Below are 55,937 nucleotides of genomic sequence, written 5' to 3'. Positions count from 1 at the left end.
GCGGAGGGCAGGGCATATGAGTGAAAGAGTGCTGATCGCCGGCGTGGGTATGGCGCCATTCCTGCCGCTGGGTGGCTGTGACAGTCACGCGGCGTTGGCGGGCCAGGCCATTCGTTCGACGCTGGAGGATGCTCGAATCGACTATGACCTGGTCGATCAGGTTTTCACCTCATGCGTCCAAGGCGATGCCTCTACCGGAGAGCAGATGCTGTGCGGGATCGGATATTCGGGCATCCCGATTTTCAGCCTCAGCGATGGATGTGCGTCGGCCAGCAGTGCTTTTCAGCTGGCCCGGCACAGCATTCTTTGCGGCGAAGCGGAGTGTGCATTGGTTATAGGTGTCGAGTGCATGCCCGCACAGATTTCCAATCATGAGTTTTTTGGACTGAAGGACCCCGCTGGCGAACTGTTCGGGCACGACGGGCAAGTTCGGGACTCCATCGTACTGGAGCGTCGACAGCATCCGGCCGTACTTTTTGCGGCTCAAACCAGGTGGCTGTTGACCCGTATGGGTATCACCGAGCGGCGCTTCGATGACGTGCTCGGTCGGGCGCGAGCGCAGGCCGCGATCAATCCCAACGCGCTACTGAGCCGCAGTCCGGATCGTGATGGTTGGCTCCCGCCTTACCTTAGCCCGCCAGCTTGTGGTGCGGCGGCGGTCTTGATCTGCTCCCCGGCCTTCGCCCTGCGCTATGGCGTTCGGGCTGACGTGAGCATTCTGGCGAGTGCCCGAGGCAGCGACTGCGCGTCGGAGCAGGAATTCGGTTGTGTGCTTGATGTGCTGGGGCGGGCAACCACTCGGCGCGTGGCGCAAGAGGCCTATCAGCAGGCTGGCCTGGGGCCCGAAGACATCGATGTGGTTGAGCTACACGATCAAAGCGTTGGTGACTTCATGGTCAACAGTGCGGCACTGGGCTTTTGCCGAGAGGAAGAAATCGACCGTTTTGTGCAACTCGGTAATCGCCTGAAAGGACAGATGAATGCGGTGTGTCCATCGGGCGGACTACTGGGACGAGGGCACGCGCCAGGTGCGACCGGGTTGGCGCAACTGGTGGAGCTGGTCTGGCAACTGCGCGGTACGGCCGGGGGCAGGCAGATTGCGGGCGCCCGAACGGCACTCCAGCACAGCACCGCACTGGGTCGCTCGGTGTCGATCACTCTTTTGCAACGCACTTGATCGCAGGCTTCGCGAGCTGTGAATTCAACCCAAGTTTTTCGTAAACCAAAGAGCAGGTGGCAAGTTAGATGAACAAAAATAATAAGATCTGCCATGCAAACCTCCGCAAGGGGTTGCTGACTTCAGCCATCCTGGCGGGTCTGGGCATAACGCCAGCACACGCACTGGAAATTGATACCGGCAATGAGGACTTGGCGGTTCGCTTCGACAATACAGTGAAGCTCAACTATGCCCAGCGGGTGGAGGCAGCCAACAGCAAGTTGGCCAATTCATGGAACAACAATGACGGGGATCGTAACTTCTCCTCCGGCAGTCCCGTTTCTCAGCGGGTGGATGTGCTGTCCGAACTGGACGTTGTCTACAAGCAGAAGCTTGGCTTTCGCGTCAGTGCGAATACCTGGTATGACCATGCCTACGACGATGTCGGCAGTGATAACGCATCGACCAACCAGCTCAATAGTGGTGTGCCAGACTCCCGGCACCAGAGTGGTTACGCTGATCGTTATTACAATGGACCTTCTTCCGAAATCCTCGATGCCTTCGTCTTTGGCAGCACGGAAGTGGGCGATGAGTCGCTGCTCAGCGGCAAGGCAGGCAAGCACACCCTCTACTGGGGCGAGAGCCTCCTGGCTTTTGCCCATGGCAACAGTTACGGGCAATCCGGGCTTGATCTTTCCAAGGCGCTGGCGGTGCCCGGAACGGAAGCCAAAGAACTGTTCATCCCGCGCAACCAGTTGTCCGCCAGCTTCACGTTCAACCCGGAACTGACCGTCGCGGCGCAATACTTTCTGGATTGGGACGCCGCGCGCCTGCCGGAGTCTGGCACCTACCTCGGGTTTAACGACGGTATTCAAAGTGGCGGGCACAACCTGTCGCTGATTGGCGCACAGAATCCGCGTTTTGGAACGCCTGGGCCGCTCGGTGCCAACCAGTTCCTGCGCCTGAGCAATGGCCATACCTTCACTCCTGACAAGCGCGGCGACTTCGGTTTGATGGCCAAGTGGAGCCCGGACTGGCTGCAAGGCACCTTGGGCGTCTACTACCGCAAAACCTCCGATATCCTGCCGAACCTGGCCTTGCAGCCAACCGCTGTAGGCGCTGCGCAACTGATCTCCGGCAACATCGGCAGCTACAACCAGTTTTACGTCGATGACATCGATATCTATGGCATCAGCCTGTCGAAAAGCCTCGGTGGAGTCAGCGTCGGTTTCGATCTCAACTACCGCGAGAACATGCCCCTTGCGAGCGTGGCAGGCTCCGTCAGCCCGGCTGCGGCAGCCGCCGGTTTGCCAGGTTTCATTGGCAGCTTTAACGGTGAAAACGGCGTGGCGCGCGGCAACACCGTGCACGCGGTGCTCAACGGCCTGACCACCTTTGGCGACACGCCCGTCTGGGACAGTTCTTCGCTGCTGGTCGAGCTTGCTTACAGCCGCTGGCTGGATGTGACCGAGAACAAACAACTGTTCAAGGGCGAGGACTGGTACCACGGCACTGACAAGGTCACCAAGGACAACTACATCATCGGCGTCAACTTCAACCCGACCTGGTACCAGGTGTTCCCCGGTATCGATATGTTCATGCCGATGACCTACAACGTCGGCCTCAATGGCAACTCCGCCGTGCAACTGGGTGGCAACGAAGACTCTGGCAGTTATTCGGTGGGTGTTGGCATGGACGTGCACAACCAGTATCGGTTCGACCTGAAGTACGTGGACAACTTCGGTCCATTCGATACGTGCAGTTCGGCAGGTAGCGCTGGCAATCAGGGAGACGGCGCTACACCAGGTGCCAACGGGCAATACAACTGTGTACCGGGGCAGACCACTGCCTTTGGCGGTACTCAGCCTCAGCTCAAGGATCGGGGCATGGTCACTTTTACGTTCAAAACGACCATTTGATCGAAGTCTTTGCTAGATAGCAGGAGTCACTCCATGAAGTTCGTAAATACTCTATTGTTTACTGCCTTGACCGTCGCCGTCGCAGGCGTGGCACACGCAGCCGTCTCCCCGGACGAAGCGGCAAAACTCGGCACCAGTCTGACGGGGGTCGGCGCTGAAAAGGCCGGCAATGCTGATGGCACCATCCCGGCCTACACCGGCGGCCTTACCACGCTACCAGCCAGTTACCAGTCGGGCAGCTCCTTTCGCCCAGATCCTTTTGAGGCCGATAAGGCACGTGCCGTCATCGATGGAAAAAACGTTGCTCAATATGCGGACAAACTGACCGCCACCACTCAAGAGTTGCTCAAGCGTTACCCGACCTTCCGTGTCGATGTTTTCCCAACCCATCGCAGCGTTGCGCTGCCGCAGCGGTTGCTGGATAACACCGCGAAAAACGCTGTTGGCACCAAAACGCTTGAGAGCGGTGTCGCACTGGAAAACGCGCTGCCAGGCATTCCTTTCCCGATCCCGAAAGATGGCTATGAGGCCATGTGGAATCACCTGCTGCGCTATCAGGGTTACGCCACCAACTTCAAATACGATTCCTGGAACGTCGACGGTTCCGGCAAGGCAATTCTGGCCACCACCGGTAACGCCTATCTCGAATACCCGCTCTACGATCCGAAACGCACGGATCCGGCGAAAGAGAGCGATCTGTTCTTCAAGACCAAACTCTATTACCAGGCCCCGGCCCGTCGTGCGGGTGAAGCCATCCTGGTACAGGATGCGGTCAACCCTCTGAAGATGGAACGTCGTGGCTGGCAATACCTCCCGGGTCAACGCCGTATAAAACTTGCGCCGGACATCGCTTACGACACCCCTAACCCTGGCTCGGCCGGAGCCTCGACCTATGACGATGCCTGGGTGTTCAACGGCGCACTGGACCGCTACGACTTCAAACTCGTCGGCAAGAAGGAAATGATCATTCCTTACAACACTTACAAGCTGAACTACCACAAGGAAGCAGCGGATATCACCACCGCGCACCACGTCAATCCGGACCTGATGCGCTGGGAGCTGCATCGCGTGTGGGTTGTGGAAGCCACGCTGAAACCAGGCAAACGCCACATCTACAGCAAGCGCACCTTCTACCTCGACGAAGACAGCTGGATCGCCTTGGCGTCGGACGAATATGACGCCAGCGGCAAGCTGTACCGCGGCTCCTTTGCACACCTGGCTTACAGCTATGACGTGCAGGCACCGAACTCCGACAACCACATGATTTATGACTTTGTCTCCGGCAGCTACAACATCACCGGCATCTACGGCCCGTATGGCGGCATCAAATACATCGACCCGCTTTCGAAAGCGCAGTGGGCGCCTGAGTCATTGGCCGGCACGGGTATCCGTTAACCGAACTCCATGGCGTCACTTTCCATCGGGAAGCGGTAGAGCTTCCCGGTGGTTTTTTTATCCGGGAAACAGTTATGAAAAACTTCAAGTGGATGGCGTTGGCCGCACTGGCCGCGGCGCTGGCGCTGCCGTTCACCCGACCCGTGGTGGCGGCACCGTTCGGCGATACCCTGGACAGTCCGGCCATTCAGAGTGAAAAGGCGGTTTCAGGTGCGTTTACGGGACTGGCCAGTGCTGGAAAACGTCTGGTCGCGGTGGGCCAGCGAGGTCATATTTTTTATTCCGATGATGCCGGCGTGCGCTGGCATCAGGCACACGTACCGGTGAGTTCCGACCTGGTAGCCGTGCAGTTCCCCAGCCCGACACAGGGCTGGACAGTCGGCCACGATGGCGTGGTGTTGCACAGCGACAACAAAGGTGAAACCTGGAGCCGTCAGCTCGATGGCCGTCACATCGGGCAGATCATGCTCGAACACTATCAGCGCCAGTCGGCACCGAATGAAGTTTTGTTGGCCGAAGCCCAACGAATGATCGATGAAGGGGCGGATAAACCCCTTCTGGATGTGTGGTTCACCGACGAGAAAACCGGCTATGTGGTCGGCGCGTTCAACCTGATTTTGCGTACCGACGATGGTGGTCAGACCTGGGTTCCCTTGATGGATCGTACTGACAATCCCGGGGCGCTGAATTTCTATGGGATGCGCGCAATCGGCGACGACCTGTTCATCGTCGGTGAGCAAGGTCTGGTGCTGAAACTGGACCCGACAACGCAGCGCTTCGTCAACGTTCCTACGCCCTACAGCGGCAGCTATTTCGGCATCACCGGCACGCCGGGTGCCGTGCTGGTTTATGGCCTGCGGGGCAACGTCTATCGAAGCACCGATCACGGCGCGAACTGGGAAAAAGTCGAGTTGGGCGTGTCCTCCAGCATCACCACGAGCACGGTCACGACTGAAGGCCGAATCATCCTGGTCAGTCAGGCTGGCCATGTAATGGTCAGCGCTGACAACGGGGCAACGTTCACGCAACAGCCACAAGTACGTCTGGGGCCCACCGCTGCGGTACAAGCCATTGCGTCAGATGTCGTGGTTGTCGCGGGCACCCAGGGCTTGCGCCAGTTGCCCTTCGAATAAGCCCACTTCACACAATAAAAAGAGACGAGCCACGTCATGGGTAACTACAACCTCGATACGATGCCGGTGATCCGAGAGCTCAAGGGCTTCGATGCACGTTCCGGCAATGTCCTTGAACGCCTGATCTTCAACAACCGCCTGCTGGTGGTACTGACCTGCCTGATCGTGACGGTATTGCTGAGCTATTTTGCGGCCACTCGGCTGACGCTTAATGCCAGCTTCGAAAAGATGATTCCGCAGAGTCAGCCGTACATCAAAAACTACCTTGAGAATCGCCAGTTGCTACGCGGGCTGGGCAATACGGTTCGGGTGGTGGTGGAGAACACCGAAGGCGACATCTATGACCCGAAATACCTGGAGGTGCTCAAGCAGGTCAACGACACGTTGTTCCTGACGCCGGGTGTGGACCGGGCCTGGATGAAGTCTTTGTGGACGCCGGCTGTTCGCTGGACCGAAGTCACGGAGGAGGGCTTCCGTGGCGGCCCGGTCATGCCCGACTCCTACGACGGCACGGGCAGTGGCGTCGAGCAGCTGCGCTTGAACATTGCCCGCTCCGGCATCATTGGTAGTCTGGTCGGCAACAACTTCAAATCGACCATGATTGTGGTGCCGCTGCTGGAGAAGGATCCGGTCACGGGCGGCGCCATCGACTATCACCAGTTCTCGCGGATGCTCGAAGAACAACTGCGTGACAAGTTCGAGTTTGCCGGCAGCAGTGCGCTACACAAGGCGGGTGAAGAGGGCAAGGGCCCGATCAAAATCCGCGTGATCGGCTTCGCCAAACTGGTGGGCGACCTGATCGATGGTCTGCTGCTGATCATGATGTACTTTGGCGCGGCAGCGCTGATCGCCACCGCCATCATTTATGCGTTCACCCGGTGCGTGCGCAGCACCGCGCTGGTGATCTTGTGCTCAGTGATCGCGGTCGTCTGGCAACTGGGCTTGATCACTTTGTTCGGTTACGCGCTCGACCCGTTTTCGATTCTGGTGCCGTTCCTGGTGTTCGCCATTGGCGTGTCCCACGGTGCGCAAAAAATGAACGGGATCATGCAGGATGTCGGACGTGGCACCCACCAACTGGTCGCTGCGCGTTATACCTTCCGCCGGTTGTTCCTGGCCGGGCTTACAGCTTTGCTCGCAGATGCTGTGGGCTTTGCGGTGCTGATGCTGATCGACATTCCAGTCATCCAGGACCTGGCCGTCACCGCGAGTATTGGTGTGGCGGTATTGATCTTCACCAACCTTGTGCTGTTGCCGGTGTTGCTGTCCTATTGGGGTGTCAGCCCGAAAGCGGCGGCACGCAGCTTGCGTCAGGAAAACCAGGAGCTCAAAGGCAAGGGGCTCGGCAGTCTGTGGAACCTGCTCGACCGTTTTACCGAACGCCGCTGGGCGACGGTGGCAGTGGTGGTTGCGGGGATGATGGCGGTGGGAGGCTTCGTGGTCAGCACGCATTTGAAGATCGGCGATCTCGATCCGGGTGCACCTGAGCTGCGTGCCGATTCGCGCTATAACCGCGACAACGCCTACATCACGGCCAATTACTCGCTGTCGAGCGACCAATTCGCGGTGATGGTCAAAACCGCCAGCGAAGGCTGCCTGAAGTACGAAACCCTGGTGGAAGCCGATCGTCTCGGCTGGTTGCTGCAACAGCAGCCGGGCGTGCAGACCACCGTATCGCTGGTCAATGCGGTGCGGCAGATCACGGCGGGTTCCTACGAGGGCAACCCGAAAATGCTGACCATCGCGCGCAATCAGAACGTGCTCAACTACGGCGCGCAGCAGGCTTCGGTGAACAACCCGGAGTTGTTCGATAACGATTGCTCGATGATGCCGGTGATCGCTTATCTCTCGGATCACAAGGCTGAAACCCTCGATCATGTGGTGAAGGTCGCCGATCAGTTCGCCCGCGAACACAGCAATGGCGATCGCCAATTCATGCTCGCCGCAGGCAGCGCCGGGATTGAAGCCGCCACCAACATCGTCGTGCGTGATGCCAACCGCACCATGTTGTTTTACGTGTATGGGGCGGTGATCGTGCTGTGTTTCATCACCTTTCGCAGCTGGCGCGCCGTGGTAGTGGCGGTCGTACCCTTGATGCTGACGTCGATTCTCTGCGAAGCGTTGATGGTCTGGCTGGGGATGGGGGTGAAGGTCGCGACCTTGCCGGTGATCGCCCTGGGCGTCGGTATTGGTGTCGATTACGCGCTGTATCTGCTCAGCGTCCAACTGGCTCAACAACGTGCGGGACTGTCGTTGACCGAGGCGTACAAGAACTCGGTCGCGTTCACCGGCAAGGTCGTGGCGCTGGTGGGGATCACTCTGGCGGCAGGTGTCATTACCTGGGCCTGGTCACCGATCAAATTCCAGGCCGACATGGGCATCCTGCTGACCTTCATGTTCATCTGGAACATGATCGGGGCGTTGGTGTTAATACCTGCTCTGTCGCATTTCCTCCTCCGACGCGCACATTAAAAAGAAAACGACCTGTAGGGGCCTGCTTGCTGGCGATGGCGCAGTGTCAGTCGCCAGTGATGTTGGATGTACCGGCCTCATCGTGAGCAGGCTCGCTCCTGCAGGGGCCCACAGCTCCGGCGTCACGCTTGTGGGAATCCGGCAAAAAAAGAAGCCCGGCATGCGATACGCTGCCGGGCTTCTGGTTTGTGGTAGGTCTCGAGCTATTCACTCACTCAATGGCAAATCATCGGCATGCCTGAATAGACCCAATATGCCGAGGTTGTAATGCCGCAGACCCAGGCAATGGCCTGCCAACGTCCGTTTTGCCATGCCACTTGCGCAGATAATTGGTCATCACCGTTGCGCCGCCGCTTTGCGCACGCCAGAGACCGCATAACAAACACCGACAAAATAGACGAGGATGCTGATTCCCTGCGCAGCGAGCCATAGGTTCTTTCCGGCTTGCACCGGTTCGAAATAGAAATTCGGCCAGATCTTGTTGCCCACATAAAAGCCCACGCCGGCTGTCACGAGTTCGGCGATAAGACCGTATGCACAGAGCTTGGGCGCAATGCGCTCAAGTCCAGAAATATTTGGCGCCGTGCCCTGGCGGATCGTGGCCAGATTGCACAGTCCAATAGCAATCATGCCAAGGCTGCCGATTTTTAGTGTCATCTCGGCCAGCACCGCAGGGCAGCCCCACCACAGCGTGACGTTCTTCAGAAATACCGGTCCGACATCTCCCTGCTGGGCGCCGACCATGTAGTGCAGGATCGGGATAAAGCCCACTACGAAACCGGTAACGAACAAGCCAAGACCCCAGCGGATGAATGACCAGCCCAGTTCGGCGCGTGTGACGGTTGCTTCGTCACCGACGATGGCCATTGTTGCGTTGCTCATATGAATGTTTCCTGTTGTATGGAGGGACGCCACTAAGGGCGGGTGGCGAGTGACTGTGTCTCTGCCTGGCAGTCACGTGCCGGTTTCAGGCCTTTCGCACGTACCGCAGCGAGTTCCCGCTTGGCGATATCCAGATCGTCGAGGAATACAGGATCAGCGTGCAGACGGGCGACTGCGGCTGCACCGATGAGTCGCCCTGCGTCGACGTCGCTCTGCCAATGTACGTTGCAAATCACCCGGCTTTGGCCATAAGCAAAACCCCGTGCAAGAAGGGCATCGGTACGTTCCGACGCCATCTCGGACAGGATCAGTGCCCATGCCCAGCCGACGGCGCTGTGTCCGGACGGGTAGGATCCGTCTTTTTTCAAGGGGCTCGCGTCCGGGGCACAGATAGGTGCCTGATTCACCATCAAGGGGCGTGTGCGAACGTAAAAATTCTTGGCTGCATAGGTTGCCAGTCCGGCATCCGTCAGCGAGCGACGCAAGAGTTGATAGAGGTAGGGTGTGTCGTCGCTGCTAATCGGGGCATTCAACGCACAGCTGAATGTCTCGGTGGCCTGCGGAAATCGCAGATCGTTGTCGGCGGTTGCCAGTGCCCATCGCGGTGTATCCCGTAAAGCGAGGGCGGCGCGAGAAATCGCTTCGTCACGCGCCATGTCTGCGGAATTCTGCTCGGGAGGGGCAGGGAGCAATGCGCGGCTGTCGGGTAAGGATTCAGGCGATAGATAACCGGTCAACAGACCGGGGCGAAACTCAGGTACGGCCGTCGGTTGAGCAGGCGCATCGGCATACGCAGCAGCAACCCATAGAGCGAGACTGGTTCCCAGCCATAAGGGTCGGAGATTCACAGGCGTTCTCATTTGTGGTTATCAAAGTGATGAGTGAATCAACGCAACGAGGAAAAACTCACTTCTGGCCTGAAACAGGCGTAGTGATTCGACCGGCATTCATTTGCGGTCAGTTGCTGCGGCTTTATCTGAAAAGCGCTCAGAACGTCGACGAGGATGGGGGTGGCGGCCAACAACAGAATTGCAGAGAACATTATTATTGTTTTCATCTCATCTACCTGCTTGCGAGTAGTGTTGGAGATTCTCAGGAGCATCTAACTGTTCAGCACAAAAATGACCCGATCCAAATGTTCAGTCCCCCCCTTTGATGGGGGGGAGGGACGGGGTCATGTCAGAATGGCTGTCAACCGAAACTAGTTCTGTTCGGCGTAAAGCCACTTGCGATTGCGGTACAGGTAGGCAATCAGCCGGAAATAGCTTTCCGGCATCCAGCGCTTGAGGCGCCAGGCCCATTTGGCGTCAGGCTGGGTCATAACGTAGAGGCGGCCTTTTTCCAGTGCGCGAAACACGTCGGCGACAATGTGCTCGGAGGTGAATCGGGATTTTTTCAGTTGGGCCAACAGGCGCTTTTCCATAGCGCGCTCGCTTGTAAGTGAGTCGCCCAGCGATGTCGCGAACACGGTCGGGCACACCACGGTGACGCCGATATCAAATCCACTGAGCTCGGACTTGAGGGTCTCCGACAGGGACACCACGCCCGCCTTGGCCACGTTGTAGGGCGACATTTCTGGCCCGGACAAGGTGCCGGCGCTCGAAGCGGTATTAATAATGCAGCCGCCGCCCTGATTCTTCAGCAAAGGCACGAAGGCCCGGCAGCCATAGATAACGCTCCACAGATCGACGTTGATGACCTTTTCCCACTCTTCCAGGGGCAGGTCATCAATCATTCCCGCAGAGGCAATACCCGCGTTGTTGAACACCAGGTCGACGCCGCCCCACAGTTGTTTGACGGTGTTAGCGGCCTCCTGCAAAGCCTCCTGCCGAGTGACATCCAACACCATGCTGAAGGTCTCGGCGCCGTGTTTGCGCAGTTGCGCCTCAGCCTGGTCCAGTCTTATCACGTTGATGTCGGCGATCAGCAGTTTCCAGCCCCTGCTTGCCAGGTGCATGCAGATGGCTAGGCCAAAACCACTGGCGGCGCCTGTCACGAAGGCGCGCTTTGCCGGGTATTTCTGTTCGAGTTTCATGATTGCTCGCAATGCCGTTGTTGTTGCTGAAATAGGCGGTGGTAGGCGGGGGAGTACTCAGTGCACAGCCCTGGTCTTACCCTGCCAATACGCTTTACGCAGTTCGGTTTTCAGGACCTTGCCTGCCGGGCTGCGTGGCAACTGCTCGGTGAAATCGACGCTTTTTGGGGTCTTGACGCTCCCTAGTCGCTCCTTGACCAGCGCAATCAGGTCGTCTCCCGTACAGCTCTTGCCAGGCTTGAGCTGGACAATTGCTTTCACCGCTTCGCCCCATTTGTCGTCAGGAATACCGATGACGGAACAATCCTGAACGGCGTCATGGGTGGTCAGTACCTGTTCGATCTCGTTCGGATAGACGTTGAATCCACCGGTAATGATCATGTCCTTCTTGCGGTCGACAATGGTGATATAGCCGTCCTCAGCCATGACCCCGACGTCACCGGTGTGGTGCCAGCCTTGTTGGCGGACTTCGGCAGTCGCCTGGGGATTCTTGAAGTAACCCGGCGTCACCAGATCGCCGCGAATGCAGATTTCCCCCGCCTCGCCGCGCGCCACTTCTTCACCTTCGTCATTCAGGATGGCGACGGTGTTGAGTACACAGGGCCGGCCAATGGATTGCAGGCGCGCCTCGTTGATGGTGCCGTCCGCGCCGATGTAGTCCCAGGGCGCCTTGGCGGTAATCGCCGCAGGAGCTTCGGATTGACCAAACGCCTCGGACATCACCGGGCCGAATACCTGCACGGCTTCCTTGAGCTTCTCCAGTGACGTCGGTGCTGCGCCGACCAGGAAATGCTTCAGCGAGCTATAGTCGCGCTGGCGGATATCAGGCAATGCCAGCAGCATGTACAACACAGTCGGCGGCAGGAAAAGATGGGTGACCTTGTATTGTTCAATCGCGTCGGCCACCGCATCAGGGACGGCGCCGGCCATGATCGCGTTGGTCCCGCCGCGCGCGAAGTGCAGGCAACCGGTGAGCCCTGCGGTATGCGTCATCGGCGCCACCACCAGATGGCAGGTGGAGTCGTGATAATCGAAGTGCGCGTAGAAATTGCTGAAGAAAGTGTGGATGTTGCGATGGGTAATCATCACCCCCTTCGACTTTCCGGTCGTGCCACCGGTGGGGTACAAGGCAAAGGTATCGTCCAGGCTGCCGATTTCGACGGCGGGGGCGTAGCTCGCCGGGGCACCTTGTGACCACACCGCGAGAGATGTCCCCACGCCGCAATCACCATCGATGCAAACAAGCTCCCGAAGGCCGGGGCAACGCTCTTTCAGTTGCGCCGCCTCATTGGCGTAGGTGCTATGGAACAGCAGCAATTGACCTTCGAAGTCATTGAACAGATCCACATTGGCCGCCACCGTGTTGCGCGGATTGACCGGCAGCCAGACGCAATGTGCGCGGAACACGCCCAGCAGCGCCAGGAAGGCGACCGTGCTATTGGGCGCGAGAATGCCGACATGGCCGCCGCCACTGAATCCGTTGTGAGCGATCGCGCCGGCAATGGATTGCGTCACGGGCGCCGCCTGGGCATAGGTCACGGCGCTGGCATCGTTACCGACGTCGACGAAGGCCAGATTGTGCGGGTAAAAACGTACTGCGTTATCGAAGTGATCGATGATCCGCATGGCAAATGCACTCCATTAAACAGGTTTCCACAACGACTGGCTTTTTCGACACAGCGTTATTCTCGGGCTGCACAGATGGCAGCCCGCGAAAGTGGTTGATTGGGTCGTTGGGGGATCAGTGGGCGCGTTGGTAGGCGCGGCTCAGCCAGCGCATGCCCTTGAGCTTGAGCACGTTGGTTTCGCCATCCTCGATCATCGATGCCCGGGCGTCGCGCATCAGCTTCTCGATCGGGTATTCCCTGGTCAGGCCATTGCCACCGAACAGTTGCAGCGCTTCACTGGCCACCTGGAACGCAGTCTCGGTGACATAGGTCTTGCTGGTGATCGAGGCCAGCAGGTGAGGGCCTTTTTCGCTGTAGTTGTAGGCGAACACGCGATGGGCAATCGCGCGCGAGAGCTCGACCTTCTGCCACAAGTCGAAGGTGCGCAGCTGCACGCTCTGATGGTTGATGATCGGCGTGCCGCCTTGCTTGCGCTCGTGCACATACGCCAGCGCATGTTCGAAGGCCGCGCGGGCCACGCCGGTGAAGGTCGCCGCCATTTCCATGTTGCCGAACGTCAGGGCGCCAAAGAAGCTGGTGATGGCCGCTTCACCTTCGGCGAGGGCATATTTCCTCGGCACACGGACTTCATTGAAATAGATCTCACCTTGGGGCAGGGCACGCTGGCCGAGTTTTTCCAGCGGCTTGCCCTTCGAGACACCCGGCAGGTCGAGGGGGATGAGGATGGCGATGTGATTCAGCCCCGCGCCATTTTCATGTTCCAGGCCGTTGCCGTAGTCGCAAGGAATGTAGGCCAAGGCAGTTGCCGCCAGCGGCGCATACGACACCCATGCCGAGGACTGGCCTTGAATGATCACTTCATCGCCGTCGACCCGCGCGTACAGGTTGCCGCGCGATTGCTTGGTGCCACGCTGGACCAGATCCGCGTCGATGTCGACGATGTCGCTGCCACGATCGGGTTGGGTTGCGAGCCAGCAGCCGGGAAGTCCGCCAAATCGCTCGATGAGTTCCGGGTTCCCGGAATTGTGTGCCGCATACGCCGGGAAAGAGGACGCCAGCGTGGCGATGGCCAGCCCCGAATCGCCCCAGCCAAGCTCTTCAAAAATGATCGGCATGATGCGCGACTTTTGCTGGCTGTCCATGGCCGCCAGCGCGCCGAGATCGAGCAGCCCGGACTCGTGCACCTGACGCATGTAGTCGAACAGGGGAGAGCCGGGCGCAACCACTTCCTCGGCAGTCATTTTGTCCAGTTCAATGCCGATCGGGCGCATGACGTTCTTGGCGAAGCTGTGCGCCACTTCCTGAATGGCCCGTTCTTCTTCCGTCAAGTCACTTTCCAGACCGCAAAGGCCCAGGACAGGCTCGACAATTCTCTCCAAATCGAACATCGATGATTCCTCTTGTTATTGTTCCAACCGATTGACCGAGAGTAATCCCGTAATGAAAACGCCGACTTATCGAAACGGGCACAGCACTTGTCCCTGCGACCTTTATTTAAGGGGACTCGATAAGTCGGGAGAGGGATCTTCTAGATGCGGTTAGCCACAGCAAATCGGGTGTTGCTCAAGTAGCGCCAAAATAGCGCTGCGTAAAGAATGTCTCCCGATGCCAGGGCCGGTAATGGCCAGGGAATACTGCCCGCCAGCCAGTGGCCATAAATGACAATCACAAACACGGGTTTCAGGAGCGCCCCGAGCAGGATGTATGGGCGATAGCGCACTGGATCGACGCTGATCATCCAGTACACCCAGCCGAACATGACCACCAGGACCATGGTGATCTGGATGAACAGGGCAGACGTCGGGGTGATTTCCAGTCCCATCAGATCCGCAACCGGACCCATGGCCACCAGCAATGGAAGACCTGCGAGAACGTTGAAGCAAGCAGCGGATTTGAATAAACCATGGGTGTAATTGTTTGACTGGGTGCGTGCTGGAATCATGGCTTCACTTCCTCGATCTCGCTTGGCCGCCAGGTCTTGTTGAACCACGGCTCAAGCGGTCCGTAGAGGCGAAGCACGGTGTTCCAGCCTTTGCCCGGCATGGTTTGCACCCAGTTGCTTTCCTTGCCCGGCGGCGCCTTGGGGCCGAAGTACAGGTCCACCGAGGTATCGGGGTTGATCACGATGCCTTTGCGCTGGCTGCCGATACTCGGAAACTGCTGGTCGGTCTGCAGCATCGAGCGCGTTTGATTGTCATAAAGCACGATCGACCAGAAGTTCTTCGCCGGTATATTCGGTGGCAGGTGTAGGCGGTAGGTCTTGGCGCCATCGAGGGGCTGCTGGTTGGCGTCCACGAATGCAGTGGCGTACTGCGACCCGACGCCCACCATTTTGGTGATCATCGCCGGGGTGTTGCCGGTGGCGTAGAAGTAGAAGTACGTGCGCGGGTCGAGCAAGCGGATACCGTCACGCTCGTAGCGATGGCTGCCGCCGACGAAGGGCGTGCCCCAGGCGCTGTTCGGGTAGAAATACGATTCCTCGATGCGTGAGCGGAAGGTGAGCGTGCGCGCCGTGGCGCTGCCGACGGCTGCGGCCTCGGTGAGGATCTTCTTCATCCGCTCGTCAGGTGCGAAGGGTTTGCCTTTCTCGATGCCGATAGCAGCCAACAGACCGAGTGTTTCCGGGTCCATCGCCGCATTCGATTCCTCCTGCACCACTTCGTTGACCTCGTCGAAGAAGGTGATGTTCATGGCGTGGATGGTATTGAACGCCTTGCCGGAGACATTGACGAAGTTTGTCGTCGGTGGAGTGGCGGCCTGCGCCAGCGGATAGATACGCAGGTGCTGCTTGATGTTGTCGACGCCGGGTTTCGGGTCGCCATTGACCTGAAATGCCCGGGTGATGAACAGGTTGCCGAGCGTCGGTGACCTGAGTACGAAGTAGCCTTCGGGCACCGGGCCGTCGTATCCCGGCGGCAGCAGCAGGTACTTGCCGCCCTTGCCTTTGTCGGGTCCGGCGTTGCCGAGGTCGCCGACGTAACGGAACCAGAAGTCATCAACGATGCTGAGGGTATTGGGCGGGCTTTCGATGACGATCGGTCCGTCCTTGAGGTCGATCCAGGCCCAGCCGTAGATGCTTTCGCTGTTGCCCGTCAGGAACAGCGACTTGGCGTCCATCAGGTTCTCGAACAGCGCAACGGTCTGGTTGGCTGGTCCGAACCCAGTGATGCCCTTGCGTATCGCCGACAGCGAAGCCGCCGGCATGGCCGTGAGGAACGCCTGCACGCCGCGCTGGAAGTCAAGGTTGTCGTAGACCTTCTGAACGGTCGCCTCGTCCGGGAAACCGTCGGTAAACCTGAGGGTGCCGAGCCGCGTCTCGAGACTATTGGGTGTCACGATCGAAGGCGGGATGTCCGTTTTGTAGCTTTGTGCGAATGCCGACGAAACCGTGGAGGCCCCGAGCAGCATCAGCATCGCAAGTCTGATGTTCATCCATTGATTCCTTACATTGTCTGCGCCAAGGGGGTACTGATCTCTTCGATTTCACCCGGTTGCCAGGTCTTGTCGAACCAGGCATCGAGCGGACCATAGAGGCGAAGGAGGGTGTTCCAGCCTTTGCCGGGAAGGGTCTGCACCCAGTTGCTTTCCTTGCCGGGGGGTGGCTTGGGACCGAAGTACAGGTCCACCGAACTATCGGGGTTGATCACGAGGCCCTGCTTCTGGCTGCCGGTACTCGGGAACTGCTGATCGGTCTGCAGCATCGAGCGCGTCTGATTGTCATAGAGCACGACTGACCAGAAATTCTTCGCCGGGATGTTTGGCGGCAGGTGCAGCCGGTAGTTCTTGGCCCCATCGAGTGGCCGCCCTTGGGCATCGACGAAGGCCGACGCGTATTGCGAACCCACTCCCACCATTTTCCTGACCAGCGCGGGCGTATTGACCGTTGCATAGAAAAAGTAGAACAAGCGTGCGTCGAGCTGGCGGATGTTGTCTTGCATGAATCGATAGTCACCGCCGGCGAAAAGCTTGCGCCACGCACTGTTGGGGTAGTGATAGGCCTCCTGCGACCGGGGCTTGGTGGCAATCGCGCGCGCCGTGGCGCTACCGACAGACGCCGCTTCCGTGAGAATTTTTCTCATCCGGGCATCAGGCGTGAATGGCTTGCCTTTTTCGATGCCGATGGCAGCGAGCAGGCCGAGCGTCTCAGGATCAAGCGCCGCGTTCGGCTCCTCCTGCACCACCTCGTTGACCTCTTCGAAGAACCCGAAATCCATCGAATGGATGGTGTTGATCGTTTTGCCGGAGATGTTGACGAAGGTCGTCGCCGGTGGATTGGCGGCCTGCGCCAGCGGATAGATGCGCAACTGTTTCTTGAAGCTCTCGACCGCAGGTTTCGGGTCGCCGTTCACCACAAACCCTCGGCTGGCGAACCAGTTGTTGAAGGTGCGGGATTTGAAGACGTGGTAACCCTCAGGCACTTGCCCCTCATAGTCTGGAGGAAGCAACAGATACTTGCCGCCCTGGCCCTTGTCGGGCCCGGCGTTACCCAGGTCCGTGACGTAGCGGTACCAGAAGTCATCGACGAAGCCGAGTGTATTGGGTGGGCTTTCGATCACCACTGGCCCGTTCTTCAGATCGATCCATCCCGACACGTAGACGCTCTCACTGTTGCCCGTCAGGAACAACGATCGGGAGTCCATCAGCGTCTCGGTGATGAACAGCGTTCCGTTGTCAGGGCCGAGCGACCGGAGGGCCTTGCGCATCGCCACCTGTGAGGCGGCGGGAATCGTCGAGATGAACGCCTGCACGCCGCGTTGGAAGTCGAGGTTGTCGTAGACCTTCTGCACGGTCGCTTCGTCCGGGAACCCATCGGTGAAGCGCAAGGTGCCGAGGCGTGTCTCGAGGGTATTGGGTGTGACGATCGAAGGCGGGATGTCGGTTTTGTAGGTCTGGGCAACGGCCGTAGAAGCCACGAGTAAACCGAGCACGATGAAGAGAGACGATTCAAGTCTTCGTCCAGCTCTTCCTGCAAGGCTCGTTGGGGGCAATGTCATTCTTCTTGTTCTCCATTGATGCGGACGAAGTCATCCAGCCGTTTTTGGCTGGCTTATTCTGAGAACTGCACCGCATCAATGGTTTGTTAATGCACGACAAACATTTGTGATTGGATGTCACACAGCCTGAAGCGAGGTCGGTTGAACGCGGCGCCAGGCACTCGGCGACATTCCATACCAGCGCTTGAACGCGTGTGATAGCGAGCTTTGTTCGGCATAACCGAGCAACAACGCCACTTGTGAGATTCGCAATGTCGGATCACTGAGGTACAAGGCCGCACGTTCGCGGCGGATATCGTCCACCTGTTTCTCGAAGGCCAGCCCTTGATCATCCAGGCGACGCTGCAGGGTACGCACGCTGACGAAATAATGACTGGCGATGGTGTCGAGCGTGCAACGGCCAGTGGGCAGGAGTTTACGAATCAGTGCGTCCATCTGGTGTTCGAGATCAAGCCCGGACGCGTCTGCAATCCGCTCCAGATAGTCGGTGACGAGGGCTTTCATCTCCGGGTCGTTGCCGTCCATCGGGCGCGCCGTATCACTTGCAGAAAATTCGAGCCCGAAATTAGCTTGGGAGAACTTCGATGGACAACCAAAGGTACGGGAATAGAAATCCTTCGGTTGCAAGGGCGCATGGGTGAAGAAAATCGCTCGCGGCCGGGCATTGGCGCCGGCCAGTATTTGAAAAACATTGATACCCGCCATGAGGCACCATTGTTCGAACTGGCGCGCGATACCCACTCTGGGCACTTTGATCTGATAGCTCAGACGCAGCCCGCCGGCGATGCTCTGGCATTGAAGTTCCACTGCCGGGTTCAGCATGTTGATGAAACGTGCAGCTGCGCCGATGGCTTCGCCCACCGTCGCACACTGGGTCAATGCCAGCATGATCGGGCCGAGCGGCGCGCGGCCTTGCAAGGAAGCAAGACGAATGCCGAAATCCGGGTATTCCAGGTCATTGGCACAGGCTTCCATCAATCGGATCAGTGCTGAGCCAGGAATCGCCACTTCACTTTGATCAACCCCTCGCAACGACAACTGGAAGCGCTTCTCGTAACCCGTCACATCGCCGCCCAGTTCCTCTATCAGGTTCGCAAAGCCCTGCAGCACCCAGCCGCGCATGTACGGCGTCATACCACTTCTCCTTGATGCCGTGGCTGCCATAAACGGCATTCAATCACAAATGTTTGGCGCGCATTAACAAAATTACCGCAGGCGCCGGTGCCTAAAATAGTCTCCGTCAGTCCTGGCAAAAACGCTCGCTGCCGAGTTGGACAATCAGAGGGGTTTACCGTGACGAACAGCAATGAGTACAGCCTTGTCATTGAAGCGCACCGGACGCTGAAGGACGGCGTTGCGCCGATCACGCCAAGCCATGGTTCATCGATCATTGGTGCCTATGCCATTGCGATTGCTGAAGCGCTGGAAAACCAGGGTGCAAGCTCGGATCAGGTTTTTCGCTCCTGTGGAGTGATGTTGCCTGCAACCACTGATCCGATGTTGCGCATCGATAATCAAACGATCGCAAAGCTGTACACCGCGGCTGTACAGGCCACAAAAGATCCCTATTTCGGTCTGCGGGCAGGGGAGACCTTGCGCCCCGCCAATCTCCATGCGATGGGCTTTGCACTGCTGGCCAGCATTTCGATACGGGATTTCGCGCAACGGCTGAGTTCGCTCTACCGTGTCATTTCGCAGAATGCCAACATCCGGGTGGAGGAACGAAACAACAGGTTCCAGCTCATCACTTCAAGCGTAGCGGGGGCGCACGTGTGCCCTGAAACTCATGACGCCTACATCGCCATGATTTTTACGCTTCTGCGGACCATTTCCGGCAACCGCTTCCGTTTGCGCACACTCGAGTTGATCCGGCCTGTCTCTGAAGGTATGGCACAGATCTTTTCCGAGTACTTCCAGTGCGACGTCGAATTCGGTCGGCCCGAGATCGTGATGACAATGGATCTGGACCTGGTGGACAAGCGGCTCCCGGGGGCCAACGAAGAGCTAGCATTGAGCCATGACCGCACGGTGATGGAGTATCTTCAGCGAATCGAACGGGGCGATATCGTCAATCGCGTCCGGGCCATTGTCAGCAGTGAATTGTCCTCGCGTGTCCTGAACAAGGATCGTGTGGCTGAGCGGCTGCACATCAGTACTCGCGGCTTGCAACTGAAGCTCGCAGCCAGGGACACCAGTTTTCAGGAAATCCTCGACCATACACGGCGCACCAATGCGCTGGCCTTCATGTCGCGCAGCTCGGTGTCAGTGACCGAGGCTGCCTTTTCCCTGGGCTTTTCCGAAGTCAGCAACTTTACCCGTGCCTTCAAGCGCTGGACCGGTATGGCACCGAGCCAATATCGCCAGAGCCTTGGGTTGGAGCGCTGACAGGGCAGGGCAGAACGCAATCGGGATCAAGTGTCGAAGCCATTGAGCACCTGATACGGGTCGAATGGCACATACCGCGATTGCCGGTCACGCATGACGCTGATCATCGCGACCTCGGGGTCACGCGGCATGATCAACCGGCCACCGCTGGCCACCAGGTGGTCCAGTAAACTTTCTTTTTCGTCGATCAGGGATTCAGGGTTGCGGTCGTAGGCGCTGGTCACGCTCAGTTGCAGCCATCGCAGCCCTGGTACCAGGTCACCGGCAAATATCACTGGGCCGCCCGGCATGTCGATCTCCGGCAATAGTTGCCCAGGGGTGTAGCCATCGCTGACATGGAAACGCCAACGAGTGCCGAGCTCCTCGCAGTCGGGCCCTTCGATCAGCGCCAGCCGACCACTGCTTTCCAGTTGCCGCAGTATCTGCGGAACAAACAGCGCCCGGTCCCGCGGGTGGGGTTGGCTTGCCCGTGTCCAATGGCGCTTGCTGGTGAGATAGCGCGCCGCGGGAAACAGCAGGCGAGGTGTCTCGCCTTCCTTGATCAGCGCGCTGAGATCGGCTGGTAATCGAGCGTGCAGATGCGTCAGCAGCACCACATGGATGTCGTGCTCATTCAGGCCATACCGACCCAGGGAATCCAGCAGGCCGGGGCTTCCCGGCTGGCAACGACAGGTGCGTGGCGCAGGGGCGAGCAGAGCATCGGCGCCGGCCATGACGAGGATATTGCGCCCGTCCTGCTGCACCAATAACCCGCGAGAGGCCAGTTCGACCCGGTTGTCATGATCTGGCGTGACCCAGCTGGCCCAGGACTCACGTGGGGTACTGCCGAACATCACACCCCCGTCGAGCTTGCGGCGCTTGCCGTCCAGCGTGGAAATCGTGCAATTCACAATCTGTACCTCTTTAAGCTCATACCGATGGCATTGTCGCTGCGCAATCCCATCGGAAGATGGACACATCTGATGTTCAGGCGCGTTCTTTGGCTTGCATCAAGGGCTTCCAGTGCAGAAAGCCGAAGAGCAGCGTCAGGACCAGACTTGCTCCCAGCGAGCCCCGGTAACGCTTCACGTACTTGTACATGACGATGACCTCGAGCAGATGGACGGCCAGCAGCACCACGGCAATGGTTTTCCAGAATGACCACGCAGCAGGCAGCAAGCCTGCAGCACTTGCGAGGCCTAGAACATAGACGCCGATGCACAGGAGTTTCAGTAGTGCCATCAAAATGAGTTCCTCTTGGTATCTGCAATTCGACCGGGGTTTCAATACTTCTTGAGAATGTGCACGAATCCGGCACTGCCCAGGCCACCGTTGTGCTGCAACGCGACCCTTGCCCCCGGGACCTGTCGTGCACCTGCCTCGCCACGTAGCTGCCAGGTCAGTTCTGTCAGTTGGGCCAGCCCCGTCGCACCCAACGGGTGACCCTTTGCCAGCAGGCCGCCCGATGGGTTGATCACCCATTGGCCGCCATAGGTACCGCGTCTGGACGCAACAAAGTCATTCAACTCTTCCTGCTTGCACAAGCCCAGTGCGACGTAAGTAGCCAATTCATTGCTCGCAAAACAGTCGTGCAACTCGATGACGTCGACATCCGTCGGACCGATGCCGGCGTCTTCATAAGCCTTGTTGGCCGCAGTTCGGCTTAGTGCCTGAAACATGACATCCATGATGCTGCCTTCAAAGAAGCTGCGCTGGTCACTGCACCAGCCCTGACCGACCAGGCGCACGTCAGAGCGTATGCCATGAGCGCGGGCAAATTCCGGGGTGCAGACAATCACCGCAGCGGCGCCACAGCTCGGTGGGCAGGCGAAGTTTTTGCGCAACCCGCGAAAGATCGGCTTCGTCGCTAGGATCTCTTCGACCGTCAAGGGTGTGCGAAAAATGGCGTTGTCATTATGGGCAGCGTGCTCGCGGGATCTGACGCACACCTCGGCCAAGGTCTCTTCGGTCACGCCCATCTCCAGCATGGCATCGACCTGGGCACCGAACATGCAGACCGCCGGCGGTGTATCGCGCTCCTCGTCACTGAGGTTCATGAGGTTGGCGATGACATCCGAGTGCCGCGCCAGTGGGCTCACCTTTTCGGGAAAGACCATATCAATGGCGCCCGCGGGCATCTGTTCGAATCCAAGCGCCAGTGCGCATTCGACTTGTTGCCCACGAACGGCCTGGACCGCCAGGGCAAACGCCGAAGAGCCACTGGCGCAATTATTGTTGACGTTGAAAATCGGAATGCCGCTGATAGCCACCCGATAGAGCGCCGTCTGTCCCGCGCAGCTATCCCCGTAGACGTAGCCACAGAATGCTTGTTCGATCAGCGCATAGTCGATGCCGGCATCCTTGAGCGCCGCCCGCGTGGCATGTTCGCCCATGACATCGTAGTTTTGCGACTGACCCGGTTTGCGGAAGGGCACCATGCCTACTCCGGCGATAACAATATCGGTACTCATAGCGACTCCTCCATCTACGTGATGGCCAGTATCCACAATGCTCGACGTTTGTAATTGCACGGGGAGCGAGCTGATAACAAGTCGAGTGCGCCGGGACAAATCGACCTTGCGCGGCGCCGTCGTGCTTGGGACAAGACTTGTGCTTGCAAGGACAAGCCCAGAGGCAGGCGGAGGGATAGTTTGGCGGTGAACAATAAAAACCATCTGGCATGAGTGAGGAGATTGACCGTGGAATTTACCGGAAAGGTTGTCATCGTTACGGGCGCCGCCAACGGCATTGGTCGTGCTTCAGCCATTCAGTTTGCCCGCCTGGGTGCGCATCTGGTGCTGGCGGACGTCGATGAACAAGGGTTGCGCGAGACCCTTGAAGTGATTGGCGACAACGCGATCGCTGTTACCACCAACGTCGCCGATGAAGCGGCCTGCCAGGCCATGGTCGACAGAGCGGTCAGCAAATTCGGGCGTGTAGACGTACTGTTCAGCAACGCCGGTATCTGCGGGGTTCGCGGGCGGACAGCCGAAGTCTCCGTGGCCGACTGGCGTCGTGTCATCGATATCAATCTGAACGGCGTATTCTTCTGCGCCCGGGCGGCGATTCGGGCCATGCTGGCCAACGGCGGCGGGGTCATCATCAACACGGCGTCGGTGGATGGCCTGGTGGGCATGGCGACTCTGCCACACTACACGGCTGCCAAGCATGGCGTCGTCGGACTGACCAAGGCTTGCGCGCTGGAGCATGGACGGCAGAACATTCGCAGCGTCGCCATTGCCCCCGGTTACATCCGCACCGCCATGACCGAAGACAACCTCAGCAAGAACGAGCAGGCCATGTTAGAGGCTATGATTCCCCAAGGTGGCCGTGCAGGCACTCCGGAGGATGTCGCCAACCTGGTGACATGGCTAGCCTCGGACAAGGCCGCTTATATCAATGGGTCGTGCCACACCGTGGACGGCGGGCTGACCGCAGGCTTTGCGCTGCCGGATTGAGTTTGGGGTGTAATCGCGCTCAATAAAGGAAGCCGCGTAAGCCGTTCCGGGGCTATCGTCTATACGCAAGACCTACACCCTTGGAACAACTAGCTGAGTAGGGCATGGATGGCATCAACCATCGATGCCCGGTCTCTTTCACACCGTGCACGGATTGTAGAGAGGCATCGCCAACGTGGATCGCATAGAGCCTGAACTGGTGCTCAAGACAACCCCTCCGCGCAGCCAGAGGGGCGCGCAGTTGCGCGATCGACTGAGCATTGATGCCCCCGAACTGGCGGACAAGATGGCGATCAGCGTGCAGGGGCCGGCCGGCTTCGGCAAGACGATGCTGTTGGCGCAGTGGCGACGGGAGTTTTTGTCGCGCGGGGCCGTGGTTGCCTGGCTGACCCTGGATGCGCGTGACGATGGCAGCCGTCTCGCCCTTGGGCTATCGGCGGCCATGGCGTTGGGCAGCGGCCGGCAGTCCTTTACAAGTACCAGCGATGGAACATCCGGCCATGGCCGCGACGAACTGGAAGGGCTGACCCACTGGCTGGCGGAAGTGGCCGACCTCGGCGGCGAGGCGGTAATGATCCTTGATGAGGCGGACACATTGCCGGAGTCCACCGCCCGCCATTGTCTTACTTACCTGATACACAATGCCCCGGCCAACCTGCGCATCATCATGTCTTCGCGTCGTCGCTTGAACCTCAACACCGCTGACCTGGTGGCCAGAGGGCTCTACGTCCGGGTCGCGGTGGATGCCTTGCGATTCCGTGTTGAAGAAACCGTCGCGTTGCTCAGCAACCGTTTCGGAGCACGCATCGACGCTGATCTGTGCCTGCGCCTGCATGAAATCACTGAAGGTTGGCCGCTGGGGTTGCAACTGGCGATTTCGGCGATCGAGAAAAGTGTCCATCTGCAAACCGCCGTAGAGGACCTCTCTGCCTGTTCCGGTGATATCCAGGGTTATTTCGTCGACAGGCTGATCACCCGCCTGTCTGCCGAACAAGTCGATTTCATTACTTCACTTTCCCTGCTGGAAGTCGTTCATCCTTCACTCTGCAAGGCACTTACCGGCAGTGAGCGGGCAGGGGAATTGCTGCATGAGTTATGCGCCTCGACGCCTATTTTCGCCGAAGGGGTCGACAGCGATTGGGTTCGCTTCCATCCCTTGGCCAGAGAGTTTTTGCAGAGCCGTTTTCACGGCTTCCCGCAGGCGCAACGAAAGGACCTCCATGAGCGGGCAGCGAACTGGCTGGAGGCGAATTCTTTTTTCGAGGAAGCGGCGCGGCAATACTTGCAAGCCGGACAGGCCACCCAAGGCTATTTGATGATCGAACAATGCCTCTACGAGGTCATGTTGCGCGGTCAGTTCAGCCGGGTGCTGGAGTGGATCGAAGAGCTGCCTGCAGAGGAAGTGGAGTCCCGCCCGCACCTGTGTTTGGCGGCAGCCTGGGCACTGGCGATGAGCGAACGACATGTGGAGGCAGCCAGGTTGATCGCCTGCATCGAACAGGATCCGGCCGCGGATGACGAAACGCGCTGCGAGGCGGCGGCGATAGCGGCCGCTGCCGCCTACTTTGCCGACCAGCCGGACGAATCAATGGCACTGCTGGCTCCGTGGATGGACAAATTGTCGTCCGGCTCGATCAAGCTGCAAGCCATTGTTGCCAACTTGGTCGCCCGCATAACGTTGTTCCAGGGCCAACCGGAAAAAGCTCGACGCATCTTCCAGCGCGCGCCGCATTATGAGTGGACGCCCGGGCTAGATGGCATCCGCGGCTACGGTGAGTGGGTCGTGGGCATGACCTACTTGTACGAAGGACGTATGCCGCCGGCCGAGGCGGCTTTTCGCAAGAGCTTGTTGCGCGCCGAACAGGATATCGGCCGCCGCAGTTCGGTGGCGGTGATGCTGGCCTGTGGACTGGCCACGGTGCTTCTGGAACGAGGTGAGATCCTTGAGGCCACAACGGTCCTCGCCAATCGATTGGATGTCGTCGAGCGGTTGGCGTCGCCGGATGCCATTGCAATGGGTTTTCTCACGGCAGCACATCTGGCCGCATTGCAGGGGCAACCACATCGCAGCCATGACTTGTTGACGGCATTGTTCGCGCTCGGCGAAGAGCGGGGCATCGCGCGTTTTTGCATGGTTTCGCTGGGTGAGCAAATTCGCCTGCATGCGTTGCATGGCCGAGGCGATTCTTGCCAGTCTCTCTGGAGACGGCTGGATGCGCTGATGCCAAATGTTGCTCGTCAGCAGCGCGGTCTGCTGGGGCAGGAATTGGCCTTGTTAGCCGTGGTGAGTAATGCCTATGTGTATCTCGTTCAGCGCGATTGGCAGGCGATGCTGAGCGTGCTCGCCGTGGCAAACGAGCTTGCCGAGCGTCTGCAGCACGGTCGTGAAATCGTTCAGATCAAGTTGCTCAAGGCCTTGGCGCTCAAAGATTCAGGAGGAGATGGACTGCCTTGTTTGTTGGAAGCGATCAGCCTGGCCGATAGCTACGGTCTGCAGCGTATCCTGCAGGACACCCACCCAGACCTCGTCACGTGGGCGCAGAAGGTCCGCCAAAACGATGCTCCGATATCTGCGCAGGAAACCAACCCGTCCGTTCCGGTTCGCCGGCCGGAGCCTGTTGGCGCAGGCGTTTCTCCCAGCCGACTGCTGACACCAAAAGAGCGCGAGGTGCTGCAGTTGCTGGCACGCAACCTGACGAACAAGCAGATAGCCCTGGCCCTGAATGTCGGTGATGAAACCGTGAAGTGGCATCTGAAAAACCTGTACGGGAAATTTCATGCGGGTACCCGCAGGCATGTGGTGGATCGCGCCTACATGCTGGGTATTCTTGAGTCGACTGGTTGAGCGTGACGTGTCTGGATTGCCTGATTCAGGCCAACACCTGCCGATTCCATCGAAACCTCGCTTGTGCGGATCGCGCCAGCGGGCTGGCGCGACGTTCCGCTATGTTGCTGATCAGAGCTTGGTGACAACGGCGCGAGCCAAACCGCGCTCTTCGCAGAAGCCCAGCAGGTAGCGGTGACCGAATGCCTTGGATCCCGATGCGAAGCCCACTTTGGCTGTGTCACCGTCGAGCAGTTTGATCACCCCCGCGGCTTGCAAGGCGCCAGTGGCAATGTAAGCAGTGGTACCAAGAACTTCTGCGCGCACGGCCGAGAGCTGACCACGGCCGATTGCTGTGTCGACCGTACGCATTAAAGTCGTGCGCTCGCGTGGTGGCATCGCTGGGGTCGTCGCCTGAACGATGTCTTTGAGTACCTCATCCTGGGCATCAAGCGGAAGATGCTTGTATTCGGCTTCCCACTTCTTATGCAGCGAATGCACCATCTTCATTGCGTCATTGTCATAGAAACCGACGCAGGAAACGCAGGATCGTACGCGCGGATCATTCTCGAAATAGATCGGCAACGAGGTGCCGCCCCATGGCAAGGCGAACACGGGTTGCATGAAGTGGGGCGAAGGGATCAAGAACGAAGCATCGACTGGGTGTGCTACCAGTTTTTTGTCCCAAAGGTAGCAATGCTCGGCGCGGTACATCTCGAAGATCGAAGCCGTGGAGCCGACCGTTACGCCAGCACCAACACCGCGTTGGCCACGGCACAATGCCGAGGTTTCAAGCGAGTCGATGCCAGGGTGTTCGAGCGCCAATTCAGCGGCGATCTCAGAGAAGGTATTCATGTACGCCAGTGAGGGCGAAACCAGCAAGCCGGCTTGAGCGAAGCGCTCCCCAAACTGGTCGCGAACACTACGCACGTACGACTGCTCGCCGGTGGTGTCCAGGTAGTGGCAGCCGGCATTAAGCGCCGCTTCGACCGTGGTGAGTCCGAATTTGGCGAACGGTCCTACTGTATTGCAAACAACCTTGGCACCCCGGAACGCTTGGGTCAGCGACTCGACCGTATGGTCGACTTCAATAATTTCGTAGGTGGCAGACTCCAGTCGCACCACACGCTGCGCCATCATTTCACGGGTACGCCCGGCATCGCGCGCCACAGCGGTAAACGCAATGTTTTGATCGATCAGCCAATCCATAATGAGCATGCCGGTGTAACCACTGGCGCCATAGACAACGACGGGATGCTTAGCCATTTTTTATTCTCTTGATGTTGTTGGGTATGCGAGAAGGGTGGAGCGATGCACGACAGTTCGCAGAAGCCGAGATTTTCAAGATTTACTTGGCATCTCGGGTGGCTGCATCTCGTCACTGTCGGTGCTGTAACTGCTGTCACTCCGCGCTGTCACTTGAATGTTCAAGTCGTTAATTGAGGCAACGCGATTGATGACACCGCTACCTGCACAGCTCAAAAATAGTGAGTTCGATACCCTTGGCGCCCCCCCACGCCGGGGGGCATTGAACGAACAGAGAGGGTAAGCAATGGATAAGCGAATGACTGCTTCAGGCGAAAGTAGCCTCATTGGGCAATGTTCACCCCATCGCGGTAGTGCGCGAGTGAAACTGATGCAAGGTCGCTGCGCTATCGACACTCGCCTCCAAATGGACCTGCCGTATTTATCAACGTCTCTGTAAGGACTACGCTTTCACGAGTGGCAGATAACGGCCAGAAGCGGTCGTTCGTGAATGACTTCTTTAGGCCAAGTAGTGCTGATGGCGTTTGCTTATGCATGCTGGCAGAAACGTCGCCACGCACCGCAAGAATCGGACAGAAACGCCTCTGCCTCACTGCCCCCCATTTCAGCCGGATGACTATAGCAGTGAAAACGAATAAAGCGCTTAACGCGCTCGCAATAGACAGTTTCCGTGCGAATCGAGTAATGTCGCGGGCGAATTTTTCTACAGCTCCTGATCGGGGAAATGGGGCTTTCCATGCATGGCGTAAAGGGAATGCATAACAGACCAAAAGTTTCCACGCACAATTAAGGCAAGGGTATTGGGTATGGGACACTCGCATTAAATGTGCAATCCAAACTCGCCGGCGCCTAGTGGTTCAATGAACTGTTCGCTTCGCTCCCCGGAACAGGCTGCAGCCCGCTCCTCAACCAAACGTTAAGCGCCACCAAACAAACCCAAACACCGGAGTTAACTTGAAGATTTTAAAAAGAAAGTGGAGTCAAATAAGCCACATCCACAACACTGATGCCGTTAAGTCATTGTATATGTGGCTGTTTATCGTACCCATATTGGTCAAAGCGCTCAGCGAAGTCCCCTCACACGTAAACTTCCTTGTCGCAGGCCAGATCATCCCCATTAAAATGGAATTACCATTTTCATTTTTCTGCTTTTACTTAAGCGCTTTTTTCTTTGTGTTATCGAATTTGCTTTTTCAAACAAAGTGCCCTCAATTAATAAAAGATCATAGCTCATGGAGAAGCTTCGCGGAACACGGGAAAGGCAAGGAGCATCTTTCTGATTATGTAGACGGCCTTGATGTTTCAGAAGAACTGAAAGAAGCAGGGTGGGATGCTGAATTCACAAACAAACCTGGTGGGCGGTTGCAAGACCAGTTTTGGAAGTTTCATGATTTGGGAGAATGGCAGACGCCAAAATCTAGAGCTATGGCTATTGGATTCACCTATTTGGCATTTATCTTTATGGCCTGGGTCATCATCCAGAACTTGCTAACCGTTGCAAAATACGCACTTCTTCACTAGACCATCAATTAAAGCCTTGTAAGCATCTATGACAAAAAGCATAAGGGTGACACTTAACAATTGAGGGAGCGGGGACGTATTTTTTTAATAAACAAATCCCTTTTCCGTTGGTTATTGCGTAGGTCGGAGGGCTGTCCACGGTACTGATGCTGAGGGACAGCTTCTGGCCGATAGCCGCCGGTCGCGGAGGCCAGCGACGAGCCAAAGCTGACGTTGACGTTGACGTTGACGTTGACGAGGCATTGTCGCTAAGGCGAAGAACCTGGCAAGGGCTCTTTTCGGACCAAGCAACGCCGAGTGCGATGGAGTACGGAATGGTCTGTATTTATGTGAGCGACACACCCACGGCGGCGATGAGAAGACACAAAACGCTCATTGTAAAAAGTAGAAAAAGCACTACCTTTTTGATCATGTTGTACCCGCCTCCAAATGCTGAGTAGAGCCGACCGCTCGCCTACGACTGCCTCGGTCGATAGTGAGTTGCGGTCGCGATGGTGTTTTCCAATTGAGCCAACGTGTAAGGCTTTTGTAGGAAAGTCGCTGATAGCGGGATCAACTGCTCGTCCACAGAGTAACCAGAGACGAGTATCGAAGGAATGGAAGGCCATCGTTCGTTCGCCATGCGTATAAATTCGGTGCCTTGCATCCCTCTAGGCAAACCTTGATCCGCGATGATGAAGGCGCAATCACCTTCAATATGTACAAGGTAGCTCAGTGCATGAATGGCGTTGTCGAAACCTGCCGAGGCATATCCAAGCTCCGCCAATAATTCCTTCAAGAGCATCCGAACAACCGGCTCGTCCTCGATAACAATTACGAGCCCAAGCGTAGGCTGCCCGTATTTCCAATCTACGCTCACGCTGGTGTTCCTCATGCGGATTGCCGGTGGCTCAGATAGGTTGAGTGTAAGCGCTTTTTTTAAGGTGCAGGGCGGCAAAAGAGGTGGTTTTGGAAGGGTACGGGGCGCTTTGTAAAATGGATTTAACCGGTGCTGACGGGCCGCTTCTGGCCGTTTTCCTACCTGTCACGGCTAACAAAAATCGACCCAAAGCGGACATCAACGATGGGCTGTTCGAGCATAGTTAGATGGTCGTAGCGGAAACTGGATGCAATTTTTCGTCAAACTCATTAAGTGAGACGAATGTAACGGTCTGTAGCGTGTCCAGCGATCTCAAGTGCTGACGATACTGCTCCAATAGGTTTGCGCGGGCTTCCAAGGAGATGTACGGCACGTGATACGCCACAAAGGTCGGCAACACAGCCATTCCGGTATACGCCAGCGTGCCACGTAGGATGGGCTTGAGCATATCGTTGAGTTCACCGTGCACGCCGTCCTTGACCAACATGTGAGGTTGACCGCCGATGGTGATGGCAAGCATTGCTTTTTTGCCAGCCAGACCTCCCTGGTCGTAGAAGCGCTTACCGCCGTAGCAAACACCGGAAATAAGTACCCGGTCTATCCAGCCCTTCATGATCGCTGGCATCGAGAACCAATAAATTGGGAAGTTGAAAATCACAAGATCAGCTTTGAGTAACTTGTCCAACTCGTCTTGGATATCGGGTGCGAGCGTGTTCTGCGAGTGATTGTGACGCTGCTCCAAAGCATAGATCAGGTACTCAGGATTGGCGCGGCTGCCAAAGTCGGCGGCGCTGGCGATTGGATTCCATCCCATGGCATACAGGTCAGAAACCTCAACGGAGTGTCCTTGTGCCAGTAGTTCTTGGACCGCGAGATTCTTCATGGCTGCGTTAAACGACTGCGACTCGTTGTGTGCCTGGACAATAAGGATATGCATTGGTCAGCTCTCCAATGAACTTGAGTTGGCTTCCTCGGTAGTCTGTTTCATATCCTACGAGGACTCCCCCCCCATGGATGGGGGGCAAAGAGACGATTCAGTCGATCGGCATAGCTCGTGGAAACGACGAAAGCTCATTCCGCAATTCTTTTGGAGTCCTCGATTTTATTGGGTTCCAGGTACTGTAATTTTCGGAGCTGGCGGAAAAATATGAATCATAAATGCATGATTTATAAAGATATGTATGCGGACTTAAAATCCCCCGCTCGTAAGGGCGTGCCGGTTCGATTCCGGCTTCGGGCACCATACATATCAAAGGCCTGCATGAGTTTTCTCATGCGGGCCTTCGTCGTTTCTGCTCCGTGATTTTTTGACAGGCAATCTCGTCGACCTCAAACCTGGTGCTGCCAGACGCCCGACGCTGCGGTACGCCGAACATAATCGCTGAAGTCTCGCGCGGGCCGGCCCAGTGCGCGCTGAACGCCGTCGGCCAGTGGTGTGTTGCGTCCGTCGAGCACCGTCGTGAAGAGATACAGCACCAGGTCAATCAGCTCGGCTGGAAGTTGTGCCTGTTCCAGTGCCTGACGATAGTCTTGCGACGGTACAGCGGCGAAACGGATCTCGCGCCCAGTCCCTTGAGCGATCTCATTGACCGCCTCGGCAAAGGTCAGTGCCCGTGGCCCGGTCAACTCATAGAGTTGGCGTGAGTGCCCCGGTTGGGTCAGCGCCTTGACAGCTATTTCTGCAATGTCCTCCACATCGACAAAGGGCTCCGCGATATAGCCGACGGGCAGGGCCAGTTCTCCTTCCAGAATGGGCTCCAGAAAATGCGCCTCGCTGAAATTCTGGAAGAACCAGCTGGCCCGCAGGATCGTCCAGTCGACACCGCTGTTCTGTATGACGCGTTCGGCTTGTTCCGCTTCGACTTCGCCGCGCCCGGACAGCAGAACCAGTTTGCCGACGCCGCTGTTGACGGCCAAGTCGGTAAACGCCTGGACCGTATCAAGGGCGCCCGGTACGGCTAGGTCCGGCTGGTAGGAAATATAAACCGCGTGAACGCCATCAAGCACTGCATCCCAGGTCGTCCGGACTTCCCAGTCGAAGGGTGGATTCGCCTCGCGAGATCCCAGGCGCACAGGCCGGCCGGCAGCTTTAAGATGCTGGGTGATCCTGCGCCCGGTTTTACCGGTCGCACCGAGAACGAGGATGGTGTGTTGTTCGGTTTTCATCGCGTTCATCTCCATCGGATTAATGTGAGTGATACTCACGTTAAAAGATGATAATCCCTCATGTTCTGCCGTCAACCCATGTAAGACAGGAAGCCGACGTACGGATGCAACCGCTTGGGGGTATTCATGGCTGGTGCTAAGGTGAGTGCTTGTCATGTTATTAACGGGAATCACGCCAGTGCCAAAGAAAGTCGCCGCCGGGCTCGAGCCATCTGTTTCAGAGCCGACCCGCCGCAATCCCACGCAACAACGCAGTCGCGAGCGGCAGGAGCGAATTCTGGTGGTGGCGACGCAACTGATCGCGACCAAGGGCAGCGACCAGGTAAAAATGAGCGAAATTGCCGAACGCTCGGAGATCTCGATCGGATCGCTTTATCAGTACTTCCCTGACAAGAGCTCGGTCATTCGCACGCTAGCCGAGCGCTATAACGCTGCAAGCCGTCGTTGTATCGAAGAGGCATTGGTGGCGGTTCAGGATGCCCAAGGGTTGGCGGATGCCTATTCGAACCTGCTGGACCAGTATTACGAAATCGTTCAGGCCGAACCTGCGATGCGTGATATCTGGTCAGGCATGCAGGCAGACAAGCAGCTGCTGGCGTTGGAGCTGGAGGAGAGTCGTGCGGCGGGCGGCTTACTGGCTGATGCGATGTTGCGGGTGTTTCCAGGCAGCGATATTCAGCGGGTTACGGATTCTGCCTTTCTGATCTGGCAGCTCGGTGAAGCGACCGTGCGCCTGGCTATTTCTTGTGCGCCCGAAGAGGGGCGGAGGTTGTTTGAAGCGTTCAAGCGAATGTCGCTCGCTGAAATCATGGAGCCGGAGAACACCTGCGATTCATCGACAGAACTGTCAGGGCTAATCCCCTGTGGGAGCGAGCTTGCTCGCGATGACTGAAGGTCAGTCACATCAATGTTGAATGTGCTGCCCTCATCGCGAGCAGACTCGCTCCCGCATGAGATCTTTCTTGGCGCAGTTTTAAACGAAAGGCTGGCCGGTAAAACCACGGGGTAAGCGTTGCAACCCGGCCATGGCGGTAAGCCGTTCTACCCAGGCTGCGCGCCAGTCGTTGGCGGTGTGGGTGACTTTGGCCTTGCGTGCAGCACGACGTGCTGCGTTGCGTTCGTCTTTGCGCGCATCCTTGAACGCGTCGGTGTTTCGGCAGCTTCTGCACTTTACGCGGGTCAATTCGCTGGTTGAGGTGAGATTGCTGCCTTTATGACCGCAGGCCAGATGCCCGCTGACTTTGAAGTGAGTGACCATGGAACGTCTCCTTTGCGACGTGTGATCGTTTGACCTCCAGCTGACGACGACGTTCGTTGGCTGCCCGGCGGGCAAAAAAAAGGTCTGCATGCGGGCAGACCAGGGGTATTACTTCAAAGGAGTGCCTCACTGTAAGGCGTGTGTTGTGAACATTACGTGAAAAGACGGTCGCAAAAAAAAGCCCAGCGCCGGGCCGGGTGGGGGTGCAGCAAAAGATAATCAGACAGGCACGAACACGGTGACGATGAAGTCGCCGTTCATACTCCCTGAATCAGGCCCTTTCTCGAATCGCGCGTCCAGATCGAATCATCTGAACCGCGGAAGAGGCGGGTCGACAGGTTTTAACGAAGACAGGGTGTTTCGAATCAGTGGCGCGTCTTTCTCGATGTCGTTCAGGCGGTCACGAATTCTGAGGGCTGTCGGGTGCCCTCCTTGATGATCTACCCAGTCGGCAATCTCCTTGCATGCAGCGGCAAGTCGAGCCTGACGGGAGTCGAGCAGGGTGAGCAGGGTGGTGATGGACTCTTTTTCGGACATGGAAAACACCTCCGTTCAAGAAACCTGACAAATAGCAGCAAAAAGCCCGCTGGGTGCGAGCTTTCTGCCGATGGGGTCGCTGGTCCTTCAGCTGTTTTCAGTATAGACCCGGACTTCAGGCTTGTCGGGCCGTCAGTTGTGACCTGGCATTGAGCTGCCGGCATTCACGTCCGGCGTCTTCTTCACGCTCGTATCCATCACCGATGAAGCCCTGGGTGCGGGTGTCGGCGATGCGATACCAGACTTCGGCGTCAGGTGGCGGGTGGCCGGCTTCTCCGGCCCGGCGGCCATGAATGATGATCTTGTTGCAACGCTTCACAACGAAAATGTCTTCCATGGCGTCACCGCAGCTGATTCATGTCCACATCAACTATAGAAGTTCTTTGTGATCGTGCAAAAAAAAATGGACGGTCAGTTCGTCGGTTCGGCCGCCACGATCATCTTTTCCAGAAACATGGCCAGGCCGACTTCCTCCGCTCTGAGCCCTTTACGCAGCCTCGGCCGAGGCAGTTCGGCCAATGCGCCGAGCATAAAACCTTCGAGTACTGCCGGGTGGATGTAGCACTTGCGGCACACTGCGGGGGTGTTGCCGAGTTGCCTGGCAACGTTCTTGACCATCTCCACCACATGTCGCTTCGCGTCCGACTCAGGCTCCCACTGCAACTCGCGCAGCACCGACAATGCCAGCGCGCTGCCCGCCCAGGTGCGGTAATCCTTGGCCGTAAAGTCAGCACCGGTGAGGGTTTGCAGGTAGGCATTGACGTCTGAAGAGCTGACGGTGTGCCGTTCGCCATTTTCGTCCAGATACTGGAAGAGGTCTTGCCCGGGAATTTCCAGGCAGCGCTTGATGATTCGCGCCAGGCGTCGGTCTTTCACTGTGATCTGGTGCTCGACACCACTCTTGCCGCGAAACTGGAACAGGATTGCACTGCCGTTGACCTCGACGTGACGGCTGCGCAGGGTGGTCAGGCCATAGGAGCGATTTTCCCGCGCGTACTGCGTGTTGCCAACTCGAATCAGCGTCGCATCAAGCAAGGTAATCACGGTGGCCATGACTTTATCTCGGCTGAAACCCGGAGCGTCCAGCAGTGTTTCAAGCTGTTTGCGCAGTTTCGGCAATGCCAGGCCAAAGTCCCGCAGCCGCGAGTATTTGTCGGCATCGCGCACTTCGCGCCAGCGCGCGTGATAACGGTATTGCTTGCGACCGCGAGCGTCACGTCCGGTGGCTTGCAAGTGGCCACGCGGGTCGGCGCAGATCCACACATTGGTATAGGCCGGCGGCACGGCAAGGGCGTTGAGACGCTTGATTTCGTCGGGATCGGTAATGCGCTGGCCCGCAGGATCGAAATAGCAGAATTTGCCACGCAAGAGTTTGCGGGTGATTCCAGGCTGCGTGTCATCAACATAGTGCAGGTCGGGTGGCAGCACATCGGGCAGCGCGGTATCGGACATGGCGAGAGATCCTTGGCGACGAAGTCAGGGGGCCTGTACAGCCATTGACCGCGCCCGCTCGCCGTGGTGCCGACGAATTTACGCCAGGACGGCTACCGCTTTGATCTGCGCCCAGAGTTGCTGGCCGGGGTGCACGCCCAATTGATCCCGGGAGTAGCGAGTGATGCGTGCCAGCAGCGGCGTGCCGGCAGCATTCAGGCGGATCAGCACGTGGGCGGCGTTATCGGCGCCGATTTCACTGATCACCGTCACCGGCAAGCGATTGAGGATGCTGCTGTGCTCGACGCCTTGCAGGCTCAGGCTGACATCCCGTGCCTGGACCTTGCAACGCAGTGCCTGGCCTTGGGTCATCGGAGCGTGCGCCACCCGAATGCTCAGGTCGGTATTGGGCAGTTGCAGCGTCAGCAACTGATAGTGCGGGTCATAGGCGCTGACATGGCCTTCAATCACCACGCCCGCATCGTCGCCCAGCGCCAGGGGCAAATCGAGACGCGCCAGGGTTTCGCCGATGGGACCGCTGGCCAGCGCCTTGCCGTTGCTGAGCAGGACGATGTGGTCAGCCAGTCGGGCGACCTCATCCTGTGAGTGGCTGACGTACAGCACCGGGATGTCGAGTTCATCGTGCAGACGTTGCAGATAAGGCAGGATTTCGTTTTTGCGCTGGCTATCGAGCGCCGCCAACGGCTCGTCCATCAGCAACAGTTTGGGGCTGGTGAGCAGCGCACGTGCGATGCCGATTCGTTGCCGTTCGCCGCCGGAAAGGTGCTGCGGATGGCGGTCCAGCAGATGACCAATGCCCAACAGTTCAGTGGCATGCGCCATGTCGACCCGGCGTTGCTGCTTTGGGATTCGCTTCAGGCCGAACTCCAGATTGGCCAGCACCGAGAGGTGAGGAAACAGGCTGGCCTCCTGAAAAACATACCCCAGTGCGCGTTTATGCGGCGGTACGAAAATCCTCTTGTCGCTGTCCTGCCAGACTTCATCGTTGACCTGAATAAAGCCCTGTTCGGGCCGTTCCAGACCGGCGATGCACCGTAGGCACGTGGTCTTGCCTGAACCGGAATGACCGTAAAGTGCCGTCACCCCGCGGCCGGGCAATTGCAGATCCACCTCCAGGGCGAATCCCGAATAACGCAGTTTCAGGCGCGTATGAATCATCGATCAGCTCCAGCCCGCTTTGGTTTTGCGGCTGGAGTAGAGCGCCAGCAACACGGCAAAGGAAAACACCAGCATCGCCCCGGCGAGCCAGTGTGCCTGGGCGTACTCCATGGCTTCCACGTGATCGTAGATCTGCACCGAGACTACCCGGGTTTTGTCGGGAATGTTGCCGCCGATCATCAGCACCACGCCGAACTCGCCGACGGTGTGGGCGAAACCGAGAATGGCCGCGGTGATGAAGCCGGGTCGAGCCAGCGGCAGTATCACGCTGAAGAAGGTGTCCCAGGGATTGGCGCGCAAGGTGGCGGCCACTTCCAGCGGGCGAGTGCCGATGGCGGAAAAAGCGTTTTGCAACGGCTGGACCACGAACGGCATCGAGTACAGCACCGAACCGATCACCAGCCCCGCAAAACTGAAGGTGAGCGTGCCCAGCCCCAGCGACTGGGTGAAATGGCCGACAAAGCCGTTAGGCCCCAGCGCCAACAACAAATAAAAGCCAATCACCGTGGGCGGCAAGACCAGGGGCAGGGCGACGATCGCCCCGACCGGGCCGCGCAACCAGGATTGGGTGCGCGACAGCCATAGCGCAATCGGAGTGCCGATGATCAACAGGATAACTGTCGTCAGGGACGCCAGTTTCAGGGTCAGCCAGATGGCGGAAAAATCGGCACTCGTCAGCGTCATTTAGAGTTGGTAACCGTAGGACTTGATAACAGCGGCGGCTTTCGGCCCCTTGAGGTAGTCAACCAGCGCCTTGGCGGCCGGGTTGTCCTTGCCCTTGTTGAGGATCACCGCGTCTTGTTTGATCGGGTCGTGCATATCGGCTGGAACGATCCAGGCCGAACCGCCGGTGACTTTGCCGTCTTTGTAGATCTGCGACAAGGCCACGAAGCCGAGTTCAGCGTTGCCGGTCGAAACGAACTGATAGGCCTGGGTGATGTTCTGGCCTTCAACGATCTTGTCCTTGACCTTGTCGGTCAGGCCCAGTTTGGCCAGCACCTGAGTGGCTGCCAGGCCATAAGGCGCAGCTTTGGGGTTGGCGATGGAGAGGTGCTTGTAGTCGTTCTTTTTCAGCACATCGCCCTTGGCATCGACGTAACCCTCCTTGGCGGACCACAGTGCCAGCGTGCCGATGGCGTAGGTGAAGCGTGAACCCTTGACGGTGTCGCCTTCTGTTTCGAGTTTTTGCGGGGTGGTGTCGTCTGCCGAGAGGAACACTTCGAATGGCGCGCCATTCTTGATCTGGGTGTAGAACTGGCCGGTTGCACCGAAGGAGGTGACCAGTTTGTGCCCGGTGTCTTTCTCGAAATCGGCTGCGATGGCCTGGATCGGCGCGGTGAAGTTGGCGGCGACGGCCACCTGGACTTCGTCCGCCTGGGCAGACGCGAAAGTGAAGACGGCGAGAAGGCTTGCGAGACAGGTCGGGGCAAAACGTGAGGCACGCATGGTCATGAAACGGCTCCGTGATAGGCGAATGCAACGAGGGAGTAAAACGCTGTATATCGGAATATATAGCGAAATGCCTGCAAACGGAATGTGTCGGTACTGAGTTTGCGCGGGACCTGTTGCCCGTGGCGAGGGGATTTATCCCCGTTGGACTGCGAAGCAGCCCCCTGTGTCCGTTCAAACAGTGAGCTGTCAGGATTGACGACTGCTACGCAGCCGAACGGGGATAAATCCCCTCGCCACAAGGCTGCTGCTACAACAGCGTGCGTTACCGGTGAAGCAACTTGGTCAGGCCTTCCTCCGCCAAACGCCGAGTCAGCTCCGCCGTGCTCATTTCAACGCCCAACGTGAATGCCTGCCCGGCCCAGAGATTGCTGAAATCCGCTTCACCCTTGGCGCGCAACGGCATCAACGCACCGCCCGCCAGAGGAAAGGCCGGTGCTTTATCACTCATGGGTCCGATTTCACGCATCACCCGATTGAGGATCCCTCGTGCCGGACGACCGGTGAAAAGATTGGTCACTGCCGTCTCGCTTTCCTTGGCCGTGCGCAACGCTTTGTGGTGAGACGCGCTGACCTTGGCTTCCGGCGTGAACAAATACGCCGTCCCCACCTGCACCGCTGAAGCGCCCAACAGAAAAGCTGCCGCCACCCCCCGCGCATCACTGATGCCGCCTGCTGCAATCACCGGCACTTTCACCGCATCGACGACCTGAGGCACGAGGGCGAATGTGCCCACCTGGCTGCTCAAGTCATCGCTGAGGAACATGCCGCGATGTCCGCCTGCCTCGTAGCCCATGGCGATGATCGCGTCGCAGCCATGTTGTTCCAGCCAGATGGCTTCTTCGACGGTGGTCGCCGAGGAGAGAATTTTTGCCCCGGTGGCTTTCACCCGATCCAGCAGCGATTTTTCCGGCAGGCCGAAGTGAAAACTGACGACTTCGGGGCGGAATTCTTCGAGCACTTCGCAAGCGGCGTTATCGAAAGGCGCGCGATTGGATACCGGTGTGGGCGCCTCGAAATCGACGCCCAGTTCCCGATAGTACGGCTCCAGCAAATGCTTCCAGTCCCGAGCCCGTTGCTCATCGGCGGCTGGCGTCTGGTGGCAAAAATAGTTGATGTTGAACGGCCGCTGGCTGTGTTGGCGGATCGTCTTCAGCTCTTCGCGCAGTTGTTCGATGCTCAGCATCGCGGCGGGCATCGAACCCAGGCCGCCGGCGTTACTCGCGGCGATGACCATGGCCGAGCCGGTAGCGCCCGCCATGGGAGCCTGGATGATCGGCAGTTCGATGCCGAGCAGGTCAAGAATGCGGGTGTCTGGCCATTGGCTCATTTCAATGATTCTCCGACGGGTAGAACCGGTTTTTTACCAGCAATGTCCGACGCAGGGCCAGTCGACTTTTGTATCCGGGACGTTTTCCGGTATTCCAGGACCACAAAAAAAAGCGTAGCCGCACGTCATGGATACGCCCGGCGCTTTGGCGGTTTAGCTTAAAGTCTTGTACGGCGAGATGTTTCTTTGTGGTATTTCAATGGCCTCACCACCAGATTGATTCCATTGAGAGGCGATGATGTTCAACGGTATTTTGATCGACAAAGACGACAGCGGTTATCGGGCCACACTGCAAGAGATCAATGACGATCAACTGCCCGAGGGCGATGTGACGGTGCACGTCGCGTATAGCACGCTGAACTTCAAGGACGGGCTGGCGATCACCGGCAGCAGCCCGGTGGTCAGGAAGTTCCCGATGGTGCCGGGGATCGATCTGGCCGGTACGGTCGAAGGCAGTGATCATCCAGACTACAAGGTCGGTGATCAGGTCCTGCTCAATGGTTGGGGTGTGGGCGAAGGGCACTGGGGCGGACTGGCGCAAAAAGCGCGCCTCAAGGGCGACTGGCTGATTCCACTGCCCAAGGAATTCACCGCGGCTCAAGCGATGGCAATCGGCACGGCCGGTTACACGGCGATGCTGTGCATCCTGGCACTGGAACATAACGGTGTCACGCCTGAGCAGGGCGATGTCCTGGTCACCGGCGCCAACGGCGGCGTAGGCAGTTTCGCCATCGCGCTGCTGAGCAAGCTTGGCTATAACGTTGTAGCGTCGACGGGCCGCACCTCTGAACACGAGTACCTCAAGCAATTGGGTGCCAGCGAGATCATTGATCGCGCCACGCTGTCCGAGCCGGGTAAACCGCTGGCCAAGGAACGGTGGGCGGCGGTGATTGACTCGGTCGGCAGCCACACGCTGGCCAACGCTTGCGCCAGCACCAAGGCCAATGGCACGGTCGCCGCCTGTGGTCTGGCACAAGGCATGGACTTTCCGGCCTCCGTCGCCCCGTTCATTTTGCGCGGCGTGACGTTGGCCGGGATCAACAGCGTGACCCAACCCAAAGCCAAGCGGGTGGAAGCCTGGAGTCGGCTGGCCAAGGATCTGGATTTCGCGTTGCTGCCACTGATCAGCCATGAAATCGGCTTGAGCGAAGCCATCGACGCCGCGCCGCGGTTGCTCGCCGGGCAATTGCGTGGGCGGGTTGTTGTCGATGTGAATCGCTAAATTACACGGTCTCGCGTTCCAGCAACTGACGCTTGCGCTCGACACCCCAGCGATAGCCCGAGAGGTTGCCGTCGCTGCGCACTACGCGGTGGCACGGAATCGCCACCGCCAGGCTGTTCGCGCCGCAGGCCTGGGCCACGGCGCGCACGGCTTTGGGCGCGCCGATACGCTGGGCGATATCGGCGTAGCTGGCAGTGCTGCCCGCTGGAATCTCCCGCAACGCCTGCCAGACCCGTTCCTGAAACGCCGTACCGCGCACGTCCAGCGGCAAGTCCAGGCCAATCGCCGGGGCTTCGATAAAACCGACAACCTTGGCAATCAATTGCTCGAACTCGTGATCGGCGCCAATCAGATTCGCACGCCGAAACTTGTCTTGCAGATCACAGACCAACTGATGCGGATCATCTCCCAACAGAATTGCGCAAACGCCGCGTTCACTTTGCGCCACCAGGATCGCGCCCAGCGAACACTGGCCAACGGCAAAACGGATGTCGTTGTTCTGGCCCTCCGCACGGTAATCACCGGGCTTCATGCCCAGCAGATGGTCCGCCGATTCGTAGAAGCGACTGTTGGAGTTGAAGCCGGCGTCATACAGGGCCTCCGTGACCGAGCCGCCGTCGGCCAGGCGTTCGCGCACTTTGCGTGAGCGATGGGCGCTGGCGTACCCCTTGGGTGTCAGCCCGGTCACGGCTTTGAACACGCGATGGAAATGGAAGCTGCTCAGGCCCGCTGCCTGCGCCAGTTCATTTAACGCAGGCGGATTTTCGGCGGACTCGATGTGGCGGCAGGCGGCAGCAACGGTTGCCGCGTGTTGTGCGGCGACGTCGCTTTGATCCTTTGTGGCCCGTTTGCTCGGACGATAACCGGCTGCCCGGGCTTGTTCCGCCGTGTCGAAAAATTCGACATTTTGCGGTTTCGGCAAGCGCGCCAGGCTGCTGGGGCGGCAATAGATTCCGGTGGTTTTCACGGCATAGACAAACTGCCCGTCGGCGCCGGGATCCCGTGCAACGACGGCGGCCCAGCGAGGATCATCCTCGGTGGCAATGTTTGTCGAATGAGTTGTCATGGCTTCATGTCCGTTGACCCGTTTTTTACAGATTAACCAGCCCGCAGCACCGCTGCACTCCGAGTCTTGCGGTTGAATTCGAGGGCTTCATCCGGCGGTTCGAAAGGTGAAGTTGATCCTTTGTTCGCCCAGACGCGGGTGATGGCCGTCCTTGATCGGCAAGACGCCGTGATAACGCAAACGATCGACGCCACCCCAGACCACGATATCGCCATGCAGCAACGGTATGCGCTGGCTTTTATCGCTCCGTTCGAACCCGCCGAACAGGAACATGGCAGGCAATCCCAAGGACACTGACACGATCGGTGCGGCGTAGGAACCTTCGTTCTTGTCCTGATGCAATGACATCTTGGCGCCGGGGACATAGCGGTTGATCAGGCAGGAATCAGGGACAAAATCTGCAAAGCCCGCTTCCCTTGCCGCCGCTTGTGCCAGTTCGAAAAACACGTCGGGCATCTCGGGCCAGGGTTGCCCGGTCTGTGGGTCATTGCGCGTGTACTGGTAGCCGCTGCGGTCAGTGGTCCAGCCCCAGGTGCCGCAACTGCTCAAGGCCACCGACATGGTAAAGCCGCCGGGTGTGACCATCTGCCGGAACGGTGCGGCCGTCAGAACCGCTTCCAGTGCCGGCAGCAACTGCTCCAGCCGGGGCAGGGCAAAGCCGCGCAAGACGCAGGACTGTTCACCGATCTGCTCGCGCCTGGGCTCCTGCTCGGGTTCGGCATCGGCAAACAGATCGAAGGTGGTCGGGCTCATGGGGTCATAACGCATCGTGAAAGATGATTCCAAGGGTATGCCGTTTTCCGCTATGCAGGCGACTCACGCCGTGACGCATCGTCACTCGGTAATAGCCACGAACTCCTTTGACCGGGCGCTGGCTCACGGCAAAGATCACACCATCGCCTTTCTTCAGGCCAATGACCTGCGGGCGTGACTGCATCCGCGGGCGTTGTTCGGTCAGCACAAACTCGCCGCCGGTGAAATCTTCGTCCGGTTCTGACAGAAGAATCGCCACCTGCAGCGGGAACACGTGTTCGCCGTACAGATCCTGATGCAAACAGTTGTAGTCCTGCGGGCCATATTGCAGCAATAACGGCGTCGGGCGCTCCTGACCGGCGGCATGGCAGCGTTGCAGAAATGCTTCGTGGGTGTCGGGGAAGCGGACGGGCAAGTCCATGCATTCGTACCAGCGGTTGGCGATCGGCACCAGTCGAGGGTAGAGCGCGCTGCGCAAGCGGGCGACCGTGTCCGGCAAGGGGTATTTGAAATACTTGTACTCGCCCCGGCCAAAACCGTGACGGGCCATCATCACTTGAGAGCGAAAGGGCGCTGGCTGGGCGTAGAGGGCGCTGACTTCATCACACGCCTGCGCACTCAACAGCGACTTGATGACGGCGCAGCCATCCTGATCGAGTTGTTGCTCCAGGGCTGCCCAGTCCAGCGCCTCGAAGGTGTGCTCGCTCATCGTTGAGCCTCGCGATCCAGCAACTGCCGTTTGCGCTCCAGTCCCCAGCGATAACCGCCAAGGTTGCCGCCCTGGCGCAGCACCCGATGGCAAGGCACGATAACGGCGACCGGGTTGGCCCCACAGGCATTCGCCACTGCCCGAGAAGCGCTGGGTTGACCGAGGCGTTGGGCGATATCGCGGTAGCTGGCGGTTTCGCCGACAGGCAGTTGCCGCAGGACTGCCCAGACCCGCCGTTGAAATACGCTGCCGGTCAGGTGCAGTGGGAGATCGAGTGCGGTGCGTGGGTCTTCGAGGTGGCGCAGTGTTTGCTCCAGGGCCGGCATCAAACCCTCATCGCGCTGCGGGGTTGGCGGGGCAGGGAAACGCCGCGCCAGATCGCATTCGAGCGTGATCAAGTCGTCGCCCAAAAGGAGCGCGCACAAGCCCTCGGCGCTGAACGCCAGCATCAAGACGCCAAGGCTGCAAGTGCCGCTGATGTAGCGAATCGGGGAAGTAGACATGTTCTGACTCCTTAACCAAAGGTCGAGGTGGCCAGTTTAGGGAGCGCCAAGGGAGTGAACACTCCGGCGCTTGCGGTCGAATTCAAAACGGGCGCGGAGCATGACGTCCTTGTTGTCGCTCCGGGTGCCGGGTTGCGTTACAGCGCTTTGCTGACAGCGATGTCGCTGATGACGACTTCGCTCGAACCATGAATGGCGTCCAGCGCGGCCTTGGCTTCTTCTTCGGTGCCGTTTTCGAGCTGGGCAAATTCGAAACGGCGTTCGCCGTTGAGTTTGTATTTGATGACGTACTTGGTCGTTTGGGCCACGGTCATACCTGCTTTTATTCGTGTGGGAACGTCACTCAGCTCAGTTTCGTGCTGGAACGACGGATGATCTTGATCGAGTGCGTAAGTGTCGGTTTGCGGGTCACGCTGATCGGCCGGCGGTTGACCGTGTCGATGGTGATGTTCCAGAAACCGGTGCTCGGCGCAGTAATCCGGGCCGGGAAAGTATCGAACGCACCGCCGTGATAAGTGTGACGGCCGCCGTTCTTGAAGCTGCGGAAGTTGGCGTCGTTCATCAAGCGGATGTTGCATGTTTGGGAGCACTGGATGACGACGATGTCGTCTTCATTGAGGTGCTCGCGCTGGTGAATAAATTTCATGAGGCGCCTCCAGAAGGGCTTTTTCTACAAAATCAAAACGATAGCATGGGCGATTGGCGCAGTTTATCAGCCCGAACAGGTTATTATCCGGTCGTCGAGGTTCGCTTTGACAATTAAAAACAGTTATTCGGAATTCTATGAGCGATAAACGCAGCGAGCCTCGGAGAAAATCAGCATTTGTGCTGTCGGAGGGTCTTTATCGGAGGTTTTGTATGAAGTGGGGTGTGTTGGTCTTGCCGTTGGCATTGGTAGTGAGTGGCTGTGCGAGTGTCTCGCAGATTAACGAGACGCTGCCTACCATGAACGTGATCTCAGGCAAAAAGCCCAATGAATACGCGCAATGCCTGGTTGAAAAACTGGCTGACAGTCGTGGCGCCCTACAACTGGAGTCGCACAAGGACGGGATGCGCGTGATCGTGCCGGCGAAATTCTCGTCGGCCCCGGCAGCCGTGTTTGACATTGAAGACCGCTCGGGTGGCAGCGGTATCAAGCTGCACGAGCGTATGTCCAATGTGCCGGTGCGTCCTAAAGACGTGCAGAAAGCCGCCAATGCCTGCATTTCCGGCTGATAGACTGGCCACTGTTCATACCGATGCCGTCAAAGCCATGCTTTGACGGCATTGTCTTTTCTGGAGTCGAGCATGAAGCGAGAACATTTACGGGAATGCCATGCAGAGGGACTGATCTCTGCCACCCACGTCATTCAAAATCCGGCGAACCCCGGGGAATGGATCGTGTTTTTCAAAAAAAGCGCCGGGCGCAGTTATTTCCTGGTGGACGATAACGATGAGGTCGAATCGTTTGGCCGTCTCGACGATTTGATCGAGACCGTGCGCGGCCTCGGAATCAAATTTGCGGAAATTCACATGTAGGGCAGGGTGCCCTACTTGCAGACCACCACGACACTGCGGTTCTTGAAGTTGCCGACATCGACTCCCAGGGTTTTGTCGCTTTCCTTGAGGGAGGGCGTTCCGTCGGTACCGACGATCCGGTAGCCGGTGCCCGCGCAAGAGGCATCGGCTTTTTCGTAGCACGTGGCCCAGGAATTGGCTTCGCCGGAGCAGTCGATTGCCAGGCCTTGTTCACCATTGTTCAGGTAGGTTGTTTCGGAGGTGGCGCAACCGGTCAGGGCCAGGATCGCGATCAGGGGCAAAAATTTAGTCATGTCGTTGTCGTCGTCAGGATGATGGGGCTAAGCCTGTGACAGCGCAGGCAGCAAAAGGTTATAGCGAATGGCCACTTGTTTGCACCCCGCCACAAAAAAGCCCTGCTGGATGGCAGGGCTCTGCGAGTGCCGCAGGAGATCAGTCCTGACTCTTGCCGCGTCGCTTCGGCGCGGGGGGTGTGTAGTCGAGCACCGACGCCACTTCAATCGCCATCGCTTCGCTGGGTAACGGCCCGGAAACATCTTCGCCATTTGCGGCGGTAATGTGCCACTGGCCATCTTTTCCTTTGTCGACCGTGTACCCGTTGATGATTTTTGCTACGGTCATCTATCTGTCTCGTTCACTGGTTCAAAGTCGCCATGATACCGGCAAATGCTCGCATTGGGGGGCGATAAGCGTATGGTGGTCCAGTTTGTCGGCCTCTTTGAGCTACGCTGATTTGACCGCGTGAAAATGCGGATGGAACTATCCGCGGGAATATTTCTCTATGATGGCATCGGTTAGCCAGCGCGGGGCATTGTAAGGTGCGCGCCGCCTGATTAGACTGCGCCGAAACTCGTACACACAGCCCTTTCAAGGACTTATATGATCAAGAAATGCTTGTTCCCAGCAGCCGGTTACGGTACTCGCTTCCTGCCAGCGACTAAAGCCATGCCCAAAGAAATGCTGCCGGTGGTAAACAAGCCACTGATCCAGTACGGCGTCGAAGAAGCACTGGACGCTGGTTTGACTGAAATCTCCATCGTCACCGGTCGCGGCAAACGCGCCCTGGAAGACCACTTCGACATCAGCTACGAGCTGGAAAACCAGATCAAGGGCACCGACAAAGAGAAATACCTGGTCGGTATCCGCAAGCTGCTCGACAACTGCTCGTTCTCCTACACCCGCCAGACCGAAATGAAAGGCCTGGGCCACGCGATTCTGACCGGTCGCCCACTGATCGGCGACGAACCCTTCGCCGTGGTGCTGGCGGATGACTTGTGCGTCAACCTCGAAGGCGACGGCGTCCTGACCCAGATGGTCAAGTTGTACAAGCAGTTCCGCTGCTCGATCGTTGCCATCCAGGAAGTCGATCCGCAAGAAACTCACAAGTACGGCGTGATTGCCGGTGAGATGATCCGCGATGACATCTACCGTGTTCACAGCATGGTCGAGAAGCCAAAGCCTGAAGATGCACCGTCGAACCTGGCAATCATCGGCCGTTACATCCTGACCCCGGACATCTTCGACCTGATCGAACAAACCGAGCCAGGCAAGGGTGGCGAAATCCAGATCACCGACGCCCTGATGAAGCAAGCCCAGAACGGCTGCGTCATGGCCTACAAGTTCAAAGGCAAGCGTTTCGACTGCGGTGGCGCTGAAGGCTACATCGACGCGACCAACTTCTGCTTCGAGAACTTCTACAAGACTGGCAAGGCTTACTGATAGCGCCTGATCCACTTGTATTGAAAAGCCACCTTCGGGTGGCTTTTTCATTTTCCGCCCCCATATCGCTTGCAGCGCTTGCCCAACGGACGTCTGCAGGTATGCTGGTTGCCTGCCGAGGAGATTGAAAATGGCCTACGATTTTGACCTTTATGTTATTGGCGCCGGTTCCGGCGGTGTACGGGCAGCGCGTTTTGCCGCCGGTTTTGGTGCAAAAGTGGCTGTGGCCGAGAGCCGCTACCTGGGTGGTACATGTGTGAACGTCGGCTGCGTGCCGAAGAAGTTGCTGGTCTACGGCGCGCACTTCGCCGAAGACTTCGATCAGTCTTCGGGCTTTGGCTGGACGCTGGGCGAAGCGAAGTTTGATTGGGCAACGCTGATCGCCAACAAGGATCGCGAGATCAATCGTCTGAATGGCATTTATCGCAACTTGCTGGTCAACAGCGGAGTGACCTTGCATGAAGGCCACGCCAAAATCGTCGACCCGAACACGGTCGAAATCAATGGCGAGCGCCACACCGCTAAAAACATCCTGATTGCGACCGGCGGCTGGCCGCAGATCCCGGAGATTCCGGGCCATGAACACGCGATCAGTTCCAACCAGGCGTTCTTCCTCAAAGAGCTGCCCAAGCGTGTTCTGGTGGTGGGTGGCGGTTACATCGCTGTCGAATTTGCCGGGATCTTCCACGGGCTGGGCGCCGAGACCACGTTGTTGTATCGCGGTGAGTTGTTCCTGCGCGGCTTCGACGGTGCAGTACGCAAGCATTTGCAGGAGGAGCTGACCAAGCGCGGCATGAACCTGCAATTCAACGCCGACATCGAGCGCATCGACAAGCAGTCCGATGGCAGCCTGAAGGTGACGCTCAAGGATGGCCGTGAGCTGGAGGCGGATTGTGTGTTCTACGCCACCGGGCGCCGGCCGATGCTCGACAATCTCGGGCTGGAAAACACCGGCGTCAAACTCGACAAGAAAGGTTTCGTCGAGGTCGATGATCAATACCAGACTGCGGAGCCGTCGATCCTGGCGCTTGGCGATGTGATCGGCCGTGTCCAATTGACCCCTGTCGCTCTGGCTGAAGGCATGGCCGTGGCGCGTCGTTTGTTCAAGCCTGAGCAATATCGCCCGGTGGATTACAAGATGATCCCGACCGCGGTGTTCAGTCTGCCGAACATCGGCACTGTCGGCTTGAGCGAGGAAGAAGCGCGCGAAGCTGGCCACGAGGTGCAGATTTTCGAAAGCCGTTTCCGGCCGATGAAGCTGACCCTGACCGAATGCCAGGAGCGCACGCTGATGAAGCTCGTGGTGGATGCCAAGACCGACAAGGTTCTTGGCTGCCACATGGTCGGGCCGGATGCCGGTGAGATCGCTCAGGGTCTGGCGATTGCCTTGAAGGCTGGCGCAACCAAGCGCGATTTCGACGAAACCATCGGTGTGCATCCTACGGCCGCCGAAGAGTTCGTCACCATGCGCACGCCGGTTGCCGGTTAATCGTTCTTTTCGCTCTCTGATGCGTCTGGCGCTGTTGCAATGACAGCGGCCAGGCGCAGGCTTTCATCGAGGCTCGCCTGAGTCTTGAGCAAATCGATTTCCAGCGCTTTGTTTATCTGCGACTGCTCGTCGACGCTTTGCTTGAGTGACTGACTTTCCAGTAGCGCGGCACGCAAGCGTTCCTGGAGGAGGGTGCGTTCACTGTCGATGCGGTTGACCTGCTCCAGCAGTTGATCCTGACGGCTGTGGGTGTGTTTGAGTTGCTCCTGCAGCAGCCCAAGTTCGCGCAGCGTTCCACGGTTTTCGGTGAGCAAGCGCTCGTTGTCGCGGTGCAGTTGAGTAATTTCGTCCTGACGCACCAATGCGCTTTGCTGGGCCTGACGCAATTCCATCTGAATCTGCTGCACCTGCCCTTCGTGGCGACTCTGCTCCTGCTCGCGCTGTTCCTTGATGGCGTTACGGTAATGCTCCAGTGCATCGCGCGCGTGCAGGTGCTTTTCTTCCAGTGAGCGGATCTGCTCATCCTTGTCTTGCAAGCGTAAATCGAAATCGGCCAGCGCCTGGTTCAGTCCGGCGTTGCGGGTTTGCTCGGTCTGCAGCATGGAGCGGGTTTCGTGCAGCGCTTCGGACTCCTGAGTCAGGGCCAGGCTTTGAATTTCGTATTGCTGGTGCAATTCAGTGTTGGCGTGCCGGGCTTCAGTCAGCTGGATTTCCAGCTCTTTTCGTTGCTGATCGAACTGCGCGCGCGCCTGGTCAATCGGTTCTTGCGCCTGCTCCTTGAGGCGCTGGGCCAGACGCGCCACTAAGCCTGCCAGCTCGTCATCAATGGGTTCTGAGGGCGTTTCGGTGCGTTCGCTGCCGTCATCCAGCTCCTTCAAATAGCGGTGAATGGTGGTTTTTGAGCCGGTATTGCCCATCTCGATCCGTACTGCGTCGATGCTGGGGTTTTCGCCACGGGCGAGGATTGCCAAACGTGCCGCTTGTACCACCGCTTTATTTACGCCGCCACGAGCCATGTGTTCTCCTACGATTTCGTACTGTGGTACATGCCACTAAAGTACGCAGTGTACCATCTTCAATTAGAAGATAAAAAATGTAAGTTCTTGATGCGGGATATACTGGTATTACCCCGTGTGATACACCGAGTGGCCGATTTAACCCCGCTAAAGCCGTACGTTTCTGAGAACTGAGCCCATGACCGATCTGGATCGCTACCTGCAAGCCGCCACCCGCGACAACACGCGTCGCAGCTACCGGGCGGCCATCGAGCATTTCGAAGTAATTTGGGGTGGTTTCCTGCCTGCGACGAGCGACAGCGTGGCGCGTTACCTGGTGGCCCATGCGGGCGTGCTGTCGATCAATACGTTGAAGCTGCGCTTGTCCGCGCTGGCGCAATGGCATAACAGCCAGGGTTTCGCCGATCCCACCAAGTCGCCGGTGGTGCGCAAGGTCTTCAAGGGTATACGGGCGCTGCACCCAGCCCAGGAGAAACAGGCCGAGCCCTTACAGCTGCAGCATCTGGAGCAAGTGGTCGTGTGGCTGGAACAGGAGGCGCACACCGCCAAGGCACAAAACGATCAGCCGGGTTTGCTTCGCGCCAGGCGCGACACGGCGCTCATCTTGCTGGGCTTCTGGCGCGGCTTTCGCAGCGATGAGTTATGCCGCGTACAGATTGAACACGTGCAGGCGAGCGCCGGATCAGGCATCACCCTCTACCTGCCGCGCAGCAAGAGCGATCGCGAGAACCTCGGCAAGACTTACCAGACCCCGGCCCTGCAGCGCCTCTGCCCGGTGAACGCCTACATCCAATGGATTACCGAAGCTGCGCTGGTCCGCGGGCCGGTGTTTCGCGGAATCGATCGCTGGGGCCATTTGAGCGAGGAGGGATTGCACGCCAATAGCGTGATCCCTTTGCTGCGCCAGGCCCTGGAACGTGCCGGCATTTCGGCCGACCACTACACCAGCCATTCCCTGCGACGTGGATTTGCCAGCTGGGCTCATCAGAGCGGTTGGGATTTGAAATCGTTGATGAGTTACGTGGGTTGGAAGGATGTGAAGTCAGCCATGCGCTATGTTGAAGCCAGCCCGTTTCTCGGGATGGCCCGGGTCGCTGAAAAGCCATTGGCGCGCTAGATACCGTTTTCTTCTATTAATACTGTCCGCTAATAGCGAAAACCAATCAGCAGCATGAGCTTTGCCAATGAGCCAGGCGGCGATCGAGTGGGTAGGATTCACCCCATCAACTTATCAACCAAACTTTTCAACCCTGACGGAGAGTCATCGATGCCTATCATCAACAGCCAAGTTAAACCGTTCAAAGCTGACGCCTTCAAAAATGGCGACTTCGTAAAAGTGTCGGACGCTGACCTGAAAGGCAAGTGGTCTGTCGTGTTCTTCTACCCAGCCGACTTCACCTTCGTTTGCCCGACCGAACTGGAAGACCTGGCTGACAACTACGACGCGTTCCAGAAACTGGGCGTCGAGATCTACAGCGTTTCCACTGACACCCACTTTGCCCACGCTGCCTGGCACAACACTTCGCCAGCCATCGGCAAAATCCAGTACACCATGATCGGCGACCCGACTCACGCCATCTCCCGCAACTTCGACGTGCTGATCGAAGATGCTGGCCTGGCTGACCGTGGCACCTTCGTGATCAACCCTGAAGGCCAGATCAAAATCGTTGAACTGAACGATGGCGGCGTTGGCCGTGACGCTTCCGAGCTGCTGCGCAAAATCAAGGCTGCTCAATACGTCGCTGCTCACCCAGGCCAGGTTTGCCCAGCCAAGTGGAAAGAAGGCGAGGCCACTCTGGCTCCGTCCCTGGACCTGGTCGGCAAGATCTAAGTCTGTGAAAGCATCATCAGGGCGGGTTTCCGCACCTAAGTAAGCTGCAACCGCCCTCAAAAACGCCCGGGCGAGATTCGCTCGGGCGTTTTTTTTCGAATCGAATAAAGGAAATCGCCCGTATGTTGGACGCCAATCTTAAAGCCCAGTTGAAGTCATACCTGGAACGGGTCACCCAGCCGATCGAGATCGTTGCCTCCCTCGACGACGGTGCGAAATCCCAGGAAATGCTCGCGTTACTCAAAGACGTTGCCAGTCTTTCCAGCCAAATTACCTTGCTCGATAACGGTGACGACGCACGTAAACCATCGTTCTCGATCAACCGTCCGGGTGCCGATATCAGCCTGCGTTTCGCCGGCATCCCGATGGGCCACGAATTCACTTCGTTGGTGCTGGCCTTGCTGCAAGTCGGCGGCCACCCTTCGAAAGCCAGCGTTGAAGTGATCGAACAGATCCGTTCGCTCAAAGGCGAATTCAACTTCGAGACGTACTTCTCGCTGTCCTGCCAGAACTGCCCGGACGTGGTCCAGGCGCTGAACCTGATGGCGGTACTGAACCCGAACATCCGCCACGTCGCCATCGACGGCGCGCTGTTCCAGGCCGAAGTCGATGATCGTCAGATCATGGCCGTGCCAAGCATTTACCTCAACGGCGTGAACTTCGGTCAGGGCCGCATGGGCCTGGAAGAAATCCTCGCCAAGATCGACACCAGCGGCATCGAGCGCCAGGCCGAGAAAATCAGCGCCAAGGAAGCCTTTGACGTATTGGTCGTCGGCGGTGGCCCGGCCGGTGCTTCGGCCGCGATCTACGCCGCTCGTAAAGGCATTCGCACCGGTGTGGCGGCTGAACGTTTTGGTGGGCAGGTGCTCGACACCATGGCCATCGAGAACTTCATCTCCGTGCAGGAAACCGAAGGCCCGAAACTGGCGGTAGCGCTGGAAGAACACGTCAAGCAATACGACGTCGACATCATGAATCTGCAGCGCGCCGACAAACTGGTGCCGGGCAAGAATGGCGAGTTGCACGAAGTCCACTTCGCCAGCGGCGCGACCCTGAAAGCCAGGACCGTGATCCTCGCGACCGGTGCGCGGTGGCGTGAAATGAACGTCCCGGGCGAGCAGCAATACCGCAACAAAGGCGTGGCGTATTGCCCGCACTGTGACGGTCCGCTGTTCAAAGGCAAGCGCGTGGCGGTGATTGGCGGCGGTAACTCCGGCGTCGAAGCAGCCATCGACCTGGCGGGCATCGTGTCTCACGTCACGTTGCTGGAGTTTGATGTACAGCTACGCGCCGACGCTGTCTTGCAGCGCAAGTTGCACAGCCTGCCGAACGTCACAGTGATCACCAGTGCGCAAACCACTGAAGTGCTGGGCGACGGTCAGAAGGTCAACGGCCTGCGTTACAAGGATCGTCAGTCCGATGAACTGCTTAACGTAGAGCTGGAAGGGATCTTCGTACAGATCGGTTTGTTGCCCAACACCGATTGGCTCAAAGGCACCATCGAACTGTCGCCGCGCGGCGAGATCATCGTCGATGCCCGTGGTGAAACGTCGATGCCGGGCGTGTTCGCTGCCGGTGACGTGACTACCGTGCCGTACAAGCAGATCGTGATTGCAGTGGGCGAGGGCGCCAAGGCTTCGCTGAGCGCATTCGATCACCTGATCCGCACTTCCGCGCCGGCTTAAACGCCAACGCTGAAAACACAAAACCCCATGAGCGATCATGGGGTTTTTTTGTGTTTCACACATTCCCAGGGATTTGTGATGGGATTAGAGCGGGGCCGGCTGGATGATTTCAACCCAGTACGCATCCGGGTCTTTGATAAACGCCAGGCTCTTCATACGGCCATCATTCAGGCGTTTCTGGAAATCGCAGCCCAGCGCTTCGAAACGTTCGCAGGCCGCGCGGATGTCCGGCACAGAGATGCAGATATGGCCGAAACCGCGCGGGTCGGTGTTGCCGTTGTGGTAGGCGAAATCCGCGTCGTTCTCGGTGCCGTGGTTGTGCGTCAGCTCGAGAATGCCAGGGATCGATTTCATCCACTCGGTACGGGCGGCGGCCTCGGCCGGAATCTGGTTTTTATCGACCAGTGCCAGGAAATACAGACTGAATTCGGCTTCCGGGAAGTCGCGTTTTTCCACCAGCGAAAAACCCAGGATGCGCGTGTAGAAATCCAGGGACTGGGTGATGTCCTTGACCCGCAGCATGGTGTGGTTGAAGACGAACTTCTGGGTGGCGGTGTCAGGTTGAGCGGTCACGCCGGGGAAAGTGTTCAATTCGTGCAGGCTCATGGGCCCTCCGGAAAATAAGTGGGGCTAACGAATGGCGACAATGATACGCAACGGCTGGGACATCACCAAACGCAAACAGTCGGCTATTGCCTGACGGACGGGTGAGGCTCAGACTTTACGGTTCAATCCGTGAGTGCTCATTGCAATGATCCGATTCTGTAAATGGACTTTCGTCCTGTTCTGTCTGCTTTCAGTCGTTGCCAGTGCTCATGCGGATGCGCCGGTGGTGACCTGGCCAGAGGGCTGGGTGGTCGAGGCTATTCCGCAGGATGACGCCCATTCAACGGTTTCACGCCAGCGCGCAGTGAAAAACGATGAGGGTGGCACACCGGTGATGGTGATGGAGTTGACCATGACCCAAGTAGAAAGGGGACATCAGGTCAATCTGGAGGGCGTGTTGCTCGAAATGCGCAAGTCGGTGCAGAAGGACTTTTTTCAAGGCGGCTATCAAAGTGTCTGCAACAAAATTCATCCGGCGACCTTGAGCCGCTTATCGGGATTGGAAACTACCTGCACGATTACACAGAATGGTCGACATGTGCTGTCGCAAACATTGGTCGCGGCGGTGGATGTCGATAAGGCCTATGTTCTTTCCTACGCGGGGCAGGCTGAGGCTTATAAGGCAAGTGAGGGCGAAATAGCGGCGGCTCGTAACAGCTTGAAACTTTAGTTATGGTTTGCGTGCCTGCAGAATTCAGCGTCATCTGAAATCTTTAGATACCCAAACGGATTAAGCAAAAGTTCAGTCGGCAAGTAGCGAGTTGAACGACTCCCCTGGTTGCATTTAGAGGGCGCCCATAAAAAAAGCCCTGCATTGGCAGGGCTTTTTTTATCACCGCGAGTGCTTAGCCTCGCAGCCAGGAATCTACGGTAGCGGCACCGTACTGTTCCTTCCAGGCTTTCAGGCCGCGGTGGTTGCCGCCCTTGGTTTCAATCAGCTCACCGGTGTGCGGGTTGTGATAAACCTTGACCACACGAGCGCGGCGGGTTTTAGGGGCTGCTGCCTGCAGACCGGATTTTGCCGGGTTCGGATCGAGGATGGCGATGATGTCCTTCAGGCTTTTGCCGTAGGTTTTCATCAGCCCCTGGAGCTTTTCTTCGAATTCGATTTCTTTCTTGAGCCCGGCATCATTCTTCAGGGATTCCAGCTGCTTGAGCTGTTCTTGAAGGGCCTTTTCAGCGGCACGAAATTCAGCGAGTCTGGACAAATTCATTACTCCAATAGTGTGTTTGGCTGATACCAACCGCAAACAAAGCTATAAGCCAAGAGCCTTGAAGCGACTCGGTGATAGTGGCTCACCTGCCAATCTTGCACAGGCATGAAAAATTGTAGTAGTTAATTGGCCAAGAGTAAATCCTGTCTTTTTCTTCATGTAACAACAGTAGTTTTTTGATTCAATTTGGTGCGCCGCTTGGTTGCCTTGTCGCTTAAAACCGCAGGTTAATGGTGCCTTAATGCATTAATGAATTCGGCTCCGGGCATCGGTCGACCGAACAAATAACCTTGCAGAAAGTTCACGCCGTGTGCGGCCAGATAGTCACTTTGCTCCTCGGTTTCCACGCCCTCGGCGACGATCCCCAGATCGAGCTTGGCCGACAGTTCGATAATGCTGTCCAGAATGTGCCGGGAAAGTGCGTCAACGCCGATCATCGCGACAAAGCTCTGATCGATTTTCAGGAAGTCCACATTGAACTGTCGCAGATAACCAAGGCTTGAGTGACCCGTGCCAAAATCATCGATAGCGATCAAGACGCCCAAGGCGTGAAGCTGCTCGAACAGTTGGTGCGTGATGGCCGTCGGCTCGATCAGTTCGCGCTCGGTCAACTCCAGCACCAGGTTGACGGCGCCCGGCGCGAAAGCACTGAGAAACTCCCGACAGTCCTCGACTAGTTCCAGGTCCTTGCAGTGGCTGGCGGTGATGTTGATGCCGATGTGGAACGGCCCGTCGAACGAGGACGCAGCAGGCGCCAACAACGCGGCAGTCTGTCGCATCAACGAGCGGGTCATCGGCACGATCAACCCGGAATGCTCGGCAAAAGGAATGAACAGGTCCGGGCGCACCAGGCCTTCCTTCGGATGATTCCAGCGCATCAACACTTCGGCTCCGGACCACGCTTTCGTATCGCCATGCACCACGGGTTGGAAATACGGTACAAACTCTGCTGCCTCCAGCGCGCGCTGCAATTCGCTGCTGGGGGACGACGAGCGCTGTTGCAGCACATGCCCAATAGCGCTCGATACCACGCCGAAGAAGATCAGCAAACTGAATAGCGGCGGGTACTCGCTGCTCATGTAGCGCCAGGTTTCACCCTCGGGGAAACCGGCTGCGACCGTAAAGCCATAACGCGTGGACGTCAGTTTGCTCTCGGCCACGGGCAGGACGGGCAGGGCATCTTCGTGAACCTTGCCGTCGGCGGATAACCAGTTGGGACCGACTTGCAGCAACAGGATCGTCTTGCGACCAATCATGCGCAGCACGTTACTCAAGTGATAACCGTCCAGCGTACTCAAAGCCCCCTGTTTTCCCTCACTGAGCCGATACACCAATATCGCGGTGTCGGGC

Annotated in this window: 55 protein-coding genes and 1 pseudogene (1 of these 56 only partly in view); 19 read left to right on the top strand and 37 right to left on the bottom strand. The window is 57.9% G+C overall.

The genetic code is table 11. The features are described from left to right. Positions 1-16 precede the first annotated feature (16 nt). The 5 genes from ACIQV9_RS03285 (at position 17) to ACIQV9_RS03265 (ending at position 8,075) form a co-directional block, all read left to right on the top strand. Positions 17-1,177 (top strand): thiolase C-terminal domain-containing protein, encoded by a 1,161-nt coding sequence (locus tag ACIQV9_RS03285; RefSeq protein WP_403098095.1) that lies wholly within the window; start codon positions 17-19, stop codon positions 1,175-1,177. 68 nt (positions 1,178-1,245) lie between these two features. Then, positions 1,246-3,075 (top strand): DUF1302 domain-containing protein, encoded by a 1,830-nt coding sequence (locus ACIQV9_RS03280; RefSeq protein ID WP_403098093.1) that lies wholly within the window; start codon positions 1,246-1,248, stop codon positions 3,073-3,075. Between the two features lie 33 nt (positions 3,076-3,108). After that, positions 3,109-4,470, top strand: coding sequence for a DUF1329 domain-containing protein (locus ACIQV9_RS03275; RefSeq protein ID WP_403098091.1), 1,362 nt, complete (start codon positions 3,109-3,111; stop codon positions 4,468-4,470). Positions 4,471-4,544: 74 nt separating this feature from the next. Beyond that, the gene (locus ACIQV9_RS03270) at positions 4,545-5,603 is read left to right on the top strand and encodes a WD40/YVTN/BNR-like repeat-containing protein (protein ID WP_403098089.1); all 1,059 of its coding nucleotides are present in this window, start codon (positions 4,545-4,547) and stop codon (positions 5,601-5,603) included. 36 nt (positions 5,604-5,639) lie between these two features. Beyond that, the gene (locus ACIQV9_RS03265) at positions 5,640-8,075 is read left to right on the top strand and encodes an RND family transporter (protein WP_403098087.1); all 2,436 of its coding nucleotides are present in this window, start codon (positions 5,640-5,642) and stop codon (positions 8,073-8,075) included. Positions 8,076-8,411: 336 nt separating this feature from the next. Here ACIQV9_RS03265 and ACIQV9_RS03260 read toward each other — a convergent pair whose 3' ends face one another. The 9 genes from ACIQV9_RS03260 to ACIQV9_RS03220 all read right to left on the bottom strand — a co-directional run bounded on the left by ACIQV9_RS03260 (position 8,412) and on the right by ACIQV9_RS03220 (position 18,778). Continuing rightward, positions 8,412-8,957 (bottom strand): hypothetical protein, encoded by a 546-nt coding sequence (locus tag ACIQV9_RS03260; protein WP_403098085.1) that lies wholly within the window; start codon positions 8,955-8,957, stop codon positions 8,412-8,414. Positions 8,958-8,989: 32 nt separating this feature from the next. Beyond that, a complete protein-coding gene (locus ACIQV9_RS03255; RefSeq protein ID WP_403098082.1) occupies positions 8,990-9,613 on the bottom strand; it encodes a phosphatase PAP2 family protein in 624 nt (207 codons plus the stop codon). A gap of 545 nt (positions 9,614-10,158) precedes the next feature. Beyond that, positions 10,159-10,992 (bottom strand): SDR family NAD(P)-dependent oxidoreductase, encoded by an 834-nt coding sequence (locus tag ACIQV9_RS03250; RefSeq protein ID WP_403098079.1) that lies wholly within the window; start codon positions 10,990-10,992, stop codon positions 10,159-10,161. A gap of 57 nt (positions 10,993-11,049) precedes the next feature. After that, a complete protein-coding gene (locus ACIQV9_RS03245) occupies positions 11,050-12,618 on the bottom strand; it encodes an AMP-binding protein (protein ID WP_403098077.1) in 1,569 nt (522 codons plus the stop codon). Between the two features lie 115 nt (positions 12,619-12,733). Beyond that, positions 12,734-14,008 (bottom strand): acyl-CoA dehydrogenase family protein, encoded by a 1,275-nt coding sequence (locus ACIQV9_RS03240; RefSeq protein WP_403098075.1) that lies wholly within the window; start codon positions 14,006-14,008, stop codon positions 12,734-12,736. 140 nt (positions 14,009-14,148) lie between these two features. After that, complete coding sequence (locus ACIQV9_RS03235; protein WP_403098073.1) at positions 14,149-14,562, bottom strand: hypothetical protein; 414 nt, start codon at positions 14,560-14,562, stop codon at positions 14,149-14,151. After that, positions 14,559-16,052, bottom strand: a complete 1,494-nt coding sequence (locus ACIQV9_RS03230; protein ID WP_403098071.1) for a DUF1254 domain-containing protein — start codon at positions 16,050-16,052, stop codon at positions 14,559-14,561. The genes ACIQV9_RS03235 and ACIQV9_RS03230 overlap by 4 nt, the downstream gene beginning before the upstream one ends. Before the next feature lie 11 nt (positions 16,053-16,063). Further along, complete coding sequence (locus ACIQV9_RS03225) at positions 16,064-17,614, bottom strand: DUF1254 domain-containing protein (protein WP_403098069.1); 1,551 nt, start codon at positions 17,612-17,614, stop codon at positions 16,064-16,066. A 117-nt stretch (positions 17,615-17,731) separates the two neighbouring features. Further along, the gene (locus ACIQV9_RS03220) at positions 17,732-18,778 is read right to left on the bottom strand and encodes an AraC family transcriptional regulator ligand-binding domain-containing protein (protein ID WP_403098067.1); all 1,047 of its coding nucleotides are present in this window, start codon (positions 18,776-18,778) and stop codon (positions 17,732-17,734) included. A 129-nt stretch (positions 18,779-18,907) separates the two neighbouring features. Here ACIQV9_RS03220 and ACIQV9_RS03215 point away from each other — a divergent pair, with 129 nt between their 5' ends. Then, positions 18,908-19,999, top strand: coding sequence for an AraC family transcriptional regulator ligand-binding domain-containing protein (locus ACIQV9_RS03215; protein WP_403098065.1), 1,092 nt, complete (start codon positions 18,908-18,910; stop codon positions 19,997-19,999). 26 nt (positions 20,000-20,025) lie between these two features. Here the strand turns inward: ACIQV9_RS03215 and ACIQV9_RS03210 are convergent, their stop codons facing one another. The 3 genes from ACIQV9_RS03210 to ACIQV9_RS03200 form a co-directional block, all read right to left on the bottom strand. Then, complete coding sequence (locus tag ACIQV9_RS03210) at positions 20,026-20,832, bottom strand: MBL fold metallo-hydrolase (RefSeq protein ID WP_403098587.1); 807 nt, start codon at positions 20,830-20,832, stop codon at positions 20,026-20,028. 133 nt (positions 20,833-20,965) lie between these two features. After that, complete coding sequence (locus tag ACIQV9_RS03205) at positions 20,966-21,220, bottom strand: hypothetical protein (protein WP_403098063.1); 255 nt, start codon at positions 21,218-21,220, stop codon at positions 20,966-20,968. A 41-nt stretch (positions 21,221-21,261) separates the two neighbouring features. Further along, a complete protein-coding gene (locus ACIQV9_RS03200) occupies positions 21,262-22,449 on the bottom strand; it encodes a thiolase C-terminal domain-containing protein (RefSeq protein ID WP_403098061.1) in 1,188 nt (395 codons plus the stop codon). Positions 22,450-22,677: 228 nt separating this feature from the next. Here ACIQV9_RS03200 and ACIQV9_RS03195 point away from each other — a divergent pair, with 228 nt between their 5' ends. Beyond that, positions 22,678-23,436 (top strand): SDR family NAD(P)-dependent oxidoreductase, encoded by a 759-nt coding sequence (locus tag ACIQV9_RS03195; protein ID WP_403098059.1) that lies wholly within the window; start codon positions 22,678-22,680, stop codon positions 23,434-23,436. 199 nt (positions 23,437-23,635) lie between these two features. After that, positions 23,636-26,281 (top strand): LuxR C-terminal-related transcriptional regulator, encoded by a 2,646-nt coding sequence (locus tag ACIQV9_RS03190; protein WP_403098057.1) that lies wholly within the window; start codon positions 23,636-23,638, stop codon positions 26,279-26,281. Positions 26,282-26,392: 111 nt separating this feature from the next. Here the strand turns inward: ACIQV9_RS03190 and ACIQV9_RS03185 are convergent, their stop codons facing one another. Continuing rightward, positions 26,393-27,526 (bottom strand): saccharopine dehydrogenase family protein, encoded by a 1,134-nt coding sequence (locus ACIQV9_RS03185; RefSeq protein WP_403098055.1) that lies wholly within the window; start codon positions 27,524-27,526, stop codon positions 26,393-26,395. A 528-nt stretch (positions 27,527-28,054) separates the two neighbouring features. Next, entirely contained in the window at positions 28,055-28,264 is a 210-nt protein-coding gene (locus ACIQV9_RS03180; protein ID WP_403098053.1) for a phage integrase N-terminal SAM-like domain-containing protein, read from the bottom strand. A gap of 216 nt (positions 28,265-28,480) precedes the next feature. Here ACIQV9_RS03180 and ACIQV9_RS03175 point away from each other — a divergent pair, with 216 nt between their 5' ends. Beyond that, on the top strand, positions 28,481-29,047 hold the full coding sequence (locus ACIQV9_RS03175; protein ID WP_403098050.1) for a hypothetical protein: 567 nt from the start codon (positions 28,481-28,483) through the stop codon (positions 29,045-29,047). A gap of 454 nt (positions 29,048-29,501) precedes the next feature. Here the strand turns inward: ACIQV9_RS03175 and ACIQV9_RS03170 are convergent, their stop codons facing one another. The 3 genes from ACIQV9_RS03170 to ACIQV9_RS03160 all read right to left on the bottom strand — a co-directional run bounded on the left by ACIQV9_RS03170 (position 29,502) and on the right by ACIQV9_RS03160 (position 32,072). Further along, entirely contained in the window at positions 29,502-29,906 is a 405-nt protein-coding gene (locus ACIQV9_RS03170; RefSeq protein WP_403098048.1) for a response regulator, read from the bottom strand. Between the two features lie 223 nt (positions 29,907-30,129). Next, on the bottom strand, positions 30,130-30,843 hold the full coding sequence (locus tag ACIQV9_RS03165) for an NAD(P)H-dependent oxidoreductase (protein ID WP_403098046.1): 714 nt from the start codon (positions 30,841-30,843) through the stop codon (positions 30,130-30,132). A gap of 392 nt (positions 30,844-31,235) precedes the next feature. Beyond that, positions 31,236-32,072, bottom strand: a complete 837-nt coding sequence (locus ACIQV9_RS03160) for an NmrA family transcriptional regulator (protein ID WP_403098044.1) — start codon at positions 32,070-32,072, stop codon at positions 31,236-31,238. A gap of 154 nt (positions 32,073-32,226) precedes the next feature. Between ACIQV9_RS03160 and ACIQV9_RS03155 the strand changes: the two genes are divergently transcribed. Continuing rightward, positions 32,227-32,964: a TetR/AcrR family transcriptional regulator gene (locus ACIQV9_RS03155; protein WP_403098042.1), complete on the top strand. Its 738-nt coding sequence runs from the start codon at positions 32,227-32,229 to the stop codon at positions 32,962-32,964. An 81-nt stretch (positions 32,965-33,045) separates the two neighbouring features. On the opposite strand, the gene ACIQV9_RS03150 is transcribed toward ACIQV9_RS03155, so the two are convergent. From ACIQV9_RS03150 to ACIQV9_RS03115, 8 genes are all read right to left on the bottom strand, one after another. Further along, a complete protein-coding gene (locus ACIQV9_RS03150; protein WP_403098040.1) occupies positions 33,046-33,330 on the bottom strand; it encodes a hypothetical protein in 285 nt (94 codons plus the stop codon). A gap of 306 nt (positions 33,331-33,636) precedes the next feature. Next, positions 33,637-33,867, bottom strand: coding sequence for a hypothetical protein (locus ACIQV9_RS03145; protein ID WP_010460746.1), 231 nt, complete (start codon positions 33,865-33,867; stop codon positions 33,637-33,639). A gap of 115 nt (positions 33,868-33,982) precedes the next feature. After that, a complete protein-coding gene (locus tag ACIQV9_RS03140) occupies positions 33,983-34,204 on the bottom strand; it encodes a hypothetical protein (RefSeq protein ID WP_403098037.1) in 222 nt (73 codons plus the stop codon). A gap of 74 nt (positions 34,205-34,278) precedes the next feature. After that, a complete protein-coding gene (locus tag ACIQV9_RS03135; RefSeq protein WP_403098035.1) occupies positions 34,279-35,319 on the bottom strand; it encodes a DNA topoisomerase IB in 1,041 nt (346 codons plus the stop codon). A 78-nt stretch (positions 35,320-35,397) separates the two neighbouring features. Beyond that, positions 35,398-36,477, bottom strand: a complete 1,080-nt coding sequence (gene modC, locus ACIQV9_RS03130) for a molybdenum ABC transporter ATP-binding protein (protein ID WP_403098033.1) — start codon at positions 36,475-36,477, stop codon at positions 35,398-35,400. A 3-nt stretch (positions 36,478-36,480) separates the two neighbouring features. Next, positions 36,481-37,161 (bottom strand): molybdate ABC transporter permease subunit, encoded by a 681-nt coding sequence (gene modB, locus ACIQV9_RS03125; protein WP_403098031.1) that lies wholly within the window; start codon positions 37,159-37,161, stop codon positions 36,481-36,483. Further along, positions 37,162-37,929, bottom strand: a complete 768-nt coding sequence (gene modA / locus ACIQV9_RS03120; protein ID WP_403098029.1) for a molybdate ABC transporter substrate-binding protein — start codon at positions 37,927-37,929, stop codon at positions 37,162-37,164. Between the two features lie 262 nt (positions 37,930-38,191). Then, positions 38,192-39,256: an NAD(P)H-dependent flavin oxidoreductase gene (locus ACIQV9_RS03115; RefSeq protein WP_403098027.1), complete on the bottom strand. Its 1,065-nt coding sequence runs from the start codon at positions 39,254-39,256 to the stop codon at positions 38,192-38,194. A gap of 238 nt (positions 39,257-39,494) precedes the next feature. Here ACIQV9_RS03115 and ACIQV9_RS03110 point away from each other — a divergent pair, with 238 nt between their 5' ends. Continuing rightward, the gene (locus ACIQV9_RS03110) at positions 39,495-40,478 is read left to right on the top strand and encodes an MDR family oxidoreductase (RefSeq protein ID WP_403098025.1); all 984 of its coding nucleotides are present in this window, start codon (positions 39,495-39,497) and stop codon (positions 40,476-40,478) included. 1 nt (position 40,479) lies between these two features. Here ACIQV9_RS03110 and ada read toward each other — a convergent pair whose 3' ends face one another. From ada to ACIQV9_RS03080, 6 genes and pseudogenes are all read right to left on the bottom strand, one after another. After that, positions 40,480-41,544, bottom strand: a complete 1,065-nt coding sequence (gene ada, locus ACIQV9_RS03105) for a bifunctional DNA-binding transcriptional regulator/O6-methylguanine-DNA methyltransferase Ada (RefSeq protein WP_403098023.1) — start codon at positions 41,542-41,544, stop codon at positions 40,480-40,482. A gap of 87 nt (positions 41,545-41,631) precedes the next feature. After that, positions 41,632-42,312 carry a DNA oxidative demethylase AlkB gene (gene alkB, locus ACIQV9_RS03100; protein ID WP_403098021.1) on the bottom strand — a complete coding sequence of 227 codons (681 nt, stop codon included), beginning with the start codon at positions 42,310-42,312 and terminating at the stop codon, positions 41,632-41,634. Further along, positions 42,302-43,006 (bottom strand): 2OG-Fe(II) oxygenase, encoded by a 705-nt coding sequence (locus ACIQV9_RS03095; RefSeq protein WP_403098019.1) that lies wholly within the window; start codon positions 43,004-43,006, stop codon positions 42,302-42,304. Before ACIQV9_RS03095 ends, alkB begins: the two co-directional genes overlap by 11 nt. Then, a pseudogene (locus tag ACIQV9_RS03090) lies at positions 43,003-43,293 on the bottom strand (methylated-DNA--[protein]-cysteine S-methyltransferase); the annotation flags it as partial. The pseudogene ACIQV9_RS03090 and the gene ACIQV9_RS03095, both read right to left, overlap by 4 nt. A gap of 353 nt (positions 43,294-43,646) precedes the next feature. After that, positions 43,647-43,823, bottom strand: coding sequence for a hypothetical protein (locus ACIQV9_RS03085; RefSeq protein WP_403098017.1), 177 nt, complete (start codon positions 43,821-43,823; stop codon positions 43,647-43,649). Positions 43,824-43,852: 29 nt separating this feature from the next. After that, positions 43,853-44,155 (bottom strand): DUF1883 domain-containing protein, encoded by a 303-nt coding sequence (locus ACIQV9_RS03080; protein WP_007946189.1) that lies wholly within the window; start codon positions 44,153-44,155, stop codon positions 43,853-43,855. 212 nt (positions 44,156-44,367) lie between these two features. Here ACIQV9_RS03080 and ACIQV9_RS03075 point away from each other — a divergent pair, with 212 nt between their 5' ends. Both ACIQV9_RS03075 and ACIQV9_RS03070 read left to right on the top strand, forming a co-directional pair. Beyond that, positions 44,368-44,724 (top strand): hypothetical protein, encoded by a 357-nt coding sequence (locus ACIQV9_RS03075; RefSeq protein WP_403098015.1) that lies wholly within the window; start codon positions 44,368-44,370, stop codon positions 44,722-44,724. 72 nt (positions 44,725-44,796) lie between these two features. After that, a complete protein-coding gene (locus ACIQV9_RS03070; protein ID WP_403098013.1) occupies positions 44,797-45,027 on the top strand; it encodes a hypothetical protein in 231 nt (76 codons plus the stop codon). 11 nt (positions 45,028-45,038) lie between these two features. Here the strand turns inward: ACIQV9_RS03070 and ACIQV9_RS03065 are convergent, their stop codons facing one another. Together ACIQV9_RS03065 and ACIQV9_RS03060 are read right to left on the bottom strand one after the other, a co-directional pair. Continuing rightward, positions 45,039-45,320 (bottom strand): hypothetical protein, encoded by a 282-nt coding sequence (locus ACIQV9_RS03065; RefSeq protein WP_403098011.1) that lies wholly within the window; start codon positions 45,318-45,320, stop codon positions 45,039-45,041. A 139-nt stretch (positions 45,321-45,459) separates the two neighbouring features. Then, the gene (locus tag ACIQV9_RS03060) at positions 45,460-45,648 is read right to left on the bottom strand and encodes a hypothetical protein (protein ID WP_094467303.1); all 189 of its coding nucleotides are present in this window, start codon (positions 45,646-45,648) and stop codon (positions 45,460-45,462) included. Between the two features lie 258 nt (positions 45,649-45,906). Here ACIQV9_RS03060 and galU point away from each other — a divergent pair, with 258 nt between their 5' ends. Continuing rightward, a complete protein-coding gene (gene galU, locus ACIQV9_RS03055) occupies positions 45,907-46,746 on the top strand; it encodes a UTP--glucose-1-phosphate uridylyltransferase GalU (protein ID WP_010460715.1) in 840 nt (279 codons plus the stop codon). A 130-nt stretch (positions 46,747-46,876) separates the two neighbouring features. Next, positions 46,877-48,235 (top strand): glutathione-disulfide reductase, encoded by a 1,359-nt coding sequence (gorA, locus tag ACIQV9_RS03050; RefSeq protein WP_403098008.1) that lies wholly within the window; start codon positions 46,877-46,879, stop codon positions 48,233-48,235. Here gorA and ACIQV9_RS03045 read toward each other — a convergent pair. Continuing rightward, a complete protein-coding gene (locus ACIQV9_RS03045) occupies positions 48,232-49,251 on the bottom strand; it encodes a DNA-binding protein (RefSeq protein ID WP_403098006.1) in 1,020 nt (339 codons plus the stop codon). The two genes, gorA and ACIQV9_RS03045, sit on opposite strands and share 4 nt — an antisense overlap. A gap of 178 nt (positions 49,252-49,429) precedes the next feature. On the opposite strand from ACIQV9_RS03045, the gene ACIQV9_RS03040 reads away from it, so the two are divergent. The 3 genes from ACIQV9_RS03040 to ahpF all read left to right on the top strand — a co-directional run bounded on the left by ACIQV9_RS03040 (position 49,430) and on the right by ahpF (position 52,767). After that, positions 49,430-50,368 (top strand): site-specific integrase, encoded by a 939-nt coding sequence (locus ACIQV9_RS03040; RefSeq protein ID WP_403098004.1) that lies wholly within the window; start codon positions 49,430-49,432, stop codon positions 50,366-50,368. Positions 50,369-50,518: 150 nt separating this feature from the next. Next, on the top strand, positions 50,519-51,082 hold the full coding sequence (gene ahpC, locus ACIQV9_RS03035; protein ID WP_010460707.1) for an alkyl hydroperoxide reductase subunit C: 564 nt from the start codon (positions 50,519-50,521) through the stop codon (positions 51,080-51,082). A 122-nt stretch (positions 51,083-51,204) separates the two neighbouring features. Beyond that, on the top strand, positions 51,205-52,767 hold the full coding sequence (ahpF, locus tag ACIQV9_RS03030) for an alkyl hydroperoxide reductase subunit F (RefSeq protein WP_403098002.1): 1,563 nt from the start codon (positions 51,205-51,207) through the stop codon (positions 52,765-52,767). A gap of 84 nt (positions 52,768-52,851) precedes the next feature. Here the strand turns inward: ahpF and gloA are convergent, their stop codons facing one another. Next, positions 52,852-53,373 carry a lactoylglutathione lyase gene (gloA, locus tag ACIQV9_RS03025; RefSeq protein WP_403098000.1) on the bottom strand — a complete coding sequence of 174 codons (522 nt, stop codon included), beginning with the start codon at positions 53,371-53,373 and terminating at the stop codon, positions 52,852-52,854. Between the two features lie 145 nt (positions 53,374-53,518). On the opposite strand from gloA, the gene ACIQV9_RS03020 reads away from it, so the two are divergent. After that, entirely contained in the window at positions 53,519-54,043 is a 525-nt protein-coding gene (locus ACIQV9_RS03020) for a DUF4946 domain-containing protein (protein WP_403098585.1), read from the top strand. A 175-nt stretch (positions 54,044-54,218) separates the two neighbouring features. On the opposite strand, the gene ACIQV9_RS03015 is transcribed toward ACIQV9_RS03020, so the two are convergent. Together ACIQV9_RS03015 and ACIQV9_RS03010 are read right to left on the bottom strand one after the other, a co-directional pair. Beyond that, complete coding sequence (locus tag ACIQV9_RS03015) at positions 54,219-54,581, bottom strand: histone-like nucleoid-structuring protein, MvaT/MvaU family (RefSeq protein ID WP_403097998.1); 363 nt, start codon at positions 54,579-54,581, stop codon at positions 54,219-54,221. Between the two features lie 233 nt (positions 54,582-54,814). After that, positions 54,815-55,937 carry the 3' portion of an EAL domain-containing protein gene (locus ACIQV9_RS03010; protein WP_403097996.1) on the bottom strand. It continues 413 nt past the right edge of the window, so the window shows 1,123 of its 1,536 coding nt (coding positions 414-1,536); its start codon lies off the right edge, out of view — the gene reads right to left on this strand; the stop codon is at positions 54,815-54,817.

The organism is Pseudomonas sp. NPDC099000 (genome assembly GCF_044759925.1).
Classification (GTDB): Bacteria; Pseudomonadota; Gammaproteobacteria; order Pseudomonadales; family Pseudomonadaceae; genus Aquipseudomonas.
This window is presented reverse-complemented; position numbering and strand designations above follow the sequence as displayed.

What these genes read in the sequence shown, in the direction of transcription:
- ACIQV9_RS03285 (WP_403098095.1), top strand. Translation starts at nt 17, where the DNA reads ATGAGTGAAAGAGTGCTGATCGCCGGCGTGGGTATGGCGCCATTCCTG.
- ACIQV9_RS03280 (WP_403098093.1), top strand. Translation starts at nt 1,246, where the DNA reads ATGAACAAAAATAATAAGATCTGCCATGCAAACCTCCGCAAGGGGTTG.
- ACIQV9_RS03275 (WP_403098091.1), top strand. Translation starts at nt 3,109, where the DNA reads ATGAAGTTCGTAAATACTCTATTGTTTACTGCCTTGACCGTCGCCGTC.
- ACIQV9_RS03270 (WP_403098089.1), top strand. Translation starts at nt 4,545, where the DNA reads ATGAAAAACTTCAAGTGGATGGCGTTGGCCGCACTGGCCGCGGCGCTG.
- ACIQV9_RS03265 (WP_403098087.1), top strand. Translation starts at nt 5,640, where the DNA reads ATGGGTAACTACAACCTCGATACGATGCCGGTGATCCGAGAGCTCAAG.
- ACIQV9_RS03260 (WP_403098085.1), bottom strand. Translation starts at nt 8,957, where the DNA reads ATGAGCAACGCAACAATGGCCATCGTCGGTGACGAAGCAACCGTCACA.
- ACIQV9_RS03255 (WP_403098082.1), bottom strand. Translation starts at nt 9,613, where the DNA reads ATGGCGCGTGACGAAGCGATTTCTCGCGCCGCCCTCGCTTTACGGGAT.
- ACIQV9_RS03250 (WP_403098079.1), bottom strand. Translation starts at nt 10,992, where the DNA reads ATGAAACTCGAACAGAAATACCCGGCAAAGCGCGCCTTCGTGACAGGC.
- ACIQV9_RS03245 (WP_403098077.1), bottom strand. Translation starts at nt 12,618, where the DNA reads ATGCGGATCATCGATCACTTCGATAACGCAGTACGTTTTTACCCGCAC.
- ACIQV9_RS03240 (WP_403098075.1), bottom strand. Translation starts at nt 14,008, where the DNA reads ATGTTCGATTTGGAGAGAATTGTCGAGCCTGTCCTGGGCCTTTGCGGT.
- ACIQV9_RS03235 (WP_403098073.1), bottom strand. Translation starts at nt 14,562, where the DNA reads ATGATTCCAGCACGCACCCAGTCAAACAATTACACCCATGGTTTATTC.
- ACIQV9_RS03230 (WP_403098071.1), bottom strand. Translation starts at nt 16,052, where the DNA reads ATGAACATCAGACTTGCGATGCTGATGCTGCTCGGGGCCTCCACGGTT.
- ACIQV9_RS03225 (WP_403098069.1), bottom strand. Translation starts at nt 17,614, where the DNA reads ATGACATTGCCCCCAACGAGCCTTGCAGGAAGAGCTGGACGAAGACTT.
- ACIQV9_RS03220 (WP_403098067.1), bottom strand. Translation starts at nt 18,778, where the DNA reads ATGGCAGCCACGGCATCAAGGAGAAGTGGTATGACGCCGTACATGCGC.
- ACIQV9_RS03210 (WP_403098587.1), bottom strand. Translation starts at nt 20,832, where the DNA reads ATGTTCGGCAGTACCCCACGTGAGTCCTGGGCCAGCTGGGTCACGCCA.
- ACIQV9_RS03205 (WP_403098063.1), bottom strand. Translation starts at nt 21,220, where the DNA reads ATGGCACTACTGAAACTCCTGTGCATCGGCGTCTATGTTCTAGGCCTC.
- ACIQV9_RS03200 (WP_403098061.1), bottom strand. Translation starts at nt 22,449, where the DNA reads ATGAGTACCGATATTGTTATCGCCGGAGTAGGCATGGTGCCCTTCCGC.
- ACIQV9_RS03185 (WP_403098055.1), bottom strand. Translation starts at nt 27,526, where the DNA reads ATGGCTAAGCATCCCGTCGTTGTCTATGGCGCCAGTGGTTACACCGGC.
- ACIQV9_RS03180 (WP_403098053.1), bottom strand. Translation starts at nt 28,264, where the DNA reads ATGGAAAGCCCCATTTCCCCGATCAGGAGCTGTAGAAAAATTCGCCCG.
- ACIQV9_RS03165 (WP_403098046.1), bottom strand. Translation starts at nt 30,843, where the DNA reads ATGCATATCCTTATTGTCCAGGCACACAACGAGTCGCAGTCGTTTAAC.
- ACIQV9_RS03160 (WP_403098044.1), bottom strand. Translation starts at nt 32,072, where the DNA reads ATGAAAACCGAACAACACACCATCCTCGTTCTCGGTGCGACCGGTAAA.
- ACIQV9_RS03155 (WP_403098042.1), top strand. Translation starts at nt 32,227, where the DNA reads ATGTTATTAACGGGAATCACGCCAGTGCCAAAGAAAGTCGCCGCCGGG.
- ACIQV9_RS03150 (WP_403098040.1), bottom strand. Translation starts at nt 33,330, where the DNA reads ATGGTCACTCACTTCAAAGTCAGCGGGCATCTGGCCTGCGGTCATAAA.
- ACIQV9_RS03145 (WP_010460746.1), bottom strand. Translation starts at nt 33,867, where the DNA reads ATGTCCGAAAAAGAGTCCATCACCACCCTGCTCACCCTGCTCGACTCC.
- ACIQV9_RS03140 (WP_403098037.1), bottom strand. Translation starts at nt 34,204, where the DNA reads ATGGAAGACATTTTCGTTGTGAAGCGTTGCAACAAGATCATCATTCAT.
- ACIQV9_RS03135 (WP_403098035.1), bottom strand. Translation starts at nt 35,319, where the DNA reads ATGTCCGATACCGCGCTGCCCGATGTGCTGCCACCCGACCTGCACTAT.
- modC (WP_403098033.1), bottom strand. Translation starts at nt 36,477, where the DNA reads ATGATTCATACGCGCCTGAAACTGCGTTATTCGGGATTCGCCCTGGAG.
- modB (WP_403098031.1), bottom strand. Translation starts at nt 37,161, where the DNA reads ATGACGCTGACGAGTGCCGATTTTTCCGCCATCTGGCTGACCCTGAAA.
- modA (WP_403098029.1), bottom strand. Translation starts at nt 37,929, where the DNA reads ATGACCATGCGTGCCTCACGTTTTGCCCCGACCTGTCTCGCAAGCCTT.
- ACIQV9_RS03115 (WP_403098027.1), bottom strand. Translation starts at nt 39,256, where the DNA reads ATGAGCCAATGGCCAGACACCCGCATTCTTGACCTGCTCGGCATCGAA.
- ACIQV9_RS03110 (WP_403098025.1), top strand. Translation starts at nt 39,495, where the DNA reads ATGTTCAACGGTATTTTGATCGACAAAGACGACAGCGGTTATCGGGCC.
- ada (WP_403098023.1), bottom strand. Translation starts at nt 41,544, where the DNA reads ATGACAACTCATTCGACAAACATTGCCACCGAGGATGATCCTCGCTGG.
- alkB (WP_403098021.1), bottom strand. Translation starts at nt 42,312, where the DNA reads ATGCGTTATGACCCCATGAGCCCGACCACCTTCGATCTGTTTGCCGAT.
- ACIQV9_RS03095 (WP_403098019.1), bottom strand. Translation starts at nt 43,006, where the DNA reads ATGAGCGAGCACACCTTCGAGGCGCTGGACTGGGCAGCCCTGGAGCAA.
- ACIQV9_RS03085 (WP_403098017.1), bottom strand. Translation starts at nt 43,823, where the DNA reads ATGACCGTGGCCCAAACGACCAAGTACGTCATCAAATACAAACTCAAC.
- ACIQV9_RS03080 (WP_007946189.1), bottom strand. Translation starts at nt 44,155, where the DNA reads ATGAAATTTATTCACCAGCGCGAGCACCTCAATGAAGACGACATCGTC.
- ACIQV9_RS03075 (WP_403098015.1), top strand. Translation starts at nt 44,368, where the DNA reads ATGAAGTGGGGTGTGTTGGTCTTGCCGTTGGCATTGGTAGTGAGTGGC.
- ACIQV9_RS03070 (WP_403098013.1), top strand. Translation starts at nt 44,797, where the DNA reads ATGAAGCGAGAACATTTACGGGAATGCCATGCAGAGGGACTGATCTCT.
- ACIQV9_RS03065 (WP_403098011.1), bottom strand. Translation starts at nt 45,320, where the DNA reads ATGACTAAATTTTTGCCCCTGATCGCGATCCTGGCCCTGACCGGTTGC.
- ACIQV9_RS03060 (WP_094467303.1), bottom strand. Translation starts at nt 45,648, where the DNA reads ATGACCGTAGCAAAAATCATCAACGGGTACACGGTCGACAAAGGAAAA.
- galU (WP_010460715.1), top strand. Translation starts at nt 45,907, where the DNA reads ATGATCAAGAAATGCTTGTTCCCAGCAGCCGGTTACGGTACTCGCTTC.
- gorA (WP_403098008.1), top strand. Translation starts at nt 46,877, where the DNA reads ATGGCCTACGATTTTGACCTTTATGTTATTGGCGCCGGTTCCGGCGGT.
- ACIQV9_RS03045 (WP_403098006.1), bottom strand. Translation starts at nt 49,251, where the DNA reads ATGGCTCGTGGCGGCGTAAATAAAGCGGTGGTACAAGCGGCACGTTTG.
- ACIQV9_RS03040 (WP_403098004.1), top strand. Translation starts at nt 49,430, where the DNA reads ATGACCGATCTGGATCGCTACCTGCAAGCCGCCACCCGCGACAACACG.
- ahpC (WP_010460707.1), top strand. Translation starts at nt 50,519, where the DNA reads ATGCCTATCATCAACAGCCAAGTTAAACCGTTCAAAGCTGACGCCTTC.
- ahpF (WP_403098002.1), top strand. Translation starts at nt 51,205, where the DNA reads ATGTTGGACGCCAATCTTAAAGCCCAGTTGAAGTCATACCTGGAACGG.
- gloA (WP_403098000.1), bottom strand. Translation starts at nt 53,373, where the DNA reads ATGAGCCTGCACGAATTGAACACTTTCCCCGGCGTGACCGCTCAACCT.
- ACIQV9_RS03020 (WP_403098585.1), top strand. Translation starts at nt 53,519, where the DNA reads ATGATCCGATTCTGTAAATGGACTTTCGTCCTGTTCTGTCTGCTTTCA.